The sequence below is a fragment of the Streptomyces sp. NPDC020299 genome (assembly GCF_044387825.1).
Lineage (GTDB): Bacteria > Actinomycetota > Actinomycetes > Streptomycetales > Streptomycetaceae > Streptomyces.
In genome coordinates this window covers 608,200-665,870 of sequence record NZ_JBIRWL010000001.1, presented here as the reverse complement: position 1 = coordinate 665,870, position 57,671 = coordinate 608,200, and the positions used below count along the sequence as shown (strand labels likewise).

Below are 57,671 nucleotides of genomic sequence, written 5' to 3'. Positions count from 1 at the left end.
CGCGACGACGACATGCTCAACAGCCTCGTCCCGCTCACCGTCTTCTACACGATGATGGTGCTGCCCCTCACGATCCTGACCCTGCGCGGCTACGTGGCCGCGGTGCCCAAGGAGCTGGAGGAGTCGGCGATGGTCGACGGCTGCACCCGGATCCAGGCCTTCGTGCGGATCATCTTCCCCCTGCTGGCGCCCGGCCTGATGGCCACCTCGCTGTTCGGCTTCATCACCGCGTGGAACGAGTTCCCGCTCGTCCTGATCCTCAACAAGGACATCGAGAAGCAGACCCTGCCGATCTGGCTGTCCCAGTTCCGCACCGCGTTCGGCGACGACTGGGGGGCGACGATGGCGGCGTCGACGCTGTTCGCGCTGCCCATCCTGATCCTTTTCATCGTTCTGCAGCGCAAGGCCGTCAGCGGCCTCACCGACGGCGCCGTGAAGGGATGACACCCCCGATGACCACACTCGCCACGGGCAATGACACCCTCACCCGCGACGCGCTCGCCGTGTTGCAGCCGGGCTTCGCCGGCACCACCGCGCCGGACTGGGTGCGCCGCCGGCTCGGTGAAGGGCTGGCCTCCGTCGCCCTGTTCGGCCGCAACGTCACCAGTCAGGAACAGGTCACCGGCCTCACCGCCCAGTTGCGGGCCGAGCGGGACGACCTGCTGGTGGCCATCGACGAGGAGAGCGGCGACGTCACCCGCCTGGAGGTCCGTACCGGCTCCTCCTTCCCCGGCAACCACGCCCTCGGCGCCGTCGACGACCCGGACCTCACCCGGGGGGTCGCCCGCGAGCTGGGCCGCCGCCTGGCCGCGTGCGGCGTCAACTTCAACTGGGCGCCGTCCGCCGACGTCAACGCCGACCCCGACAACCCGGTCATCGGCGTACGCTCCTTCGGCGCCGGCACCGATCTGGTCGCCCGGCACACCGCGGCCTACGTCCAGGGCCTGCAGTCCACCGGCGTCGCCGCCTGCACCAAGCACTTCCCCGGCCACGGCGACACCAACGTCGACTCCCACCACGCCGTGCCGCGCATCGACGTCGACGCGGACACCCTGTACGCGCGTGAACTGGTGCCGTTCCGCGCGGCCATCGAGGCCGGCACCCGCGCCGTCATGAGCGCGCACATCCTCGTCCCCGCCCTGGACCCGCACCACCCCGGGACCCTCTCCCGGCGCATCCTCACCGAGCTGCTGCGCGGCGAGCTCGGCTACGAGGGGCTGATCGTCACCGACGGCATGGAGATGCGGGCCATCTCGGGGACGTACGGCCTGGAGCACGGCGTCGTCCTGGCGATCGCGGCGGGCGCCGACGCGATCTGCGTCGGCGGTGGACTGTGCGACGAGGGCACTGTGCTGGGGCTGCGGGACTCGCTGGTCGCCGCGGTCCGCTCCGGCGAACTGCCCGCGGAACGCCTGGCCGACGCCGCCGCCCGGGTACGGCAGCTGGCGCGCTGGACCGCCGAGGCGCGGCGCGATCCCCAGGCCGCGGCCGAACCCGCCCCGGAGATCGGCCTGGTCGCGGCGCGCCGCGCGCTGACCGTGACCCGCCCGGGCGCCGCCGCCCCGGTCACCGAACCGGTGTACGTCGCCACCTTCAACCCGGCCGCCAACATCGCCGTGGGGGACGAGACCCCCTGGGGCATCGGCGCCGAGCTGGAGCGCTCGCTGCCCGGCACCACGACCGGCTCCTTCACCGGCGCCGACGCGGGCAGCGCCGCCCTGGAGGCGTCGGGGGGCCGCCGGATCATCGCCGTGGTCCGCGACGAGCACCGGCACGACTGGATGCGCGCGGCCCTGGACGTCCTCCTCGCCGCCCGCCCGGACACCGTCGTGGTCGAGATGGGCGTACCGCAGGCCCCGCCGCGCGGCGCCCTGCACATCGCCACGCACGGCGCCGCCCGCGTCTGCGCGGTGGCGGCGGCGGAGCGCGTCGTCGCGGGCTGACGAAGCGGTACCGAGAGCGCCGGCCGGGCTTCGTGCCCGCCGGCGCTCACTCATGTGCACCGGCCGGCAGGCCCGTTCACCGGTGTGGCTGCAGCCAGCGCCGCCCTGGTGGCGTCGGGCGACCGTCGGGTCGTCGCCGTGGTCCGGGACGAGAACCGGCAGGGCGTACCGCAGGCATGCGCTCCGCCGCGCGCCCTCGTGCCGACCGGCGCTCACTTTTGTTCAACGACCGGCACTTGACAGGCAGTTGGCGGCAGTTTCGGCCATGATCCGTTGAATCGCGAAGTGGTCTAGTCCAAGGTGAGGGTACGTCAGTTCGATCAACCCGGAGTCGCCGTATGCCGACGCCTGACCGCCACCGCCACCTCTTCCGAGCGGCATCGGACCGCCCCTACTTCAGCGCGGACGGCGAGACGTACCTCGCACAGACGCCCCTGAGAGACATCGAGAAGTCACGGCCGCCGCGCGTGCTGTCCGAGGCGGACCTCGCCTTCTGGCAGACGTACGGCTATGTCGTCGTCCGGGACGCCATCTCCCCGGGCGCCGCCAAGAGCCTGCTGGAATTCGCCTGGGAGTTCCAGGGGCTCGACCCCGACCGCCCCGAAACCTGGTACGAGGAAAGGGAGTTCCGCTCGGACCTCGACCGCGACCTGCATGTCTACGGCTTCGTCGAGGCCTACCACCACCAACTCCTGTGGGACAGCCGCCAGACCGAGCGCGTCCACGACGCCTTCGCCGACGTGTGGGACTGCGAGGAGCTGTGGGTCACCCTGGACCGGCTCAACCTCAACCCGCCCAACCGGGGCACCCGTTCGCGCTCCCTGATCGAACCCACCGACGAGGGCTTCGACATCGAGCTGCACTGGGACGTCGACACCACCCTCGGTGTACTCCCGCAGCGCGTCCAGGGCATCATCGCCCTCACCGACACCCGCCCCGAACTCGGCGGCTTCCAGTGCGCCCCCGAACTGTTCCGGCAGTTCGACGAATGGCGCATCGCCCAGCCCGCCGGCCGCGATCCGATCCGGCCCGCCATCGACCGCTCGGAGTTCCCCGTCGTACGGCCCGACCTCCAGGCCGGCGACCTGCTGATCTTCAACGGCCTGCTCGCGCACGGCGTGGCACCGAACCTCTCCGACAACGGTGTCAGAGCCGTCCAGTACCTGTCGATGATGCCCGCCCTGGAAGAGCACACGGACCTGCGCACCTCCCGCGTCGAGTCCTGGCGCACCCTCAGCACCCCCGACTGGAACGCGACCCTGCTCGGCGACGCCCGCGAGCCCGAGGCCCTCCGCTACGGCCCCGCCGTCCTCGACGGCCTGGGCCGCAAGCTCCTCGGGCTGGACTCCTGGCACGGACAGGGGGACGAGCGGTGACCCCGGGGACCGGCACGTCCCGGATCTGCCTCGCCCTTCCCACCAACCGCGCCTGCGCCCCGGCCCTGGCAGCCGTCGCCGAGGAGGCGGCCCACGCGGCCCGCCACTTCGACGCCGAGGTGCGTCTGCTGGTCCTCGACTCCTGCGACGAGCGGACCCGGTCCGAGCACGCCGGTGTCCTGGCCGCACCGCCCCCGGTGGCGGGACTGACCGTCCATCACCTCGACGAGGCCCGCCAGCGGGACTTCCTGCGGGACGTGATCCACCGGAGCGGCGTCGCCGACCCGGACCGGATGCTCGGCCTCATGCTCCCGTCCGGCGTCTCCTACGGCGCCTGCACCAACCGGGCCTTCCTGATCGCGAGCGCGCTCGGCTGCCGGTCGGTGCACCGCCGGGACTCCGACAGCGCCTACCAGTCGGCGGGCGGCGAACCGGTGTTCCCCGTGCACCACGAGCTGCCGTCGCTCGGCATGACCGCCGCGCGGGCCGCGGCGGGTGTGACGGAGACGGACCTCGACCCCGCGCACGCCGACCGCCCGGTGTCACTGGCCGGCGCCTCCTTCATCGGCGAACTCTCCGTGGACATCGGCGAGATACAGCGCCTCGACGAGGACATCCACCACGAGGTCGTGAGCCTCTGGGCGCCCGGTCACTGGTCCGAGGAGCGCAAGCGGGACCTGGTCGCGGAGTCCTTCAAGGGCGCCGGCACCGCCCCGTTCACCGAGGACCACTCGACGCTGACCCTGGTCGACCCCATGCGGGTCGACATGTGCAACATCGCCCTCCACCACGAGGTGTACGAGCGGGTGCCGCTGCCACCGGCCACCGACACCATCGGCAGCGACTACTTCCTCCTCCACCTCGTCCACGACGCCACGCTGCCCGGAATCCTGCACAACCGCCACATCGAGAACTTCCACACCCCGGAACGGCGCACCGACTCCGGCTTCCTCGCCTACCAGACGCGGTTCGTGAAGTTCCTGCTGTCGATGCTCTACTTCCACCACGTCTACGACCGGATGGCACAAGCGGGCGCCGCCCTCCTCGACGACCGGCAACGCGTGCGGGCCGACGCCGTCGTGGGCTTCCTGCGGGAGAGCACCGGCCTGGACCGGTCCGAGAACGTGTGGCGGCTGGACCGTGTCGACAACGCCTACCGCAAACTGGGCGGCAGATACGCGGCCTTCGCCGACCTGCTGGCGGCACGCCGCGAACGTCTGCTGGACGAGGCCCGGCGCGACATCGAGGACTTCGCGCTGCTGACCGAGGCCTGGCCCGCGCTGGTGGACGCGGCACGGGCTACCGGACTCGGGGACGCGGACCGGTGAGCGGGGACATGCCCGTGCCGCTGTCCGCCGCGCTGTCGGTCGCCCTGGCCGCCGCCTCCGAGGACACCGTCGTCTTCGACCTGCTCGGCATCGAGGCCCAGTACGAGGCGCTCGTACGGGAGTTGCCCGGTGCGGACGTCCGCTTCGCCGTCAAGGCGTGCCCCGTCGACGAGGTGCTGACCTGCCTCGCCGGCCGGGGTGCCGGCTTCGACGCGGCGAGCCCGGCCGAGATCGCGCAGGCGTTGCGGACGGGCGTACCCGCGGACCGTATCCACTACGGCAACACCGTGAAGTCCGACGCGGCGATCGCCGAAGCCCACCGGCTCGGTGTCCGGACCTTCGCCACCGACAGCGTGCAGGACGTGGCCGCCATCGCCGCCCACGCGCCGGGCGCCCGGGTGTTCTGCCGCCTCGCCACCAGCGGGGAGGGAGCCCTGTGGGGGCTGAGCCGCAAGTTCGGCTGCTCGCCGGACGACGCGGTAAGGGTGCTGACGGCGGCTCGGGCGGCCGGGCTCACCCCGGCGGGACTGTCCGTGCACGTCGGCTCCCAGCAGATGACGGTCGAAGCCTGGCAGGACGCCTTCGACACCCTCGCCGAAGTGCTCGTGGCACTGCGCGGCCGGGACATCGTGCCGGACCACGTCAACCTCGGCGGCGGCCTGCCCGCGCTCGGCTACCTCGACCGCTGGGGCCACCGGCTCGAACCCCCGCTGGACAAGATGTTCACCGTCATCCGCGAAGGCATGGAGCGACTGCGGGAGGCCGGCTCCGCCCCGCTCGGCTTCGTCATGGAGCCCGGCCGCCACCTGGTGGCGGACCACGGCGCCGTCCGGGCCCATGTGTACCGGATGACCGCACGCCGACGGCCGGACGGAGCCGCCGAGCACTGGCTGTACCTGAGCGTGGGGAAGTTCAACGGGCTCTATGAGATGGACCAGTTGGGCTACCGGCTGGTCTTCCCCGGCCACGTCGGCCGGAACGAGGCGGAGCACGTCCACGCCGTCGTCGCCGGCCCCACCTGCGACAGCGACGACACCTACGGAGCCGGGCACCACCGGGTGCGCGTGCCCGGGGACCTGGCCTCCGGCGACCCGGTGTGGATCCTGTCCGCCGGCGCCTACGCCACCAGCTATATGGCCCAGCACTTCAACGGTTTCCGCCCGCTCCCGTACGACCTCGCACGCATCCGCCCCGTCGCAGGCGCCGACTGGCCGGGCGTGGCGGCCCTGGAAGCCGCCGCGTACGCGGACTGCTCGCTCTCGGAGGGCCAGGACGCGCTGGAGTCCAGGGGCCGCAGCTCGCCGGACACCTGCTTCGTCCTGGAACTGGGCGGCCGGATCGCGGGCTATGTACTCGCCCTGCCCTACCCGAGGTTCCACTGTCCGGACCTCACCGCACCGGAGACCACCGTGTTCCACTCCCACAACCTCCACCTGCACGACCTCGTCGTCGCCGAGGACCTGCGGGGCCGCGGACTCGGCACCCGGCTGCTGCGCCATCTGACGGCCGCCGCCCGCGCGCGCGGCTTCCAGCGCATCTCGCTGGTCGCCGTCGGCGGCATGGAGACCTACTGGCAGGCCCACGGCTACCGGCCCCACCGCGAGGCCGGCCCTCCGCCCGGCTACGGCAGCGAAGCGGTGTACATGTCCACCACGCTGCCCACCAGCCGCCCGCACGACGGCGAGGAGCCCGGCTGATGCAGATGCTGAAGAACACGCCACGCGCCCAGGACGGATTCCGCCGCGAGAAGTGGGCGATCGCGGCCCTGTTCTGCTTCCTCGGCTTCCAGTACGCCACCTGGGCCTCCCGGCTCCCGGCGCTGAAGACCAGGCTGCACCTGACCGAGCAGGAACTGGGACTGCTGCTCATGGCCTGCGGCGCGGGCGCCGCCGCCTCCTTCCCGCTCGTCGCGTTCCTGACCAGGCGACTGGGCTCGCGGCGCCTGGCGCTCGGCTCCGCCCTGTGCCTGGCCGCGCTGCTCCCGGCCCTGTCCGTGGCGCCGAACTACCCGACGGCGCTGCTGGTCATCTGCTGCGACGGCGTCGCGGTCGGCTGCCTGAACGTCGCCATGAACGCACAGGGCGCCGCGCTGGAGACCAAGTACGGCCGCACCGCCATGTCCCAGCTCCACGCGACGTTCAGCGCCGGACTGCTGGGCGCGGCGCTCCTGGCCTCCGGCGTCAACACGGTGACACCGGCCGTCACGGCCCACTTCGCGGCGGCCGCCGCCCTGCTGCTGGCGCTGCTCGGCCGGGCACGGTCGCGGCTGCTGACCGACGAGCCGCCGGAGCAACGGCCAAAGGGGCCGGGGAAACGCCGCTCCGCTCTGACGTCGCCGTCCCGCATGACGCTGTGGATGGGCTGCGCCATGGCGTTCGGCACCATCACCGAAGGCGCCATGAACGACTGGTCGGCGCTCTACCTGAAGGACGTCGTCAAGGCCTCACCGGCCGTCGCGCCGCTGGGCATCGCCGTCGTCTCCGTCATGATGCTGCTGGCACGCGTAGGCGCCGACCGCTGGCGCAGCCGCTGGGGCGACGGCCTGGTCGTGCGCGTCGGCGGCGCCGTGGCCGGTCTCGGCCTGGCCCTCGCCCTCGCGACCGGCGGCGTACTGCCCACGCTGGCCGGTTTCGCCTGCGTGGGCCTGGGGGCGGCGGCGATCACCCCGTGCGTGTACGTCGCCGCGGCTGGGCACGGCCCGGACGCGCTGGCCCTGGTCGCCGCGATGGGCACCACGGGCCTGCTGGCCGGCCCCGCCCTGATCGGCTTCATCGCCGGCGCCGGCGGCCTCACCCTCGGCATGTCCGCGGTCGCCGCCTCGGCCCTGATCGTGTCGCTCTGCGCGCTGCGGATCCGGTGGGGGGCGGCGGCCTCGCGGTCGCCGAGTGGGTGAGGGCTCGCGCGGCCCCTCGTCCCACCCCAGCTTCGCCGCCTCGGAGATGGCTTCTACTTCGCCGCCAGCGCCATGAACGCAGCCCACTCGCCTCGCGCGACCCGCAGTACCGGCCCGCCAACCGCGGCCTTCGAGTCCCGTACGTACACGTCGTGCTGGTCGGCGGCCACCTCTACGCAGTCGCCGCCCCCCGATCCGCTGTAGCTGCTCTTGAACCAGCGCAGCCCATTCACCTTCTCGGACACCTGCTCCACGCTCATGTCTCTCCCCCCAGCCGTTCGATGAGGTGCGCAGACTCGACGCCGTTCAGAGCCTGTGATCGCAGCTTGCCATACCGCAACCCGAAGGCGCTCACCTCTGACGGATCACGGACGACACACCCGACCTCCTGCGATTCGATGTAGCCGAAGTGCTGGTGCTCCTTGGTCTCCAGCACCACAAACGGTCCGTTCAGACCGGAGTGAAACCCGGACGCGGCAGGCATGACCTGGACCTCGACGTTGCGGAAAGCACACACCTCAAGCAGGTGTTGCCACTGCCCGCGCATCACATCCGTGTCGCCCACGGGATTTCGCAGCGCCTCCTCACCGACGATGAACGACAACTCCGCCAGCGGAACTCGCGTCAGCAACTTCTGCCGGCTGAGTCGCGCCTCCGTGTGCTGGTCGATCGTCTCCTCGTTCAGCGGCGGACAGTGCTGGGCGAAGAGCGCCCGCGCATACCCTTCCGTCTGCAACAGCCCCGGCACCAGCAGCGGATCGTAGGAGAACCGACTCACCACCTCCGCCTCGATCACCGCGAAGTTGCGAAAGAACCGGGGCAACTTGGCCCGGTCCACCTCGTCCTGGAGCACCTCCAGCACACCGCCCGCTTCCAGCACACGGTCCGCCGCCACAGTGAACGCCACCTTCGCCGGCCGCCGCCCCTGCTCCACCGAGGCGACCTGCTCCAACGAGTAGCCGATGGCGTCCCCGAGCTGCTGCTGGTTCAACCCGGCCCGCCTCCGCAGATGCTGGAGCAGCACACCGTACGCCGACCAGACGCCAGGCAGATCCGGCGTCTCCTCCTTGCCCCTCAACGCCCGCCCGCTCCGACCGTCCCGTACCGCCTTCACGCGCCCACGCCCTTCCATCCCGAAGTGCACCCCGCTCGACACCCACCCACCGGGCCATGTCCAACGCGGCGCGGAGCAACGGGGACACGAGCAGAACCCGTACAACGCCCGTACGACCAGGGCGGCAGCGGCCGACGTACGACAGCCGTACCTGGCCAGCCGACCACTAGCCCGCCCACTCTGACCACGTGACACAACATCAGCTCGCCGACGAGGCACGGCAGCCCCACACCCCCGCCCGCCGCCTGACCCTGTGCTTCAGCAGCACCAGACGCGGAGCCCGACTGGCCCGCCAACTCGCCGTCCAGCAGTTCACCGAGTGGACCGGCCTCCCGCACGACTCGGATGCGGCCCGAACCGTCGCCCTGGTCACCGCCGAACTCGCCGCCAACGCCATCCGCCACGGCAGCCTCCCTGGCCGAGACTTCCGCCTCGCGCTGCTCCTCCTGCCGCACGCAATCCGCATCGAGGTGACAGACTCCCGCCCCGAGCGCCTGCCATCGCACAAGACACCAGAGCCCGCCGACGAGACGTCGGGCCGTGGACTGCTTCTCGTCCAGGCGTACGCGGACCGATGGGGATGCACGGTCCGCGACGCGTACACGAAGACGGTCTGGGCGGAGATCCACACCCACGTGGTCGAAACCTGCCGTGGACAGAACACCTAGTCCTCCAGACGAATCGGCATCAGGACCGAGAAGGTCCGCTCGTCGTCGGGCCGGCGGATCGCGAGCGGTGCGGTGGGGGCGCCGAGTTCCAGGATCAGCTCGCTGCGGTCCCCGGCGGCGAGTGCGTCCAGCAGGAAGTCCCGGTTGACGCCGACGTTGTGCTGGTCGTCGTCACCGTCCTCGCAAAGGATCGCCGTGCCGTCGTCCGCCACCCTGAGCACGCCGACGTCGCAGCGCTCGCCGTCCTGCTCGCGCAGCTCACTCGCGCGGACCGGACCGGTCTCCAGCGCCTCGCGGAAGGCGGCCACATCGACGAGCGCCCGGCGGCCGGGCGGCAGTTGGACCAGGCGACGGTAGTCGGGGAAGTCGTGGTCGAGGCGCCGGCCGGCCGTCTGACGGTCGCCCGCCTCCAGCGATACACGCTCACCGTCCACGGCGAGCCGTACCGGTTCCTCGCCCTGCAACAGCGCCCGCATCGCATCGGCGAGAGGCAGCGGCACGATGGCCTGCACGCGGGGTCCGTCGTATCCGGTGGTGGCGGCCCGGGCGACGGCCATCCGGTAGCGGTCGGTCGCCGCCACGCTCAGTCCTTCCCCCTCGATGTCGAACAGGACACCGGCGAGCATCGGCAGGTCCGGGTCCGAACCGGCCGCGAAACGGACCGCGTCCAGCGCGGCGGCCAGTTCGGTTGCGGACACGGACAGGTGGACGGTGGCGGTGCTGAGCGAAGTCATGGGGTTCTCCCTGTGGTCGAGTAGTGCTCGGAGCGTGGAGAACTCACTGCGGGCGTCGGCCAAGCCCAGTTCGAGGCGGCGCAGATGCGCCTGGAGGAGGCCGCGTACCAGGTCCGTGTCCGCGCCGGACCAGCCGGCCAGGACCAGCCGGATGTCCGCCAACGGCATACCGGCCCGGCGCAGACGGGCCAGCACGCGGGCCTCCTCCAGCTGCCCGGGGTCGTACCACCGGTAGCCACTGACCGGGTCCACCCAGGCGGGGACCAGCACACCGGCACGGTCGTAGAACCGCAGCGCACTCACGCCCAGTCCACTGTCCCGCGCCATCTCCCCGATGCTGCGCATCTCGCTCTCCACACCCGGAACTCTGATCCCTCGACAAGGTCGAGGGTCAACGCTGGCGGTCAGGTCCGCCCAGGACTCGACCTGCCCGTTCCACTGCACGTAGTCCCTGGGCACAACGGCTGGCCGCCGCTGCGGACTTCCAGCGGGGCACGACCGCCGAACGCGCCATGCTCGCCAGTAACTTCCTGTACGCGCACGACCCCGCGGCCGACACGCCCTGACGCGTCACCAGCCGGGGTAGCGGTCCCACCAGTGCGGGTCCCAACCAGCGCTGTACTCGCTGCCGCTGGGGGAGTCGGTGAGCTGGGCGACGAGATCGCGGGCCAGCGTGTCCAGCACCCAGGCCAGTTCGTGGCGGCTGACGAGGTCGACGGGCAACGCCTCGGCGCCATGCGCGGCTCCGAGCAGCGCCCCGGCCACGCAGGCCACCGAGTCGCCGTCCGGCGCCTGGGCGGCGAAGCGCAGAGCGGCCCCCACCCCTGCTCGGTCGGGGAAGGAAGCGGCGACGTACAGGCCGCCGAGCAGGGCGGACGGCGCGGTGGCGTCCGGGGCGAGTTTCGCGAGCCGTGCCGCGTCGGCGGGGTGGCGCTCGGCCTGCTGGAGCGCCGAAGTGAGCCGGCCCTGCTCGTCGGTGGCCAGGTGGGGGTCGGCATGGGGCAGGGCACGGATGCCGTCCATCAGTGCCTCCCGCACCGCGAACTGGTCGCCGGGCCGGGTGGGGGTGCTGGTCAGGCAGTGGTCGACGAGCACGGCCGCGTGGGCCGCTGCCGACTGCGCACCCCGATCACCGTGGGTGAGGGCGGCGATCTCACGAGCCCACTGCGCTGACGCTTTCGAACCGTGTACGGCACCCACCGCGGCGGCGGGGAGAGTACGGGTGAGCGCGTGACAGCCACGGCTGCTCGTGGCCGGACTCTCCACGGTGCCCTGCTCGATCTTGATGAGCGCGGCCACGGTCGCCGGTGCCGAACCGCGGCGCTGTGCCAGCACCGGCACCTGGGAGAGCCAGCCGTCCGGCCACGCCTTGTCGGCGCTGCCTCCGGCCCAGCGGCGCCGGATCCGCTCCACCTCGATGCCCTGGAGAGCCGCCCACCGGCCATAGGCGTGCCACACCACCGACGGGGGATGGCAGATGCCCTTGTGAGCGCCACGCACGAGAGCACGGATCGTCCCCTCCGCCGTGAAGCAGGCCAGCTGGGTGCTCACCCCGGCGCGCAACGGGCCGTCGGCCGGCAGCCTGCCCCGGGCGGCGCCGAGCGTGTCGCCCAGCGCCAGACCGAGCAGCATGCCGCGCACCCGGGACAAGGCCCCCTTGTCTTCCAGGAACCCTGCCTTCCGTCCCCCGGCCGTGTCGCGCGGTCCTTTCCGAGCGGCTGCCGTCACGGTCAACTCGTGCACACAGTCATGCAGTTGAGGATGTGCAGACAGCTGCCAGCCGCCCACCAGCACCTCGCGCAGTTCCTTCAGCGCGGTCTCGGCATCGGTACCGGTGGCCAGGTGGCTGTAGACGGCGGCGACGGCCGGGGTGCGGCTCTGGCCGGCCACGCAATGGAGCAGGACCCGCTTGCCTTCACGGCGCAGCCGCAGCACCTCACGAGCGGCCTGGTCCACGACATAGTGGAGGTTGGCATTGTCTCCATGACTGTCCACCAGCCAGACACGCACATGCTCGGCGTCGGCTCCGGGCAGGACGGGTTCCGTGCCCATGCGGCACAGCGACACGACCGCGTCCACGTCGACCGGTTCGGCGCCCTGGAGCAGGGCCAGATTGCCCAGCACCACCGCGGAGTCGTGCGGGTGGGGAACGGCGAAGCCGCTCGGCGATGCGGTCGGCAGCGGCATCCGCGCCACCGACGGCCACCCGTCGCCGTCGTCGTGTCCGCCCCGGGCCGTGAGCACCGCCAGCCGGACCAGGTCCGGGGAGGTGAGGCCGGGCCAGCCATGGACGGCCCGCTGCCATTCCAGCGGGATGCCGGAGCAGCCCCAGCGCGCCCCGAGCAGCGTGCCGGCGATCGCCGCGACGGTGTCGGTGTCCGTACCGGCCCGGACTGCCGCCTCCAGGGCGTGACGCAGGTGCTGGGCGGGGAAACCGCCCTCGGCGGGGCTCAACTCGGGGACGGGCGTGCGGCTGATCGCCGACCAGGCGGCCTGGAGCGCGTGGACGACCCAGCCGTTCTGGGAGAAGTGGTGCGGCGGATGGGCCTCCGCCTCGTCCAGACGTCGTGCCCACAGTCCTCGGCGTTCCGCGGGCAGCAGGTCGAGGCCGGCGCGCACGCCGTCGAAGGTTCCGTGCAGCACGGCGGTGCGTATACCGGAGCACCACAGCACGCAGGCGTCGGCACAGTCCGGGTCCGGGTGGGTGAGCGCGCTGACGGCGACGGCTGCCTCGGCCATCGCGCCGGCGTCGCCGAGGTGAGCGAGCGCGACGATCCCGGTACGCATCAACGAGCCGTTGCCGGCGCTGCGGTCGTGGCCGGCGCTGAAGTGGCGGGCCGCCTCCAGCATCGCCGCGCCCGGCGCTCCGGATGCGCGGCCGGCGGCCTGAAGTACGGCTCTGGTCTGGGAGCCGACGTCACTGGCGCCGCCGTCCAGCCAGCGCCGGAAGTTGCCGGCGATCGCGTCGAGGGCCTGGGGGGTGCGCAAGTCGGCTCCCGTCGCCGCCACTTCGGCGATGCAGACCTGCATCTGGGTGTCGTCGGAGTACTCACCGGGCTCGTACGGTCCCAGGCCGCCGCCGAGCATCTGCGGCTGCTGGTCTTCGCGCAGCGTCGCCTGGAACTCGTACGGCACGCCCAGCGCGTCACCGACGGCCGCGCCGAGCAGTACCCCGGCGGCACGGTCGGTGCCGCGCGCGTCCAGGCGGGGGTTCGGCAGGGAGGTGCTGGTCATGGGGCTCCATACGTTCGGCGGTGCCGCGGGATGACTCCGCGTCAGCTTGGCACAGCGGCCTTTTATCGTCAACTAGACGATAGCGAGGTGTGGGGGTGCCGCGCGGCCGCCGACGTGATGGATGTGAACTGAACGGGCCTCGCGCCCCGTGGGCCTGGTCCCGGAGGGCCACGCACGCTCGCGACCGGAACCTGGGCCTGGGGCAATTGGTCGACCACGATGCCGCCCTCCGCGTGGAAGCGGATCTCGCTCCGGCCGCGGCGGGCGGTAGGACGACCAGAGCGGCCGGCGGCCTGTCACCGCTTCGCCGCGCTCGGCCCGGCCCGGCTACCGGCCGGGCCCGCTCGCTCCCGGCTCCGTCAGGGCGGACAGGGCCCGGAGGCCCCTGAGGAAACCGTCGCGGTCCGCGGCCGGCAGGTGGGCGAGCAGCCGTTCCTCGCCCTTCTGGATGGCGCACTGGACGGCGTCCCGCAGTTGTCGCCCCTCGGCGGAGAGGGACAGCAGGCGCGCGCGCCGGTCGTCGGGATCGGGCCGGCGTCGGATCAGTCCACGGCTCTCCAGGTCGTCGAGGACCGCGATGATGCGGGTCTTGTCCGCCCGGATGGCGTCCGCCAGCGCGGCCTGGGTGCGGATCGGTGTGTCGTCGAGGTGCAGCAGCACGGCATACGCCCACATCGTCAACCCGTGTGCGTCGAGGACCGGTTGCTCCGCGGCCATCAGGGTGCGCAGCAGCGGCGCGACCATCTCGGCGAGGTCGGGACGGGACGCCCGCCCTCCTGGCGAGGTGTCTTCGGTGCCTTCCTGGTCTGCGTTGTCGGCCATGACCAAGAAAATACCCGTTGACAGTTGATGGGTACGCGCACATCATGTGCATATGCTTACTAATTCTCATGCGCACCTGGACCGCTTACGGCGCCTCGACGCGCAGGCGGTCCGGGACAGCGCGGCCCTGGTGCGCCAGGTGACCCCCGATGACCTGCTCCGCCCGACCCCCTGCGCGGCGTGGACGCTGGGCGATCTGCTCGCCCATATGACGGGCCAGCACCGCGGGTTCGCGGCGGCCGCGCTCGGGCACGGCGAGGACCTCGCGCACTGGAGGGTTCGCCTTCCCGCCGAGGACGCCGCCGCGGAGTACGGCGAAGCGGCGGAAGAGGTCATCGCCGCGTTCGCGATCGTGGCCGATCCCGACCGTCCCTTCGTCCTGCCCGAACTGTCGGCCGGCCGGACGTTCCCGGCCGCCCAGGCCATCGGCTTCCATCTCATCGACTACGTGGTCCACGGCTGGGACGTCGCCCGCAGCCTGGGTGTCGCGTACGACCCCGGTCCCGAACTCCTGTCCGCCGCGCTGCCGTTGGCCCGTGCTGTCCCGGACGGGGACTTCCGCCTGGCCCCCGACAGTGCCTTCCGTCCCGCACTGCCCCCGGGTGACGGCGCGAGCACGCTGGAAGGGATCCTGACGGCCCTGGGCCGATCGCCGGGCTGGTCCGGCCTGGCCGTCCGGGACATGACATGCTGAGGTCCTCATGGACGTCCGGCCAGGCCCACGACCGGGACGGCCCGGTGCTGGTCAGCGTCACCGACTTCAGACTCGACAGCATCAGGGACCTGCCTCGCGTCCACGGGGAGGCCCGTCGACTGGCGGCACGCTGGCCGGAGCTCGCGGGGGCGTACGGGATGTGGCTCTGGACGATCCCCACCGCCCGCCGGTGCGGGGCCGTGGCCGTATGGCGCGACACAGCCGCCCTGCACGGCTTCATCGCCTGGCCGCCGCACGTCGCCATCATGCGCGCCTACAAAGACCGCGGCACGCTGACCTCGGCCACCTGGCAGGCGGACGCGTTCGATACGAAGGCGATCTGGACCCGTGCGCAGGCCGCGCTGCGCTAGACCGGGACCTTGAGCCCGCCCAGCTGGAAGGCGGGACCGTCAGGCTCACGAGCCGGGGAGAGGCCCCAGTCCCGCGAGCAGATCGGCGGTTTTGCGGTCGATGCGGTCCAGCTCCGCCACGAGGGTGTCGAGCAGCCGGAGTTCCGCGGCGACGGCTGGCCGGACGCGAACTCCCTCGCGGCGTCACGCAGACCGCGAACGGCCTCCGCGGCCATCCTCGCGGCGGCGGCCTCCCACTGGACGGCCAAGCCGAGGGCCGGTTCGTCGCCGACCCGGCCGAGCACCGTCGCCACGGACCATCACTGTGGAGAGGACAGCACGATGCGTGTTCAGCACCGGGTGCACCAGGCGCCGGCCTACGTCAGTTCAGGCCATCAGCCCTTGACGGGGCCGCCGTTGATGGCGACGCGCTGGCCGTAGCGGGCGTAGGGGTAGTAGTCGTACGTCGCATGGTGCTGGACGCACCGGTTGTCCCAGAGGACGAGCGTGCCCGGGGTCCAGCGGACGCGGCAGTGCAGGACCGGCCTGCGGGCGATGATGTCGAAGAGCAGGTCGAGCAGGGCGCGGCTCTCGTCGGCGGAGAGCTGCGGGATGCGGCTGGTGTAGGCCTTGTTGACGTACAGCAGTTTGCGGTCGGTCTCGGGGTGCCGGGCGATGAGCGGGTGTTCGCTCTTGGGGATGACGTAGTCCGCGGGCGGTGTGTATCCCGCCAGCGCCTGCGCGCCGTCGTGTATCGCGGTCAGCGGGTCCAGCAGGGCGCGCATGGCCGGTGAGAGCATGTCGTACGCGAGGTGCATGTTGGCGAAGAGGGTGTCGCCGCCGCATCCCGGCTCGGGTATCTCGGTGATGTAGAGCATCGACCCCAGTGACGGTTCGGCGTCGGCGGTGCCGTCCGCGTGCCAGCCGTTGCCCGCCACGTCCGCCGCGGCCGACGTCGTGCGGATCTCCAGGATGTACGGATCGCCCTCGGGCGGCGGCGGGTTGACGGGGCGCAGTTCGCCGAAGGCTGCGGCGAAGCGCTTGTGATGCTCGGCGGTGATCTTCTGATCGCGGAAGACGAGGACGTGGTGGTCGCGGAAGGCGACCCGGATCTCCTCCAGTTGCTCCGCCGGAAGCTCCTGCGACAGGTCGACGCCTGAGACTTCCGCCCCCAGGACGGGGTTGATCCGTTCGACGGCCAGGGTGCGGTAGGCGTGCAGGGGACGCGTGGTCACCGCTTCCAGCGCTTCGCGTTCGTATGACTCCATGTCAACCTCCGAAAGTGGATGGGGTTTACAGGGTTTGCGGGGCTTACAGATCAGCGGTCCCGCGGGCACCGGCACCCGGGGATGCCAGCGTCGCCCTGATGGTCTCGGCCACCGTGCCCACGTGGGGTGCCGCGACGATGCCGTAGTGGTCCGTGGGCAGATACCTGCGTACGGCGGACGGGGGCAGGCAGGTGTCCCACTGCCGGTCCGGCTCCTGAGAGCCTGCGGGAGTGGGCATGCCCGCCGTGGGGTGTTCGGCCAGCCACAGATACGTGGGGACGGAGACGAGCGGCCGTACGCGATGTTCCCCGAGGCTGCGCAGGTTCGCGCGGCAGCAGCGGGCCAGCCCCTCGGCGTACGCCCGTGCGTGCTCGGTCGGCAACGAGGACGCACCGGTGCCGAGTTCGGCGGCGAACACCTTTTCCAGGTGAGCCTCGTCGTAGGCGGCGACCAGTGCTTCTGCCTGCGGCGGTGGCGGATCCAGCAGGTAGAGCGCTTCCAACGGCCGGCCGGCCGATTCGGCGAGGCCCGCCATCTCCATCGCCACACGGGCGCCGTAGGACCATCCGGCCAGGTGAAGCCGGTGGTCCGGTCCGCCGAAGCGCGCACGTAGTTCCGCGTCGTAGTGATGGGCCCGCTCGGCCAGTGACCATGCGGGTACCTCGGTGTCGCGGAGTGCGGGGTCGGCGATGAGGCACACCGTCGGCGCGGGTCCGAGCGCTGCGACCAGGGAGCGGTAGGCCTGGATGTCTCCGCCCACGGGATGCACCAGGCACAGGACGGCCGGTCCGGTTCCCTCCTGCCAGATGTCGAGGACGACCCGGGAGGTGCTCCCGGCCGTCTCGGTGGTGCGCTCGGTGTTGTGCTCGGCGGAGGTGAGGGCCGCCTCGATGTGTTTCAGGATCTCCGTGAGGCTGACCCGGTGACTGAAGGAGGCCAGGTCGAACGCGACGCCGTAGTCGTCCTCGATCTGTGCGATCAGGCTGATCAGGGTCAGCGAGTCGGCGCCCAGGTCGTAGAGGGAGTCCTCGGGGTCCAGTTCGTCCACGCCCAGCAGATCCCGGATCACCCGGGCCATGGCGTACGCCCGCTCTCCGGCACTGCCGGCGTCGGAGGCTTCCTCCTTCCCGTCCGCCGGGTGCACCGGTCCGGTGCCGGAAGACCGGTCCGCGATCCCGGCAGCAGCGTAGAAGACTCGGGAGACATCGATGTCGGTTGTGGACACGAGGAGTTGAGGCAGTTGCAGGGCGAGGGCACGGCCGAAGACCGCTTTGCCCTCCTCGACGGTCAGGCCGACCGCGAGGTGGGCCTGATGGCGGCTGTCCGTGTTCAGGACCCGGGTCGCCATTCCGGTCTCGCGCCAGATGTCCCAGTCGATGCCGATCCGGACGGTCGTCTCCGTCTCGGTGGCCCGGTGGTGGGCGAAGCCGTCGAGGAGGCTCGCGCCGGCCGCGTAGTCGCTCTGGCCGACACCGCCGAGCAGGGCGGACATCGACGAGCAGTAGACCGCGATCTCCGGGCGGAAGGCTTCGATCAGGTGCTCGACGACGAGTGCGCCCCTCTCGCGGACCGCGGCGGCGTCACGCATCGCGGTGGCGTCACGTCGTACGAGCAGCCCGCCGTGTCCGAGACCGGCCGCGTGGACGACGCCGTCCAGTCGTGACGTGTGGTCGGCGACGGCCGCCGCCACTTCGTGCACCGGCATGGCCGCGAGATCCGCCCGGACGAGGCCGACACGGTCGGACCATCCGCTCAGCTCCTCGGGCATCCGCGGGTTTCTCGACAGCAACAGGACCCGACCGCCGGTGTGTTCGAGCAGCCAGGCGGCGATGGCGCGGCCCATGCCGCCCGTGCCGCCGAGCACCAGGTGGACGGTGTCCGCTCCGGCCGGTACGAGGGACCGCGTGCCCTCCGGCTCCGGTACGGGTATGGTGCCCGGCCGCCACCAGTAGCCCTGCCGCAGCGCGAGCTGGCGCGGTAGGGCCGGTCCGCCGGGTTGACCGGCCTCACGTGTTCCGGCGACGACCGAGGCCACGTGCCCGGCCCAGCGGGTGAGGTCGCCGTCGGGGAGGTCGAGCCAGTGGCCGTTCAGGGCGGACTCCTGGTGGGCGACCTCGACCGGCCCGGCGAGGAGCGCCAGTTCAGGTCTGTCCACCGCTCCCGCCACTGGCCGGGCGCCGTACGACAGCCACCACACGCGTGGGGAGCCGTTTCGCCCGGTCAGTGCCTGGGCCAGGGCCGCCGTGCTGTCCAGGCAGGTGTGACGGGCGTGTTCCAGGGTGCCGGGACCGGCCGGCCCTGTCACGTCGAGGGGCAGCGCGTGCACCCACTCCGTGTCGGCGGAGGCTGGGGTGCCGTCCTCGGACAGCGCATCGAGCAGCCGGCGCAGAGACGCCGGATCGGCGGGGTCCACGTCGTAGGCGTCCGGTCCTCTGCGGGCGAAGGCGCCGGCCGGGTACACCCGTATCACTCGCGACGCCACCGCCTCGAAGGGCGCGAGCGCCGTCCGCGGAGTGTTCTCGGAGGCCACGACGACCACGGCGGACGCGCGGCCGGCCGGCACGGCGGCGTCCACGACGGCGGCACGGCGCAGCCGGACCCAGTGCGGCTGGTGCAGCCAGTTCTCCTGGGGCAGCCGCCGGGGTGTGGCGGCCGGGGCCTCGCGCGGGTCCTCGGACGAATCCTCGGGCCCTCGGTCGAAGTCGTATTCCGCGAGGGAGAAGGACGGAGGCGGGAAGTCCCAGGGCGCCGGAGCGGAGCCTGCCCCCCAGTCGACAGGGCGTCCGGCGGTCCAGTCCTGAGCCAGGTCGTGGGCCGCGCGGCCGACCGCCAAGACCGGTACGGCGTCCGGGTCCGCGGTACCGAGCGGCACCGCTCCGGCGGCCACCGTGCGCAGCCAGTGCTCGGCCGCGGTGGCGTCCGTCACGGGTGCCGCGGCCCGCAGCCGACGAGCGACCCGCCCGGCCTGGAGATGACGCAGCACGAACCCCAGGCGCTCCGGGTGTAGTCGGAGGTGGTCGGCGATTCGAGCGGCGTCGGCGGCGAGGGCGTCCGCGCTGGAGGCCGACAGCACGAGGCACTCGGGTACCTCGCGGGGCGCCACCGGTCCGGGCGCGGTGTCCTGCTCCACGATGACGTGGGCGTTGGTGCCGCCGATCCCGAAGCTGCTGACCGCGGCCACCCGTTCGCGTCCCTCGGGCCAGGGGGTGGCCTCGGCCGGGATATGGAAGGGGGTGGGATCGGCGCCGATCTCCGGGTTGAAGGCGCGGAAGTTGAGGTTGGGCGGGAGCGTCCCGTGGTGCACGGCGAGGACCGCGCGGACGAGGCCCACCACACCGGCGGCCGCGCCCATGTGGCCGAGCTGGCTCTTGACGGAGCTCAGGGCGCAGCGGCCGGACTCACTCACGTCGAACGCCTGTCGTAGCGCCCCCACTTCGATCGGGTCGCCCAGCCGGGTGCCGGTGCCGTGGGCCTCCACGTAGCCGAGATCGGCACCTGTGCGTCCGGCGCGGGACAGGGCGGTCCGGATCACCTCCCGCTGTCCGGCCAGGGACGGCGCGGTGTAACTCATCTTCGCCGCACCGTCGTTGTTGATCGCGGAGCCGGTGATGAGCGCGTAGACGGTGTCGCCGTCGTGCCGCGCCTGCCGCAGCGTTTTGAGCACCACGACGCCGACGCCGCTCGCGCCGACCGTGCCGGTGGCGTCGTCGCTGAAGGGCCGGCAGTCGCCGTCCGCGGAGAAGATGTGCTGCGGGCGGTAGCGGTAGCCGCCGGTCAGCCCGGGGTCGACGAGTACTCCTCCGGCGAGCATCACGTCGGCTTCGCCCTGCCGGAGCAGACCAGCGGCGAGGTGCACGGCGACCAGAGAGCTGGAGCAGGCCGTCTGGGCGCTGAAGGCGGGGCCGGTCAGTCCGAGGTGGTACGCCACCTTGGTGGCCAGGAAGTCCTTCTCGTGGTGCAGGGCGAGCTGGAAGCCGTCGGGCAGCCGGTCGGGGTCCGCCTCGCGCAGCAGGGACTGGAAGTAGGTGTTCTCGCCCGCGCCGGCCACCAGGCCCACCCGGGGGGCCGAGGTGTCCGGCACTCCGGCGTGCGCCAGGGCCTGCACGCCGGCCATCAGCAGGTGACGCTGCTGGGGGTCCATCAGACGTGCCTCTTGGGGGCTGATGCCGAAGTGGCCCGGGTCGAAGTCGAGCATGCCGTCGAGCGTGCTGTGCGCGCCGACGACTCCTTCCGGCGCGTCGATGCGGCGGATTCCGGTGCCGCCGCAGACCACCAGCTCCCAGAAGGCGGCCAGGTCCGCGGCGCCGGGCACCCGTACCGCCATGCCGACGACCGCGATCGGCTCGCCGGGTTCGGGGGTCTGTTCGGGGGGCCCGGCATTCTTCGCGGCCGACGGGGTGAGCGGCCGTGGGGCGGTGAGGTGGCGGGCGAGGGAGCGGACGGTGACGTGCTCGAACAGGTCCGCGACGCTGAAGCGTAAACCGAGTGCCGTGGTGCAGTGCAGGTGGAAGCGCATCAGGGCGAGACTGGAGGCACCCGCCTCGAAGAAGGTCTGGTCCGGTGCGATCACCGACCCGGTGACCTCCTCGAAGGCGGTGCTGAGGCGTTCCTCCTCCGCCGACAGGCCCGTGCGGGCGATCGCGGAAGGACGTATCTCTTCCCCCGGTTCCCGGACGACCGCCTGCCGGTCCAGCTTGCCGCTGGGTGTGCGGGGCAGTCTCTGCAGCCGGCGGAAGCGGTCCACACGTATGTAGGAGGGCAGCAGGGCGGACAGATGCGCGGTCAGGTCGTCGGCGGACGGTGTCTCGCCCCGGACCTCCAGGCCTGCCGTCAGCCGGTCGCCGTCCCGGGTGACGACGGCGTTGACCACCGCCGGATGGCGCAGCAAGGCCGCCTCGACGGAGCCGAGTTCGAGCCGGTGCCCGCTCAGTTTGATCTGCTGGTCGTCGCGGCCGGCGTAGTGCAGCAGGCCCGCCCGGTCGAAGAACGCCCGGTCACCGCTGCGGTAGAACAGTCCCGCGCCGGGGAGTTCGACGAATCGGGTGTCGTCGAGTGCGGGGTCGCCGAGGTAGCAGCGGGTGGCCATGGTGCCGCCGATCAGCAGCTCGCCGGTGCACCCGGCCGGGACCGGGTCGCCCTGGACGTCCACCACACGCAGATCGGCGCCGGCCACCGGGCGTCCGATGGCGGGCCGCTCGGGCCATCGCCCAGGATCGCCCTCCAGGCAAAGGGCGCTGACCACATGTGTCTCGGTCGGCCCGTAATGGTTGAACAGGCGCGCGCCGGGGAGCCCGGCGAACCAGCGCCGGATGCTGTCGGTGCACACCAACTGCTCGCCCGCGGTGACCACTTCGCGCAGCCGCGAGGGATACCTGTTCAGGCGGACGGCGTACTCGGCGAGCAGGTGCAGGGCCACGTAGGGCATGAAGATCCGCTCGGCGCCCGCGCAGTCCAGCCGGTCCAGGAGGGCGGGCACGTCCTGACGCCACTCGGGACGTATGAGATGGAGGCTGCCACCTGTGCACAGGGTCCCGAAGATCTCCTGGAAGGACACGTCGAACGCCAGCATCGAGAACTGCTGGGTGACCGCGGGGGCGGCCAGACCGCCGGGACCGGACTGCCACCTGATCAGGTCGCACAGGGTGCGGTCATGGATCTGCACGCCCTTGGGGACGCCGGTGGAGCCGGAGGTGAACAGGGTGTACAAGGGGCGGGTGCCGTCGTGCGCCGGCCAGTCGACCGCGCTTCGGTCATCCGGGCGCCGGTCGTACGGCGCACTCGTGCCGTCGCTCTCCCGCGGCACCGGGTCCGCCGGTACGACGAGGTGGCGCACCACACCGCCCGGGAGCAGCGTGTCCAGCATCGGCGAGCTGTCCCGCGTGGCCAGGACGCACAGCGGGTCGATCTGTTCCAGGACGTGGCGCAGCACGTCGGCCGGGTAGGAGGGGTCGAGGGGGACGGCGGTGACGTTCAGCCTCGCCAGTGCCAGCAGCGCCACCACGTGTTCGGCGGAGGGGTCCAGGTAGAGGGCCGCCCGGCAGGGGCTGCCGTCGGCCGGGATCGGGTAGCGGTCGGCCAGTTCCGTGGCGAGGGCCGCGGCACGGGCGTCGAGGGCCGCGTAGCTCAGGGTGCCGCCGTCGGCCGTGACGACGGCGGGGGCGTCCGGAGTGCGGGCGACCTGCCGGCCGAAGCCTTCGGCGATCGTGGTGAAGCCGGGTTCCGGGGCGGGGCCGCGCCCGTGCTCCGGAAGGGACCGCCGGTACGGCACCACGAGTTCACGGGGTGTGGAGCGGCCACCGGCCGCGAGCACGTCCACGCCCCGCCGGAGCAGCTCCGCCATCGCCTCGACGTCCTCGCCGGTGAACCGGTCCTCGGCGTACTCCCAGAGCACGTCGAGTCCGTCCGCGTGCTCGACCACGGAGACCGTCATCGGGCACTTGGCCTCCGGTGCCGCCCACCACAGGGGGCGCTGGGCGCAGCCGGGCAGTCGCAGCGCCCCGAAGTCGGTGTTCTCCAGGACGAACAGGAAGTCGAACGGTGTGCTGTCGCCGACGGCCTCCCAGCGGGTCAGGACGTCCGCGAGCGCCACGTCCTGGCGTCCCAGTACCTGCCCCGTGCCGGTCCTGGTGCGGGCGAGGTGGGAGCGCAGGTCCTCAGCGGGCGCGACGGTCAGGGGCAGCAGCACGGTGTTCGCCATCATGCCCGCGCTGTTCTCGAACTCGCGCACCGGGCGGCCCGCGACCGGAGCGGCGATGCGCGGGCGGACCAGGCCGGTCACGCCGTACAGGCACCAGGAGAACACGCTCAGCAGGACCTGGAACCGGGTCAGTCCGAACTCGGCGCACAGCCGGTCCACTTGGGCCCGCCGAACGACGTCGAGCGACGTGTGCAGCAGCCGCGCCCGCGGTGCCGGCCCCGCGTCCTGGGCGGGCAGCGGCTCCTGCGGCTCTTCCAAACCCTGGTAGAACGCAAGGAGTTCATCGCGCTGCACCTGGTAGGCCGGGCTCGCGAACCGGCCGCTCTGCCAGACGGCGAAGTCCAGCGGGGTCGGAGCGGGTGCCTCGGGGCGGCCGCTTCCGGCGTAGGCGGCCGACAGGTCGTGCAGCAGGATGCTCAACGACCAGCCGTCCACGGCGATGTGGTGCAGGTGCAGCAGGAGCGTGCCGCCGCCGTCACGCGGCAGCCAGCAGGCTCGGAGCATGCGGGGGATGGCGAGGTCGAAGGGCTCGGCGAAGAAGGTGTCGGCGAAGGCGTGTGCTGCTTCCTCGTCCCAGATCTGCTGGGGGCCCGGCTCGTGCCAGGGGTCGTACGGCTCGCCGACGGTCTGCTCCAGGCCGTCCGGCCCGAGGCCGAAGCTCGTCCGCAGCGCCTCGTGGCGTGCCACGACGCTGCGCAGCGCGCTCCGGAGGGCAGCGGTGTCGACGGGTCCGTCCACGCGGAAGGCCTGGTTGACGGAGTAGGCCCGGGAGCCCGGGGTGCTGCGCTGTACCAGCCACAGCCGCTGCTGTTCGCTGGTGGCGGGCGCCGAGCGGGCACCGGAGATCACCGGTGCCGGTAACGCGTTCTCCTCGCCGGGACGGACCGTCGTGAGGGACCGGGCGACGGCGGCCAGGTCGCCGTGCAGGACTGCCGCCTGGGTCAGCTCGCGGCCCCATCGCTGTCGTACCGCGAAGCAGAACCGCAGCGCCTTCAACGAGTCACCGCCGCTGGCGATCCACCGGTCGCCGAGCCCGAGGCCGGTGGTGCCGAGTATCTCCTCGGCCAGTTCCACGACCCGGCGCTCCGTCTCCGTCGCGGCCGGTCCGCCGGAGTCGGAGGGGACGGGCCGCCAAGGCCGGCCGGCCTGCCGCAGCAGGGCGGCCTGGTCGACCTTGCCGTTGGCGTTGAGCGGCAGATCGGCCACGAGATGGATCTGGTGGGGGCGCATGTAGGCGGGCAGGTGGGTCGTCAGGTGGCTGTCGAACTCCGCGTAGGACAGTTCCTGCCTCAGGACGACGAACGCCAGCAGTTCGTTGGGCCCCTCCGGGCCCGCGCGGCGCGTGCACACATAGGCCCGCTGGACCGCCGGGTGGGTGAGAACGCGTCGCTCCACCTCGCCGGGCTCGATCCTGAAGCCACGGACCTTGACCTGGCGGTCGGTTCGTCCGACGTACTCCACCAGGCCCTCGCTGTCCGCCCGCACGAGGTCACCGGTGCGGTAGTACCGCTCCTCGCCACCGTCGAGCCACGGCAGCCGCACGAAGCGCCGCTCGGTCTCCTCGGGAAGGTTGCGGTATCCGACGGCGAGTCCGGCTCCGCTCAGCAGGAGTTCGCCGACCTCACCGGGCGCGGCGACCCGCTCCTGGCCCGGTACGACCAGGACCGCACCGCTCTGCGGCAAGGGCCGGCCGATCGGCACCACGTCCCCGTCGAAGTCCCGCGGGATCGGATGGCACAGGGCGAAGGTGGTGGACTCCGTCGGCCCGTAGATGTTGAACAGACGGGTGCCGCTGTCGGCGTTGTCCCGGTACCAGCGGCGCATCACCCGGGGGTTGAGCTGCTCACCGCCCACAAGAACCTCGCCGGCCGCGGCGAAGCAGTCCGGCACGGCCGTGACCATCGCGTTGAACAGCGCCGTGGTGATGAAGACGGTGTCCACGCGCTCGTTCCGCAGCGCCGCGGCGAGCCGCTCGGGAGTCCGCACGTCCCCGTCGCTCAGGACCACGCAGCAGCCACCGGTCAGCAGGGGAACCCAGACTTCGAAACTCAGCGCGTCGAACGCCGGATTGGCCAGGCAGGCATAGCGCAGACCGGGCTCGACGCGGATGTAGCCGGGTTGTGCCAGTCGCCGGACTCCGGCGTCACGGACCTCGACTCCCTTGGGCTGCCCCGTCGTTCCGGAGGTGTAGAACAGGAAGGACACCGCGCCGGGGGCGGACGGTGCCGCTACGGCGGCAGCGGCATCCGGAGGTTCCGGCAGCAGGGTGTCCGCGGCGAGCACCTTCACGTCCTGCGGGAGCTGGGTGACGCTCTCGACCGTCTCGCAGACCAGGGCCACCGCGGCGGAGTCCCGGAGGATGAAGTGACGGCGTTCGGCGGGGCTCTGCGTGTCGAGGGGCACGACCTGCGCCCCCAGCCGCAGAATGCCCAGCATCACGCAGACCAGCCGCCACGACCGCGGCAGCGCCACCGCCACGGCCTGCCCCGCGGTGACGCCCCGGCGCCCGAGCTCCTGGGCGACGGTGGCGGCTGCCACGTTCAACGTCGCATAGTCGAGGCTGACTTCACCGTCGACGACCGCCTCAGCGAATGGAGTGCGAAGGGCTCGGTGGTGAATCTCAAGGGCTGTACCGGCCGGGGCGCGGGGGTCCTCGGCCACGTCGGCGGGGGATGTTTCGACGCGGGGTTTCATCGTGCCTCCGACGTGCCTGAAGGTGTTGTGCGCTCCGTCTCGCCCCGGCCGGGGGCGGATGTCAGGCGGTGCAGTTCGGCGGTGAGGACGGCGGCGACGCGGGGCAGTTCGTCGCTCTCCAACATGTCCCAGTGACCGCAGGCAACCGGCTCGACCACGAACTCACCGCTGACGCGCTGCCGCCAGAACGCGCGTAGACGAGTGGCGGCACCCTCGGCGTCCCCGTCTTCGTCCGCCACGGCCGTCGCCTGCAGCAGCACGACACGGGCGGGTGATTCGGGTACGGCGTAGTCGCGCGCCGTCTCGCGGTGGTGGTTGTAGACGTGTCGGTACCGGGCCACCTGGTCGTCGTCGATACCCGGGTACATGCCGTTGAAGCGCACCAGCTTCTGCCGGAACTCCTCCATGCCGACCGGTGCGATCGCGGCGCGCTGCTCGTCGTCCTGGGCACCGTGGGTGTCGAGGAGGACGACGCTCACCTTCTCGTGTCCGGCCGCCACCAGGCGGCGGCCCATCTCGTACGCGATCAGACCGCCGTAGGAGAGCCCGCACAGCACCAGTGCCTCGTCGGTGCGGGGACCGACGAGCCGCAGATATTCCTCGGCCATCGCCTCGACACCGGGCAGGGTGGCCTCGCCGGGATTGATGCCGGGCGCCTGAAGCCCCATCACGCCGATGTGGTCGGCCAGTTCGGCGGACAGTGGGAGGTAGCAGAACGCGGTGCCGCCGGCGGGGTGCACGCACACCACGCGCTGTCGGCCGCCGCCCGCACGGAACTCGACCAGGCTGCTGGGTTCCGCGGACCGCGCGGCGTCGCCGCCGTGGCCGCGCACCCGTTCGGCGAGTGCCTCGATGGTGGGGTGCAGCATGACGTCCCGGACCGGCAGGGCGACGCCGAGTTCCTCCTGGACGGCGGCCGCCATCTTGATCGCCGATATCGAAGTGCCGCCCAGCTCGAAGAAGTTGTCACCGATTCCGATGTCCGGGTGCAGCAGCACCCCGCGCCAGACCCGGTACAGCGCCATCTCCACATGGTCGCGGGGCGCGGCCGCGTTGACCCGCCCCACGCGGGTTCCGGCCGCGGCGCGCAGCACCTCTGCCCGGTCCACCTTGCCGCTGCGGTTCAAGGGCAGTCGCGGGAACTCGGCCACCACGGCGGGGATCATGTAGTCCGGCAGGCGGTCCTTGAGGGCCGCCCGCCACTCGTACGGCATCCGCGTGGCCTCGGCGTCACATCCCACGCCGGCGACCAGGTGGGGGCCACCGGGTGTGTTCCGATCGGCCAGGATGACGGCCTCCCGCACCCCGGGGACCGCAAGCAGCGCCGCCTCGACCTCTCCGGGTTCGATACGGAAACCGCGCAGCTTGAGCTGGTCGTCGCGGCGGCCGACGTACTCGGCGTTGCCGTCCGGCAGCCAGCGCGCCAAGTCGCCGGTGCGGTAGAGGCGTTCACCGGGGACGAACGGGTCGGGCACGAAGAGTTCGTCGGTGAGGTCGGGGCGGTTCAGATAGCCACGGGCCAGACTCGCTCCGCCGAGGTAGACCTCTCCGGGAACTCCCACGGGTACCGGGCGCATTCGGCCGTCTAGCAGGTACAGGCGTGTGCCGCGCAACGGCCGCCCGATGGGACACGACCGCTCGTACGGCTGTGGGTCGGTGTAGGCCGTGGAGTAGAGCGTGGCCTCGGTCGGGCCGTAGCCGAAGCAGATGCGCAGGCCGGGCAGCACCTCACGCATGCGGTACAGGGCGCTCTCAGGCAGGGATTCCACTCCGGTGAGGAGCTGGCGCAGACTCGAGCCGGCCAGGCGCGCGGCCGGATCCTCGCCGATCCACAGGACGTAGGACGGGGGCAGAAACGCCTGGGTGATCTCGCGTTCGCGCATCCAGTCCAGCAGTGCCCGTGGGTCCCCGCGGAGTTCGTCGGGAACCAGGTGGAGCACGGCGCCGGTGGTCAACGGGACGAGGAGTTCGTGCACCGACGCGTCGAAGCCGATGCTCGACCAGGCCGAGGACGCCTCGCCGGGGGCGTCCCCCATGAGTTCGCGCCAGTGGTCGAAGAGGTTGACGACGCTGCCGTGCGTCACTGCCACGCCCTTGGGCCGGCCGGTCGATCCCGAGGTGTAGATGACGTAGGCGAGCCGAGCCCGGTCCGGATCGATGGCCGGCGCCTCGTCGTGTGTCCCCTCCGCCTCCACCTTCGCCAGGTGCTCCCACGGCTGTCCACCGTCGTCCGGGGTGTCCGTCTGGTCGGTCAGCACGAGGACCGGTGCGGCGTCGCTCACCATGGCACTGAGCCGCTCCGGGGGCTGGCCGGGGTCGAGGGGCAGGTAGGCGGCTTTGGACTTCAGGATCCCGAGCACGCCGATGACGAGTTCGGCCGTACGTCCGGCGTGCAGTCCGACCACACGGTCGGGACCGGCGCCGCGGGCGATCAGCGCATGGGCGAGACGGTTGGCCCGGCGGTCGAGTGTCGCGTAGTCCAGCTCCGCGTCACCGGCCACCACCGCACACTGCCCGGGCCGTACGCGGACTTGCGCGGCGAAGCGCTCCAGCACGCCCGCCGACGCCGGGCCGGCCACGGTGGGCCCTGTGCTGAAGCCGGCGAGGAGTGCCCGCTGTTCGTCCTCGTCGAGCAGCGTCAGGTCGGCGATCTCGGCATCGGGCTGCTCGGTCATCAGACGCAGCACGCGAAGGAATTGACGTATGCACCGTTCGATCGTCGCCCGGTCGAAGAGCGCCACCGCGTAGTCGATCTCCCCGGTGAGGTGCCGGCCCTCGTCGGCCAGGGCCAGGACCATGTCGAACTTCGCGGGTACGTGGGCGGCGTCGTCCCGTAACTCGACCTGCAGACCCGGAAGTCCGAGTTCCTCCCGCATGGAGGGGACCCAGGCGAACATGGTCTGGAACAGGGCCGTGTAAGCGGGGCTCCGCGGTGGGTTGACCAGTTCGACGACGCGCTCGAAGGGGAGGTCGACGTGCCCCAGGGCGTCCCGGATCCGCTGGTTCACCCGCTTCAGGGCATCCTTGACGCTGGGTGAGCCGGAGAGGTCCGCGCGCAGGGCGAGGGTGTTGACGAAGAAGCCGATCAGACCCTCGACGTCCCCGCGTCGGCGGTTCGACGTGGGGGCGCCGACCACGATGTCGTCCTGTCCGGAGAGCAGGGACAGCAGCACGGACCAGCCGGTGAGGACGGTCGCGTAGAGAGAGACATCGTTGTCCGAGGCCAGCGCACGCAGGGCCCGCGTCAGGTCCTCGTCGACGGTCACGGGCAACCGGTCGCCGCGGAAGTCCTGTTCGGGTGGGCGGGGCCGATCGGTGGGCAGGGAGATCACGGCCGGGGCGCCGGCCAGTGCGGTGGTCCAGTAGTCGCCGTGCGAGGCGGGCTCGTCTCCCGACATCCACTCCCACTGCCAGCGCGTGTAGTCGCTGTACTGCCAGGTCAGTTCGGGCAGCGAGACGTCCTGCCCGTGCTGAAGCGCGGAGTACACCAGGCCCAGCTCTCTCAGCAGCAGGGAGCGGGACCAGCCGTCGAAGACGATGTGATGCGCCACCAGGACCAGTACGTGATGGTCCGGTTGGAGCGCTATCAGGCAGCCGCGCGCCATGGGCTCCTCGCCCAGGCGGAACGGGGTGCCCTCCACCTGCGACCGTATGCGCGTGAAACGTTCGGCCCCGTCCGGCAGTCCCGTCAGGTCCTCGAAGGTCACCGGGAACCCCGTGTCCGGCGGATCGACGACTTGCAGGGCCGAACCCGCGGAGGGGACCAGCCGGGTGCGCAGAGCCTCGTGCCGGGCCGCCAGCAGATGCAGCGCCTTGATGAGCAGGTCCCGGTCCAGCGGTCCCCGGATATCGAAGGGCATCGGCTCGTTGTAGGCGGCGCTGGCGTCTCCGTCCATGCGAGCCATGACCCACAGACGTTCCTGCGCCAGTGACAAAGGCGCGAATTTTCGGGGTAAGGACACGGATTACCCTTCACGAGAAGAGACGCGACGGAAATCAGTTCCGGTGTTCCCGGAGTGCCGGACTGAAGTCCGGAATGCGTGCGTTGCAATCAAGCGCATTGCTGTGCGAACAGCGCGGAGGACGGGCCGTTCCGGATTTCGAACCGGAGTACGTGCAGTTCCGACTGCATGCAGGCCGGACTGCATGCAGAGTAGCGATTGCGGAAGCTTCTGTTTATTCGGCCGCCCGTGCGGTGGCCCATTTGCGTTGATGCTAAATGTGCTCCGATTGAGTGGTCAACTGTGACCAGTGCCACACCCATTCGGTGATGGAATGCTGTTTGCGCTCGGCATGCGGCATTTCACACCACGGGCCGGCGTCGTTCACCGCGGCTCGTCGACCAACCGGCGCGCGGCCACCTCCGCTCCGTCGGTGCGGAGCCGGCTTCCCAGGGAATTCGCACGCGCCCGGGTCTCGGGTGACAGAGCGGTCTTGAGCGCGATGCCCAGGGATTCCACGGTCGTGGTCGGAGCGTCGAGGTTCGCACCGAGGCCCAGTGCCGCCACCCGGCCCGCCCAGTACGGGTTGTCCGACAGTTGGAGAGGTATCACCACTTGCGGCGCGCCCGCCCGGGCCGCCGTCAGCGTCGTACCCGCGCCGCCGTGGTGCACCACAGCGGCCACCTTGCCGAACAGGTTCTGATGGTTGACCTCGCCGATGGCGAAGCAGTCGTCCCCGTCGTCGACGAGATCCAGGTCCGCCCAACCGCGGGACACGAGCACGCGGTGCCCCTGGGTGCGGATCGCCTCGACGGCCATGCCGCCGATGCCTTCGGCCGGGGACATGCTGCCGAAGCCCACATAGACCGGCGGGGTGCCCGCGTCCAGGAACCTCGCCAAGTCCGCCGGGAGGGGGCGTTCGTCCGCGAGGGTCCATGCGCCAGGCTGTACGACGTCAAGGCCGGGGGTCTTCTGCCACGGTCCCAGGACCGGGTCCGCCGCCAGCCATGGACGGTCGGTGAGGATGTGATCGCGCACGTTGTCCACCGGCGGCAGGCCGAGCGCTGCCCGGTGATGGTTGAGTGCCTCGCCGAACTGCGCGTTGACGTTCTGGGCGTCCGCCTCCCACAGTGTCCGGTTGTCGGCGGCCTCGGGCTCCGGCCAGCCCGGCCGCGGCGGCGGCGCGTGGTGCGGCGACGGCAGGTGGACCGCCGCATAGCTGACGTACACGTAGGAGATACCGGCGGCCTCCGCCGCGGACCGCGCGGCGACCTGCCCCAGACCTGCCGCCACCACCACGTCGCATCCGTCGAACGCGGCGGGGAAGGCGTCGAACTGTGTCTCGACCAACTCGTTCCTGTAGCGGGCCAGTTCCGTTGCCGAGGGCAGGGTCTTCCCGCGCATCAACTCCCTGACAGGTGGCCCGACCGGCACCGACTGCACTCCGATACCCGCGAGCCGCCTGGCGAACTCGTCATCCGGCGGGGCGCACATCCTCACCGCCGCGCCGAGTGCCCGTAGCCGCACCGCGAGTGCCACCAGCGGTTCGACGTCGCCACGTGTCCCGTATGTAGACAACAACACCCGCATTCGGCGTCCTCTTTCGTCGTCGGTCAACCCGGCTATGTCATAGCAGAGTTGGAGCCTTCGGGAGTTGCTGGGAAGGTTCAGCGTCGGCCGGCTCTGGGCAGTCTGTGCTCGGCGAGGTGTGCAAGATCCCCCATCGTCCACACAACCGGAGTGCTACGCGATGCAGAGTTCGTCCACACCCGTACCTGATGTTTCGGTCATCCTGCCCTGCGCCGGATACGCGACACGTTTTGGAGCGCCCTACCCGAAGGAGTTGCACTGTCTGGCTCCTGGGGTCACCGTGCTGGACCGCAGCCTGGAAGCCGTCGTCGAACTCGCCAAGAGCGGGCTCGATGTGCGTCTGGTCGTCGTGTTCGGAACACACAAGCTGGACACGGTGAGTTACCTCGCTCGCTATGCCGACACCTTCCAGATGGTCTTCGTCTATCAGGACGCCTCGCTCGGACCCGGTCTCGACGGGGCGATCCGGTCAGCCCTGCCGATGACACAGGGGCCGGTGGCCCTCGTCCTGCCCGACATCGTTGTCGCGGGGTCGGATACGCCGGGCAAGCTCCTTGACGCCTTACGGCAGGTGGAGGTGGCGGGCTGGAGCGTGGTGGCCGCCGAGGAGCGGGATCACGACACCCTGCGGCAGATGGGCGCGTTGGCCGTGGCCGAGGAGGGAGGCGTCCTGACCGTGGGGGCGGCCACCGACAAGCCGGCGGATCCCTCGGGCTTCAACGCGTGTTGGGGCATGGTGGCCGTCACCGAGAGCGAGGCGCACAAACTGCCCGACGTCGTGGGCATAGGAACGGCCAACCCGTTGGCCGGTGCGGTCGCCGTCATGGTGGAGGGGATCGTCAACTACAACACCCCCACGGGCTGAGCTGATGCTCGGGCATCCGGGCCCGGACCCGACGGTGAGCCATGGGAGGGGCTGCAGGAACCCGGAGCGGCACTGCGGCAGTTGGGCGGGGCGCGGCTGATCCTGTCCACGGCCTCCAGCAGCAATCCGCTGGCGGAGATGGTCGACGGGCTCGCCCCGCACGGGCGGCTCACCGTCGTCGGTTTCGACGGATCGCCCCTTCAACTACCCCTGGCCAAGCTCGTCATGGGGGCGCGCAGCGTCACCGGTCATCTGACCGGCAGCCCTGCCGACACCGAACAGGCCATGCGCTTCGCGGTCACCACCGGTGTCCGCCCCCACGTGCAGACCGTTCCGCTGGAGGAAGCGCAGCAGGCGCTCGACACCCCGCAAGAGGGCAGGGCCCGCTTCCGGATGGTCCTCACCACCGGTGGCGCGTAACCGCTGCTGAAGAGGAGAGGACATGGTTCAGCAGGAGGGCCATGACGTCGTCGTGGTCGGTGCCGGGATCGCCGGGCTGGCCGCGACCGCCGCGCTGGTCGCCGCCGGGCGCGACACCGTGTGCCTGGAGGCCCGGAACCGCTGCGGCGGGCGTCTGCTCAGCACGGCCGCCGCGCCCGGGGCCCTCGACCTGGGGGCCACCTGGTACTGGGACGGGGAGAGGCGCGTCGCGGATCTCCCCGCGCGGCTTGGCATCGACACCTTCGAGCAGCACCTCGCGGGGGACACACTCGTGCAGGACGCCACCGGCGTACGGCGTCTGCGCGGCAACCTGATCGACGCCCCCGCCCGCCGCTTCGCACCCGGGGCCGAGGCCCTCGCTCGCGCCCTCGCGGCCGAACTGCCGCCCGGCGTCGTACGACTGGACAGTCCCGTCAGCGGGGTTCACCCCCGCGCCGCCGGAGGCCTCGAAGTCCGTACGGCGAGCTCGGAGCTGCACGCCGAGCACGTCGTGGTGGCCGTACCTCCCGCGCTGGCCCTCGCGCGCATCGACTTCGGCTCGGGGCTTTCGCCGGAGCTGGTCCGCCTCGCCAGGACGACGCCGGTGTGGATGGGCGCGGTCGTCAAGGTCGTCGCCGGCTGTCCCTTCGCCTTCTGGAGGGAGGCGGGGCTCGCCGGCGCGGCCATCAGCAGAACCGGCCCGCTGCGGGAGCTGCACGACATGTCGGGGCCCGAAGGACGGCCCGCCGCACTGTTCGGCTTCGCCGCGGCCCAGTCCGTCGGCCGCGACTTCGAGCAGGAGGTGACCACCCAGCTGGCCCAGCTCTTCGGCCCAGCCGCCGCAGAGCCCGAGGCGCTCCACATACAGAACTGGAGCGGCGAGCGGTGGACCGTGCCGCCCGCCGTCCACCACCTGGCCGACCACTCCCTGTTCGGCCACCCCCTCTACCAACGGCCGGCACTGGACGGCAGGCTGCACTGGGCCTCGACCGAGACGGCCGACCAGTACTCCGGGCACATCGAGGGCGCCCTCGCTGCCGCCGAACGGGCGGTAACGGCGTCCCTGACCACAGAAGAGGCGAACTCATGCTCCAGACAGACGCGTTGCTCCGTGAGTACAACCGTGCCCGTGCCTACACCGACGACCTGTGGAAGGACCTCACTCCGGACGAGGTGACCTGGCGCCCGCACGAGGACTCCAGCGCCATCGGCTGGCACCTGGGCCACCAGGCCCATGTCGCCCACTTCATGATCCGCAACCTGACCGCGGCCGAGCCCAGCCCGGACCCGGAGCTGGACGCCCTGATGGACTCGGCGAACCCGGAGAAGTTCCGCGGAACGCTGCCCACGGTCGAACGGCTCACCGAGTTCCGTGCGACCGTCGCGGAGCGCGTGCACGCCCGCATCGGCGACATCGCCGCCGGCCGGGTCGGCGCTCCCACCCAACTCACCATCGTGGCAGCCCATTTGCTCACGGCGCTCATCAACCACGAGTACCAGCACGACCAGTGGATCAGCGAGGTCCGCGCGGGCGACCTCGGCCACGCGCTCCCGTCCGATCCCGACAGCGAGCACATACGCCGTATCGACGGCTACCTCGTCGTCGATCTCCTCCAGCCGTAGGGAGAGACCCACCCTTGACCAGCACAGCCCCGGACACCGCCGCCGCTACCTCCCAGCGGACCGAGGCACAGCGCCGCGTCCTCGCCGTCCTTGTCGGCAGCCAGATCCTGAGCGGGGCGGGGCTCGCGGCCGGTATCACCGTCGGTGCCCTGCTCGCACAGGACCTGCTCGGCTCCACCGACCTCGCGGGCCTGCCCAGCGCCCTGTTCACGGCCGGCTCCGCCCTCGCCGCGGTCGCGGTCGGCCGTGTCTCCCAGGCCCGGGGCCGCCGCCTGGGCCTGGCCGCGGGATACCTGACCGGCGCCGTCGGCAGCGTCGGCGTCATCGCCGCCGCCGTCACCGCAAGCCCCGTACTGCTGTTCATCGCGCTGTTCGTCTACGGCGCCGGAACCGCCACCAACCTCCAGGCCCGCTACGCCGGAGCGGACCTCGCCGCCCCCGCCCACCGCGCCCGCGCCGTCTCCACCGTCCTGGTCGCCACGACCCTCGGTGGCGTCGTCGGCCCCAACCTCGCCGCGCCCACCGGCGACCTCGCCGACAGCCTCGGCATTCCCACCCTGGCCGGGCCGTTCCTCCTCTCCGGCGCGGCCTACGCGCTGGCCGCCCTGGTCCTCGCCGTCCGGCTGCGCCCGGACCCTCTGCTGCTCGCCCGCAGCCTCGACCTCCAGCAGCCGACGGAGACCACCGCGGCGAAGACTCGCGGGCCGGGGCTGATGCCGGGCGCGCTGACGATGATCCTCACCCAGTTCGTCATGGTCGCGATCATGACGATGACCCCCGTGCACATGCACGACCACGGCCACGGCACCGCCGCCTCCGGCCTCGTCATCGCCATCCACGTCGGCGCCATGTACCTGCCTTCGCCGCTGACCGGCTGGCTCGTCGACGGTTATGGCCCGACCGTCGTCGCCGCCGCCTCCGGTCTCACCCTCATGGCCGCCGGCGTCACCGCCGCCGCGGCGCCCGCCGACTCCGTCGCCCTGCTCGCCCTGGCGCTCGCCCTGCTGGGGCTGGGCTGGAACCTGGGCCTCGTCTCCGGCACCGCGATGATCACCGATGCCGTGCCGCTGGCCACCCGCGCCAAGACCCAGGGCATGGTCGACGTCTCCATCGCCGTCGCCGGCGCCACCGGCGGCCTGAGCTCCGGCCTCGTCGTCTCCGGCGCCGGCTACCCCGTCCTCGCCCTCACCGGCGGCATCCTCGCCCTCGCCGTCCTGCCCGCGATCGCCGCCACCGCGAGCAGCCGGTGAACGCTCTCCGAAGCCCGACTCGCCGGTTCTAGAAGAACCCGAGCTTCTTCGGCTAGTACGAGACGAGGAGGTTCTTCGTCTGCTGGTGGTACACGCCTGACCTCGATCCTGACCTGCGACAAAGAGGGGAAACGTCGAGGGCCAGGCTGAATCGGTCCGCACCTGGTCCGGATCTTGATGAGTGGTGCGTGATGCTGGCGAGTGGGCCGCGGTATCACATGGCACAGGTTGTGGAGACCGTCCAGCGGTGTCCCTCTGATCGAGGGCGGGGCGTATTGTCAGGTCGGGCCTCATGGTCCGGGAGAGTCCGCACAGTCGGTGAGACGTGCGTGCGAGCGCGCGCGACGGCCGAGACGAAGAAGCCCCGCAGGCATGGTCCCGACGGGGCTTCTGCGCGCGGCCGCCGGAGAGCCGTTTCGTCCCTGATGAGGTGTGGACCGGTCCGCGGAATGCCGCCGTCGTCCGTTACTTGTCGACCAGCGACATGTGGTGCTCGTTGTAACGGTCTCCCTGTACCCCGACCCGGCCGGCGAGTTCGTTGAGGTCCGCCAGTTCGTCGGGGGACAACGGCAGCTTGGTGGCGCCGGAGTTCTCGTCGATTCGCGCGATGTGTCGTGTGCCCGGAATCGGAACGATCCACGGATGCTGTGCGAGCAGCCAGGCGAGTGCGACCTGCCCGGGTGTGGCGCTCTTGGTTTGCGCGAGGGTGGTGATGTGTTCGACGAGAGCCTGGTTCGCCGCCCGGTTCTCGGCCGTGAATCGTGGAATGTTCGTGCGGACGTCACCGGTCACGAACGAGGTCGACGCGTCCACCGTGCCGGTCAGGAATCCCTTGCCGAGCGGGCTGAAGGGCACGAATCCGATCCCGAGCGCCGCGCACGTCGGCAGGACCTCCGGCTCGGGATCCCGCGTCCACAGCGAGTACTCGCTCTGCACCGCCGTCAAGGGGTGGACAGAGTGGGCACGGCGGATCGTCTCCGCACTGGCCTCCGAGAGTCCGAAGCAGCGCACCTTGCCCTCCTGCACGAGCTCACCCACCGTGCCGGCGACCTCCTCGATGGGCACCTCCGGGTCGACGCGGTGCTGGTAGAACAGGTCGAGCCTCTCGACTCCAAGCCGTTTCAGGGAGGCCGCGGCGACGGCACGGATCTGCTCGGGCCGGCTGTTGAGTCCGGCGGGGGCGCCGTTCTCGATGCGGAATCCGAACTTGGTGGCGATCACGACCTGGTCACGCACCGGAGCGAGGGCCTCGCCGACAAGCTCCTCGTTGACGTAAGGGCCGTACACCTCCGCGGTGTCGAAGAAGGCGATCCCGCGGTCAACGGCGCCACGGAGTACGGCGATCATGTCGCTCCGGTCACCGGGGTTCGGCCCGTAGCTCTGGGACATGCCCATGGCGCCGAGGCCGATGGCGGAGACCCGCAGGTCGCGCCCGAGCGTTCGCGTGTGCATTGTTTCTCCTTGTCGAGGCTGGCACCGGTCGGCCGATGTCGAGTGCAGGACGGCCGCAGAGTTCCGCGTCGTTCCAGCGGCCCTGGCGCCCGGAGCGTGCGGTCGGTTCCCGGCGTCTCCGGTTCGCAACGGTGAATGAGCAAGGCCGATGGTGGAGGCGCAGCCGGTGTTCAGGGCTTCCAGGTGAGCGAAGTGGTGCCTGGCGTGCCGGGCTACCACGCTTCGTTGTCGAACGCGAGGACGATTCGTTCGCGCAGGCCGCCCTGCTCGAGCCGGGCATGGGCCGCAACCGCGTCGTCCGCATCGAAGGACATTGCGGCGCGCAGTGTGATGGTGTCGTCTTCGACCTGGTCGCGCAGACGTACGATCGCGTCCCGGTCCGTCCGTCGTTCTCGCACATTGAGGTGCTTGACCTTGATTCCGCGCCCTGGATCGCCGTCCCAAGAGCGCAGGATGCCGATTTGGGCGCCATCACGCACGGCGGGAGCGATCTGCTCGTGCAGCAAGGCGGCGTCAGCCACCGCGTCCACCGGAGTACCGAGCTCGTCGAGTACCCGGAGGGCGATGCCGGGGCCGCGCGGTATGAACGCGTGCGCGCCGAGTGAGCCCCGGAGGTCGGCATCTTCCTCTGCCGCGACGGCCACGACGCGAAGGCCCGCCGCGGCACCGAGTTCCACGAGGTATCCGCCGACCGATCCCGCAGCGCCTGTCACCAAGAGCGTGGCGCCTTCTGGCAGCCGAAATGCGTCGAGCACGTTGTAAGCGGTGAGCGCATTGTTGAGGAAACCGGCCGCCTCGGCGGCGGAGGCATTCGAGGGAGCGATGGCCACGGACCGCGCGGGTAGGGCGAGATTCGCTGTAGCCGCCGTGACTTCCGGCGTTGTCGACGAATCCCACGACGTGTACGCCCGGCACCAGGCCCCAGCGAGGGTCGACATCGCTGCCCACCTCTTCGACGGTACCTGTGACCTCCATCCCGGGGACAAAGAGCGGCGTGAGGCCCTTGTACATCTGCTCCAGCTGTCCGGACCTGAGCGGGGGCGCTGCATTCATTATGGGAGCGCAGGGCTCAGCCCTCGGAAGCGTTCCACAGCTCGCTGAGTTCTGCCCAGTCCGGAGCCGGGCTCTGCAACGCGGTGGGCCCGTCGGTGGTCGACGTGCGCAGCCCGGCGAGGATCAGGTCCAGGTACCGCAGGTGGAGCGTGGTGGCGCGTTCGTCGGTGACGGGGATCCGCGCGGTGAGATGTTCGAGCAGCAAGGGGATGTCGGCGGAGGTGAAGTCGGCGCGCAGCACGCCTGCGCGGTGCGCGCCGTCCACCAGGTCGTCGAGGGCGGCCCGGAGCCGGCTGGCGGCGGCCACGATCTCGTCGGTGGCAGGCAGCCGGCCGCCCACCAGCGGGAGCAGCGGACCGACTGCACCCTGGGCCGAGAGAGCGTTCCGCAGGAAGCGGGCGAAGGCCGCCCAGGGGTCCGGCTCCTCGGCGAGGGCTGTGCGGGCCTGGGCGAGGAGCTGTTCCATCCCCATGACGCGCATCCGCTGGGCCAGTAGCTCCTTGCTGGGATAGCGGCGGTAGAGGCTGCCCATGCCGATGCCGGCCCGGCGGGCGATCTCCGAGACTGGGGCGTCCCAGCCGAGCTCGGCGAAGACTTCGCGCGCAGCCTGCATGAGGCGGGCGTCGTTGCGGTCCGCCTCCCGCCGACGGCCGCGCGGTCTGCCGGTCTGCGTGTCACCCATGGAGAGTTATTTTCCCCTACCGGCGTGCCACGCCGTACCCACCGTCGACGGTGAGCACCTCGCCGGTGACGAAGCTGGCTTGCTCACCGACGAGCATCGCGATCGCCCGGGCCACGTCCTCCGGCTCCGCGACCCGCCCCAGGGGGGTGTTCGCAGCCAGTCGCTGTTGGACTTCCTGCGGCATACTCGCGCTGCTCTCGGTGCGGACGTAGCCGGGTGCCACGACGTTGACGTTGACGCCGAGCGGACCGGCCTCGTGGGCGACGAAGCGCGCGAAGGTGTTCAGGGCGGCCTTGGCGGTGCCGTGGGCGGCCATGCCCGGGGCGGGCGGACCGTCGGCCACGGCGCTGGAGACATACACGATCCGGCCTTGCCCCTGGGTGCCCATCAGCCCCAGTGCCCCCTGGGTGAGCGTGTAGACGGATGCCAGCTCGTCCGTCACCTTCGCCCTGAAGTCGTCCCAGGCGAGGGTTTGCACCGCAGTGGGAACGAAGCGGGCACCGGCGTTGCAGACCAGGACGTCCAGGCGTCCGCCTGTCGCGGAGCGCTCCAGCAGTTCGGCAGCCTGGGTGGAGTCGTACACGTCGGCCTGTACGGCGAAGGCTTCCCCGCCGTCGGCCTCGATGAGCTTGACCAACTGGTCGGCGGACTCGCGGCGGGAGAAGTAGTTGACGGCTACGCGGTAGCCGCGAGCCGCCAGTTCCCGTGACGTGGCAGCGCCGATTCCCCGGCTGCCGCCGGTCACCAGGGCCGTGGGTTTGGTCATGGCGTTCATGTGTCCTCCCGCGTCGGGTGATCGGCTGCCCAACTTATCGGAGCGGAGCGCTCCGCTCAAAAAAATCACCGCAATGGGGAATCGGGCCTTCCGGCACCGCGTTCACCCCTGACATGAGCGAAGTAGTAGTTGCGCGTGCTTACGGTGGCCCCGAGGTGCTGTCGGTGATCGATGTCGCCGTAGCGGAGCCCGGGCCGGGTCAGGTGCGCATCGAGGTCCGCGCCGTCGGCGTCAACCCTTTCGACCACAAGATGTACAGCGGCGCCTTCGGAACCGATCCGGCGAACCTGCCGATGCGGCTCGGTGTCGAAGCGGCCGGTGTGGTGACCGCTGTCGGTGCCGACGCGACCGGCCCCGCCGGTCCCATCCGGATCGGCGACCAGGTGATCGCGTACCGAGCGCCCGGCGCGTACGCCGCCGAACTCATCGTCCCGGCGTCGTCGGTGGTGCCCAAGCCCGCCGCTCTCTCCTGGGAGCAGGCCGGAGGACTGATGGTCACGGGCGTCACCGCTGTGCACGTTCTCGAAGCGATCGGCCTGCGCGAGAACGACTCGGTGCTGGTCCACGGCGCGGCGGGTGGCGTCGGCCTGATGGCCGTGCAACTGGCCGTCGAGCGCGGAGCCAGGGTGCTGGGAACGGCGAGCCCGGCCAAGCACGACGTACTGCGCGACCTGGGGGCGATTCCGATCGCGTACGGGCCGGGTCTGGCGGACCGGGTGCGCGCGGCAGCGCCGCAGGGAATCCACGCGGCTGCCGACCTGGTGGGCACCGACGAGGCGGTGGACGTCTCGGTGGAGCTGGTGGCGGACCGGTCCCGCATCGCGACCGTCGCGGCGTTCGAACGCGGGGCCCGAGCCGGCATCAGGCTCCTGGGCGGCGGGCCCGGCGCGGACCCCGGCACGGAAGTCCGCGCCGCTGCGCGCCTGCAGCTCACCGAAGCCGCGGGCGCCGGGCGACTGCGCGTCCTGATCGCCGCCAGCCATCCGTTGCGCGAAGCCGCCGCCGCGCATCGGCAGATCATGACCGGGCATACGACGGGGAAGATCGTCCTCGTCCCGTGACCGGGCCCCTGACTGCACCGGCACTTCGTTCGGATGGCCGTGGCCGGCCGACGCACGAGTCCTGACGCTGGTGTGCCCGTGACGTCATGACGCAGTGAGAAGAGAGAAGGGAGCGTCCGAGGCGGAAGCGGAGGGCGAGAAGCTCTGCCCCGTTGCTCGCGGTGGTGGGGACCGCTGGAAGCTGCGGCACCCACCTGCTTCAGGCGGCAGGGCGCCGTTCAGGATCCCTGCCGCCCTGCACGGACCGCCCGTGCATGGACGAGATCGCCGTGCCGATGTCGACCTTGAGGCGAGGGCGGTGGACTGGTCCTCGAGCGAGTGGTCGCTGCTTTCGCTGCGGGCCGACCGGTGCCGCGGTCGGCTGGAACCCCGCTGGCGGCGGCATACGATGCGCCGAGACCGCCGGGGGAGCGGGCGGCGTGCGCCGTGCCTGGGCCACCGACGCGCCAGCCTGTCCTTGACCGGCCGACGAGCTCAGGCGCTGCGCACGGTCTTGCTCACCTGGTCGAGCAGCGTCCGTAGCTGCGTGCTCTGGTCCGGTCCGAGGCCCTCGGTGATGTGACGCTCTACGTCGGCGATCACCTGGTCGGCCGCGCGTAGCGCCTCCCGCCCGGCGTCGGTGAGGTGCAGTTCCTGCACGTGCCGGTGGCGCGGGTGCTCGCGCCTCTCCAACTGGCCGCGGCCCTCCAGGCGTGCCACGAGGGAGGCGACGGCCTGAGGGGTGACGTTGAGGCGGCGGGCCAACTCGGCGCCGGCCAGCCCCGGTTCGCTGTGCACCGACATCAGCAGGGTGTAGTGCGCGGCGGCCATGCCCAGCGGGCGTAGCCGCTGTTCCTTGAGCGTCTGCACCGCCAGTTCCGCGCGCCGCAATGCCCAGGTCACCCGGTCAAGCGCGCCGAGCCCCACAGGCTCCTCGTCATCACGTATCACCTGCCAAGGGTACGACACTTCATAACCATCAAGCGTTTGACAGCAACCTAACGATTGAGTCATGCTCGGCGTATGACTCGCACGATCGCTCTCATCACCGGAGCTTCCTCCGGCATCGGCGCCGAATACGCCCGTCTGCTGGCGGATGACCACGACCTCGTCCTGGTGGCGCGCCGCGCGGACCGGCTCGGCGGCTTCGCGGAGGAACTCCGTGCCCGGGGTGCCGCCGTGGAGGTGCTGCCCGCCGATCTCGGCACCCACGAGGGCATCACCGCTGTCACCGGGCGTCTCGCCGCGGGGGACGTGCGCCTGCTGGTCAGTAACGCCGGCGCCGGCGGCTACGCCCCGCTCGTCGACGTGGACCCCGCCGACATCGACCGCCTGCTCACCCTCAACGCCGTGGCCCCCATTCAGCTGGTCCGCGCCGCGCTTCCCGGAATGCTCGCCGCCGGAGAAGGCGCGATCATCACGGTGGCCTCGCTGCTGGCCTTCAGCGGCGGCCTCAACGATCCCCGCGCACCACGACGCACTCTCTACGCGGCGGCGAAGGCCGCCACTGTCGCCTTCACCCGGACCCTCACAGGTGAGCTCGCGGACACGCCCATCCGTACGCAGCTGCTGCTGCCCGGCGTCGTGGCCACGGAGTGGAACGAAGGCGTCGGCCGCGACATCCCCTGGGCGATGACCCCGCAGGACGTCGCCTCGGCCAGCCTTGCCGGCCTGCGCCTGGGGGAGACCGTGTGCGCACCCGGTCTGGAGAACCAGGCCGAAGCCCTTGAAGCCCTGCTGGCCGCGGAGTCCGCTCTGCTCACCGGCGGCAACCAGCCCACCTCCGCAACTCGCTACCGCGGCCCGCAGGCGTAGCAGCGGGCGCCTCCTCGGCGCTGCCCCCGACCCGGCCACGGGTCGCCCTCCCAGGGTTGCGCTACGCCCGTCCGTCGAGGGTGCTTCCCGCTCCGCGGCCACCCTTGCCCAACTGCCGAGCGTCTGGCACGGCACACGCTCCCAATGACCTCCACCATGCAGTCCTCCACGTCGGCCCGCGCCGACTGCCCTCCAGCGGCCACTCGTGCCGAAGACCGCCTCCGCCACCGCCCTCACCCACGGTGTGTCTCATTCCGGCGGGCGGAAGAAAGTTAGGGAAGACCTATGACCGACAACATTCCGACGATCACGCGTGACGGCGTCATCGGATACGACGCGACCGAGATCGTCACCATCGACCAGGCCACCGGAGCCGAGTTCGCCCGATATCCCGTGGCCGGCAAGAAAGAGGCTGCCGCGACCGTCGCCGCCGCACGCTCAATCACCGGGGCCTGGTGGGACCTCGGCTTCGAGGGCCGTGCGGAGCGGCTGCGTGCGTGGCGGCGGCAGATAGCTTTGAGCGGTGAGGAGGGTGCCGCACTCATTCACGCCGAGAATGGCAAGCCCCTCGACGACGCCCGCGTGGAGGTGCTCGGGACTCTCGAGCACCTGCAGTACGTTGCTGACAACGCCGCGCGGGTCCTGGAGCGCCGGGAGGTTCCATCCAGCCCCACCACGCCCAACCAGCGTGCGTGGGTCGAGTACCAGCCCTACGGCGTGGTCGGCGTCATAGGCCCGTGGAACTTCCCCCTGCTCACTCCCGCGGCCATCCTCGCCGATGCGCTCGCGGCCGGGAACGCCGTCATCCTCAAGCCGAGCCAGATCACGCCCGGTGTCGCCGAATGGCTCATCCGAACTTGGCAGCGTGCCGTTCCGGAACTGCCGGCCGTCCTGCAGAACCTGAACGGATACGGGGCCACGGGTCAGGCGCTCATCGAGGCCGGCCTCGACAAGCTCGCGTTCACGGGCAGTGTCGCCACGGGCCGGACGGTGGCCGCCCAATGCGCGCAGACCCTGACCCCCGTTCTGCTGGAACTCGGCGGAAAGGACGGCGTCATCGTCGCCGAGGACGCCGATCTGGACGAAGCCGCCGCTCACATCGTGTGGGGCGCGATGCAGAACACCGGGCACGGTTGCATCAGTCTCGAAGTGGCCTATGTCGTCGAGTCGGTGCACGACGAGTTCGTCGAGAAGATCAGCGAGCTGGCCGGGCAGGTACGCGTCGGCAGCGACGAGGACGCGGAGATCGGGCCGGTTCCGCTGCCGAGCCAGACCTCGGTCATCCGGGAACACATCCAGGACGCCCTGGAGCGCGGCGCGACAGCCACCGTCGGTGGCCTCGACGCGGTGGGCGACCGCTATGCCGCGCCCACCGTCCTGGTCGGAGTGGCCCCTGACGCCCTCGCGGCGACGGAGGAGACGTTCGGGCCGACGCTGGCGGTCGTCAAGGTCGCCGACGCCGATGAGGCCGTCGCTCACATCAACGCCGGCCGGTACGGGCTGGGCAGCGCCGTCTTCAGCCGCGACCGCGGCGAAGCCATCGCTCGTCGCCTCCGCGTGGGAATGACCAGCATCAACGATGCTCTGGTGTTCTCCATGAACCCCGCCGTGCCGTTCGGTGGTCGGGGCGACAGCGGTTACGGGCGCAAGCAGGGGGAGGAGGGGCTGCGGGAGTTCGCCTACGCGCACTCCTTCACCGCCAAGAACGGCCCCGCCCGGTTCTCCGCCTCGACCTTCGGCAGGCCCGCGGGCGCCATGGCGGGAGCCCTCGCCGGCGCCCGTAACAGGATCCTGGCCGAGAGCGGCGAGAAGTCGGACTGATTCGACTCACGGGCGCCGACGGATGTTCCGGGCCGAGCGCGGCCCGCCGTACGTGCCCTCACGTGGCAGGCCGTCGGCCTGACCGGCACCCGGGTCCCGGACGCCGCGCCGATGTCGGGGCGCATGGGAGAGCAGCGGCGCGCCGGCCGCGGGTGCGAGCGGTGAGCGATGGATGACGCCGGGCCCGAGGCAGCGTCGGCTTCTATCACGCGGGGCCCCGCCATTTCGCCTGAACCTCGACGCTAAACCCCCTTGGGTCCGGGCCTGTGCCCGTTTATCCGCGGGTCAGGCCCAACTCGCCCGCGCGCACCCCGGCCTGGAAGCGTGAGCCCGCGTCCAGGGCGACGAGGAGTTCGGCGACTCTGCGGCGGTAGGTGCGCAGGGACATGCCCAGCTCGCGTGAGGCGGACACGTCGGTCATTCCGGAGCCCAGTGCGTACAGCACCTCGCGGGCTCGCGCGTCGATCCGGGGCCGGTCGGGGTCGAAGAAGGCCGCGCGGAGGCCCGCGCGATCGCCCCGGTCGTGGCGGTGCAGAACCAGTTCCACGCCGCCAAGCGCGACGACGTGGCGCTGCTGGCCGCCTGCGAGGAGGCCGACATCGCGTTCGGTGGCGGCCGGGAACTCGACGACGAGCGGCTGGCCAAGGTCGCGGCCCAACACGGCGCCGCCGTGTCGCAGATCGGCCTCGCCTGGTTGCTGGCCGCCTCGCCGGTGACGCTGGCCATTCCCGGCACGGGCTCCCTGTCGCACCTGGAGGACAACATGGCCGTCGCAGGGATCGCCCTCAGCGAAGAAGACCTCGCCGACCTCTCCTGACGACCGGGGCTGTCGAAGCGCCCCAGGAGGACCGTCGAGCATCGTTGTGATGACGGACGCGACCGCAGGGACGTGATGATGGGCGCGCGACCGCAGGGAACGGCGCCAGGCTGTGGTCATCGTCCTTCCCGTCACCGCGCAGCCGTACGTGATGGTGGGTCAGCTACGCCCGTTCGAGCGCGGAGTGAGCGGGCCAGTGCGCCGCGGATGCCGGCGCGCGGGTGGGTCGCGCATTCGCGGGGGCCGGATGCCTGCCGCGACCACGGCGGAGCCGATGAACACGGAAAGCGCCGCAGGTGGGCGCGTGGTACCGCGGTACCACGCGTACGGCGCAGATCAGCCTCCTGGTACCACCGGATCGGGGTGATTCGGCACCTAGCGTTGCCGGTGCGGCGTCGAAGTGACAGACGCCGGAGTCCGACAGAGAGAACGCGAATGATCGAGTCACGGCAGTTGACCAAGAAGTACGGCGAGAAGACGGCCGTCGACGGGCTGGACTTCGTCGTGAAGGCCGGCACGGTGACCGGCTTCCTGGGACCCAACGGCGCGGGCAAGTCCACGACGATGCGCATGATCGTCGGCCTGGACGCCCCGACGAGCGGCTCCGTGACCGTGAACGGCCACCGATACGCCCAGCACCGGGCGCCGCTCCAGGAGGTCGGTGCCCTCCTGGAGGCGAAGTCGATCCACCCGGGCCGCTCGGCGTACAACCACCTCAGAGCCCTCGCGCTGACCCATGGCATCCCGGGCCGCCGGGTCGACGAGGTCATCGACCTCGCCGGCCTGGGCAGCGTGGCGAAGAAGCGGGCCGGCGCCTTCTCCCTCGGCATGGGCCAGCGGCTCGGCATCGCGGCGGCGCTGCTGGGCGATCCGCAGACGGTGATGCTGGACGAACCGGTCAACGGACTGGACCCGGAGGGTGTGCTCTGGATCCGCAATCTGCTCAAGGGGCTCGCCGACGAGGGCCGGACGGTGTTCGTGTCGTCGCACCTGATGAGCGAGATGGCCCTGGTCGCGGACCACCTGATCGTCGTGGGGCGTGGCCGGCTGCTGGCTGACACCACCGTCGCGGACCTGATCCGCGAGGCGGGCGGGGACACGGTGAAGGTGGTGACGCAGGACCCTTCGCGGCTGCGGGACGTCCTGGCCGGGCCGGGCGTCGACGTCACCGGCCGGATCGGATCCGATGAGTTGCAGGTGAACGGGCTGACCGCCCGCGAGATCGGGTTGAAGGCGGCCGAGCACGGGATCGCGCTGTTCGAGCTGAGCGCGCGGACCGTGTCACTGGAGGAGGCATTCATGGACCTGACCAGGGATGCCGTGGAGTACCACGGCTCCACGACCGGCATCGAGACCCTCGGGAGGTCCGCATGAGCACCCTCACCGCAACCGCCGAGGAACCCCGGACCACCCCGGCCCGCCCCGTCTACCGGGTGACCGGACGGCGCGTGCTGTCCTCCGAGTGGGCCAAGCTGTGGTCCCTGCGCTCGACCTGGATCACCCTGGGCCTCGGCCTCCTCTTCCTGGTGGCCTTCGGCCTGATCGCCGCGAGCCGTTACAAGTCGGGGATCGACTCCGGCAACCTCGACTCAGATTTCGCCGATTCCACGACCGTGAGCCTGTCTCTCTTCGGTACGAACTTCGCCCAGCTGGCCCTGGGCGTGCTCGGCGTGCTGATCACGGCGGGGGAGTACTCGACCGGCATGATCCGCTCGACGCTGGCGGCGGTGCCCCGCCGGCTGCCCGTGCTGTGGTCCAAGGCGGCCGTGTTCGGGCTGGTCGCGCTGGTGTTGGGAACGCTGGGGGCGTTCGTCACTTTCCTGATCGGAAGCGGCATCGTCTCGGGCACACCCGCGGCCATGAGCCTCTCGCACGCGGGTGTCCTGCGGAGCCTGCTGAGCGCGGGACTCTACCTGGGGCTGGTCGGGGTCATCGGCGCCGCCCTGGGCGCCCTGCTGCGGTCGGTGGCCGGCGGGATCTCGGTGCTGGTGGCCACCCTGATGCTGATCCCCGGACTCATCTCCCTGCTGCCGAGCTCCTGGCAGAACGACATCAGCCCCTACCTGCCGTCCAACGCGGGACAGGCCATGTTCGCCCTGACCCACGACTCCACGACCCTGTCGCCGGGCGCCGGACTGCTGGTCTTCCTCTGCTGGACGGCACTGGTACTGGGCGGTGCGGCGTACCGGCTCGTGCGCAGTGACGTCTGACGCTCGCACCGTGCAGGTGACGTCCGTGACCACCGATGACATCAGCGGAATGGGACCACTGGTCGCCCGCCTGTCCCGGGGCGGCCAGCGGCTGCGGCATGCCGATCGGACACATCCCTGGGTGCTGGACACCACGGTCGTCGTCCTGGTCTTCCTGATGTTCTGCCTGCCCGACCTGATCCACGGCGGTGTGGACGACGGCGACAGCCCGCGCCGGTTTCGGCTTGCCTTCACCCACCTGCCCGTAGCGGGAATGCTGGCCCTGCAGGCCGGCCTGGTGCTGCCCCTGCTGTGGCGGCGCCGCAAACCCCTCGCGGCCTTCGCCGCCATCACGACGGTGTTCGCCCTGCAATGGTCCCTGAACGCCCCGCTGCGTGCGGACGTCGCTCTGTTCGTCGCCCTGTACAGCCTGGCGCTGCACGGACGACTGCGGCAGCTGCCGTGGGCCTGTGCGGCCACGGCGGGCGCCATGGTGCTGGTCGCGGTCCGCGCGTCCTCGGCGGTGTCGGTCGGGGACGCACTGTTCTTCCTGCTGAGCACGGCGACAGCGGCCCTCGCGCTCGGCCTCATGGTACGAATCCGGCGGGCCCAGCTCGCCGGACTGCGGGAGCGGGCAGCCCGGCTGGAGATCGAGCGCGACCAGCGCAGCAGACTGGCCACCGCCACCGAACGCACCCGCGTCGCCCGCGAGATGCACGACATCGTCGGTCACAACCTCTCCGTCATCATCACGCTCGCCGACGCCGGCGCCTACGCCACCGACATCGCCCCCGAACGAGGCAAGGAGGCGCTGCAGCTCATCGGCGACACCGGCCGACAGGCCCTCGGCGAGCTGCGGCGCGTGCTCGGCGTACTGCGCGAGGCCGCGGACGCCCCGTCGTGCGGGCCCGAGCTCAGCCCGCAGCCCGGCATCGCGGACGTCGGCGCACTGTGCGCCACGGTGCGCGCCGCCGGACTGGAAGTCCGCTACCGGACGTCCGGCGACGTGGACGCCCTGGACAGCGGGGTGCAGTTGGCGGTGTACCGCATCGTCCAGGAAGCCCTCACCAACACCATGAAGCACGCCGTCCCCGACACCCGGGTACACCTGGCGATCCTCGCCGAGGACAGCCGGCTGACCATCAGGGTCCGCGACATCGGCCCGGACACATCACCCGGACCGCCGAACGAGGAAGGACATGGCCTGGTGGGCATGCGAGAAAGAGCGGCCTTGTACGGCGGCACCGTCAGTGCGGGACCGGCGGTTGGTGGAGGATGGAGCGTCGAGGCCGTCCTCGACCTCACGCCCGCAAGCGGCGGTGACCGATGACCACCGTGCTCATCGTGGACGACCAGCCTCTGCAGCGCTACGGCTTCCACCTGCTCCTGGACTCCGTCCCGGAGACCGACGTCGTCGGCGAGGCCGCGCACGGCGCCGAGGCCGTCCGCAAGGCCGCCGAACTGCGTCCTGACGTCGTCCTGATGGACGTCCGTATGCCCGGCATGGACGGCGTCGAGGCCACCCGCCGTATCGTCGCCGCCGGTGACCGTTCACGCGTCCTCGTGCTTACGACGTTCGACCTCGACGAGTACGTCCACGCTGCCCTGCGGGCGGGCGCGAGCGGATTCCTGCTCAAGGACGCCCGTCCCGAGGAGCTCCTCGCCGGGATCCGCGCGGTCGCCGTCGGCGACGCTGTCATCGCGCCCGCGCTCACCCGGCGCCTCCTCGAGGAGTTCGCCCAGTACGTCCCCTCCCACAGAGCTGACCTCTCCGAGGACCTGAGGCTCACCTCCCTGACCGATCGTGAACGCGAGATCCTCGTGGCCGTCGGCAAAGGCTGGACCAACGGGGAGATCGCCGCGCGGTTCGTTCTGTCCGAGTCCACGGTCAAGACGCATGTCGGCCGTGTCCTGGCCAAGATCGGAGCCCGCGACCGCATCCAGGCCGTGATCTTCGCCTACGACCACGGCCTCGCCCGGCCCGCCGTGGACTGAGCCGGCGAGCGGCGGCCGCCTGTGATCCGGGACCCCGTCAGGTCGAGGGGGTTTGCGCTCGTCGAACGGTCCGGTACGGCCTGCCGCACCACCGGAAAGATCGTCGTCACGCCGTAACCCCTCTCCGTGCGCGCGTAAGGACCCACCTCAGGAGCCCGCCCGCGCCATGACCCCTTCCAGCAGGGATCGGATCAGCTCGTGGGCGGGGCGCGAGGGGAGTCGGGGACACTCGCGCCTTCGAACACGGCGACGGTCGATCCGCGATCATCTCCCTGTCCACCGGGTGCGGGCACCGGTCGAGCACCTTGTACACCATCGACCGCATCGAGTGCAGGAACCGCTCGTGGGCCTCCCGCACGGCCAGTGACTGGTCGAGCCGCTCGTGCGAAGCCCGATGCAGCAAGCGGAAACTACGCATGTCCGCCACTGCGGCGAATATGTCGTCCTTTGACCAGACCAGTAATACCCGTAGACATTGTTCCGAGCGACACCTGCAGGCGCGCTGACGTCCGCCATCGCCGTGCCGGCATAGCCGCGGGTCAGGAACAGTTCCGTTGCGGCGGCGAGCAGCTCCGCGGCACGATCCTCGCGCTGAACGCGCCGCGTCTTCCCCGGTGAAGGATCTCCGGGGACTCCTCGCCGGGGACCGGTGGGCACAGCACTCCTTCCTCCTGAGCAGGGCGCGGCCTGCCGGGTGTCTACACTCACTTGAGGTGTGGTGAACTCATGGGAGGAGTCGGGATGCCGCGGAACCGCCAACAGATCCCCCGGGAGGAGCGCACGGGTGATCTGCTAGCCGCGGCCACCGAGCTCTTTCTCTCGAAGGGCTACGTCAAGACCACGATGGCGGACATCAGTGCCGCCGCAGGCGTGGCCCGGGGCAACGTCTATTGGTACTTCGACTCCAAGGACCACATCTTCGCCGCCGTCATCAACCGCATGCTCAGTCGCGAGATCCGCTTCCTGAACGAGGAGCAGGCCGGTGCCGACCCACTGAGCCGCCTGGTGCGCGGTCTGTCGGACATGCGCTACTCCCGGCCGCTGCACCAGGCCATGCACGACCGGCTTCCCCATTCGGAGGCAGTTCGCGAGGCCCACAACACCTTCCTGAACTGGATCGTCGGATTGGTCGACGAGTTCATGGCAGAGCGCGGCCTCAACGACGCCCCTGGCATTGATGCCGAGCTCGTCCGCGATGTCGCGGTCGCCGTCTTCGAAGGGGCGCACGTGCCCAATGACTGGAACAGACCGGCCCACGAGATGATCCGGTTTCTGTTGGAGTCCGTTGTGGCCAGGAGTTCAGCGGCCAAGGGGCGGAAGCGCTGAACGCGGTACCTCAGACGAGGTGAGGCCCGACTCCCGCTGACACCGCCCGCCCCGCACCGGCCGCTTCCGTGTCCCGGGGCGGAAGCGTCGCCCCGCGCAGCATGTCGAGCACGGCGGCGGGATCCGCGGGAGCCTGCCTGCCCCGCCAGCCGACGTGACCGTCCGGGCGGACGAGCACCAGCGGCCGCTCGTACAGCTCCTCGGCGGCCGGGTCGGCGAGGCGCAGCACCGTCAACGGCACACCACACCGGCGGGCGGCCTTGACCAGAGGCGTCGGGTTCGCGGAACCCGAGACCACGAGCGTGAACCCGCGCCCGAAGTGGTCGAGCACCGAACTGCCGTCGGGCAGCCAGACGTGCGGTGCGCGGCAGCCGGGCCATGTCGATGGAACGTACTCGTCCGGCTCGTCGGGCGGCTCCGGACTGCCGTCCGGCACGCAGATCGGGGAGCCGCTGTAGCGGTATCCGAGCTGGACACCCGTGCAGCGGAACTCCTTGGCCCGGGACCGGCGGATCTCCTCGCCCAGCTCACGTCGCAGCCGTTCGCCTTCGGCGTCCATGCGGTCGAGCGCCGGATCGGGGACGAGCTGCGCGTCGGCCTTCCAGTTGCTGGAGGCTTCGGTGACGTTGCGGACGGCGATCGGCCGCCGCTCCTGCTCATAGCTGTCCAGGAGCGCTGGGCCTCCCCATCCCTGGAGTGTCGCGGCGAGCTTCCAGCCGAGGTCCACGGCGTCACCGATCCCGGTGTTGGCTCCGAAGCCCCCCTTGGGCCACAGCAGATGCGCCGCGTCGCCCGCGAGGAACACCCGCCCCTCACGGTAGGTGCGGGCCACGACGCAGTGTCCGCTCCAAGGCTGCGCTGCGAGGATCTCCACGTCGATCGGCGCACCGGCGGCCTCGCGTATCCAAGCGACCGCGTCATCGGGGTCGGGCTCCTCGTCCAGGTAGACCGAGAGCCGCCACTCGTCCACGCCGTTGACGACCGTGATGTACGGCCTGCGTGCCGACGACAGGGTGTGGATCTGCACCGCGGGCCCGCCCAGCCGTTCCCGCAGCAGGTCCAGTAGCTGTGGCGCACGGAAGTGCACGGCGAAGTTGTGCCCCTGGGCGAACATGCCCTCGAACTCGATGCCGAGCGCCCGACGGATGCCGCTGCGGCCTCCGTCGCAGGCCACCAGGTACGCGCCGGCCAGCGTCTCGGTGACACCGCTCGCCACGTCGCGCACCACGGCCAGGACACCGTCGGAGTCCTGCTCCATCGTCTCCAGGCGGGTGCCGTACCGGATCTCGATTCCCCGCAGTTCACTGGCCGTGCGCGCGAGCAACGGCACGAAGGAGAACTTGGACAGGAACGCGGGACCCTCCGGCGTCAGCTGGGTGTACACGCCCGAAGACCGGTTGGTGACCCCGTAGTCGAAGTCGGTGAGGACACGACCCGTGGCGGAGGTGGCGAACACCGTGCGGTGCGGGTAGTCCGGGGGCGGTGCCGACTCCGTGCGTGCCGCTTCCGCGCAGCCCCAGCGGCGCAGGTGTTCCATGGTGCGTGAAAATATCGCCTCGCCTGCCGGAAAGGGCACGCGGCCGTCGCCCTGATCGATCACGGTGACCGGTACACCACGCCACCCCAACTCGATCGCGAGCGCGAGGCCCACGGGCCCCGCTCCCACGACTAGGACGCGCCGAGATTCGGCTCTTTCGTGCTGGTCAGACATTGAAGATCTGCCTTCCTGAGCAAGGGTCGGACCACTCACGGTCCCGTCTCTTGAACCCGGGTCAGAATTACACGTGCATGTCGCTGTATGGAAGACCTGGAAAAACACAAGACTTTTGACCGATCGTGTGCGGTGCTACGCTCATCTTGGGTTCAAGAGACAGAGGACGTCAGGGCGCTGCTGCTGATCAAGCCGATGCCGGGAGCCACTGAGGCCGGTTCCGCTGCCGGGATCGACGCGTGCACAGGCGGCGGACCGTTCACGGATCCGCACATGTGCGTCAGCCCGATGGTGCCTACGTCCTGAACCGCGTCCTCAGCATGACCCAGCAGTTCCGCCGTACAGGCGGCAAATGGCGCATAGCGCGCCGCGTCTCAAGGCCGCTGCACCCCAGCGTTCGACGGGCAAGGAGGCCCTCCGATGACGACGACCCCCCAGGCCGGGACAGGGGCCGGCCGGACGCCAGGCGTCGCGCTGCAGCTCTCCGAGATGGTGCTCAAGAGCGCGCACTACGACGACGGGCGGGGACTCTTCCTGCGGTCCGACACCGAGGTGCGCATCGAGATCGAAGGCATCAGCACCCTTGTCAACACCCGCGCTTGATCGGCCACGCGCGCCAGGGGCGCCATTCCAGCCGGAGGAACGGCCCCTTCACCACACGATTCCGGCAGGCTACGGAGGACATGACGACGTGAGTACACAAGCCAAGGACAGCTTCGGTGGCGGAGACCCGTGGGGATACATCCAGCCGTGGGACGAGGAGCGTTTCGGCCCGGAGATCCAGGACGTCGACCTGCGGGCGAAATGGGAAATGGCCATGGCCATCGCCGGTGGCCTGCCGTACATCTGGCAGGAGCTGGCGCGGCCGATTTCCGAGATCGTCTACGGTCTGCTCGAACTTCGTGCCGGAGACCGGGTTCTGCTCATCGGTGAGGGCATCGCGCCCTCCGGATGGGTCGAGGACATGCGGGCTTTGGTGGGGCCGGAGGGCGTCATCGACACCGTGGAGATCATCAAGGACGGACGGAACGCGGTCCTTGGCAAGGTCCCCGGTCGGAACGGCCAGATCGGCTGCTGGCGCTGGTCGTACACGGACTCGGTGGGCGACGAGGCATACGATTGCGTCGCCGTGTTGCAGGCGACGCAACACTGTGACGACTGGGCCGAGACGGCTGCGGACCTGCTGCGGGTGATGAAGCCCGGCCGGCGCATCGTGCTCGCCGAATCGGTTCTGAAGGGAGCGACGTTCTTCTCCCGTATCAATTCCGACGTCCACCTTCGGCAGTGGTTCGACAAACTCTTCGCGCATGTCCCCGTGGACGACATCCCCTACTACTCCGGAGAGCAGATCCGCGAGGCGTTCGGGGACAAGGTCGACAGTCCTCAGGTGATGGAATGGAAGGGCATCGAGATGTACTGGGGCCGAAAGAAGTGACCACTGCCACGAGCTTCAGGCAACAGGCTGCGGCACACATTCCCTTCCCGTCACCCGAGTCGATCCACTCATTCACCCAAGGACAAGGAGGTCCTCGTGAGTGTCGTTGAAGACGTCATGGTCTTGGGCTCCGACCATCCCTTGCGCAGTATCGTTCGCGACGAGGATCTGCTGCTCTCGCCGCCGCATCCCCCGAAGGTGCCCGTCAAGCTGTGGGGGGAGCACCCGCCGCTGACCGTGGTGCACTACCCGCAGCGCTACGAGCCGGAGGCATTCGCCCCGCCGCGCGGCGTCTACGAGAACGACGAGATCCGCGTCGAGTGGCAGAAAATGGACGGCCGGCAGCCGTTCTACCACCGTAACTGCGACGTCGACGAGATCTCCTACCAGATCGGCGGCGAGCGGACGCTGATGTCCGAGCTCGGCGTGATCGAGTTCCAGCCCGGCGATTTCTCCCGTATCCCGCGCGGCGTGGCCCACGACAACTACGGTCGCGAGGACAGCCACCTGCTGTTCTACATCCCCGCGCCGGTCACCGAACTGGCGTCGGCCCAGCGGGACTCCGGGGCCGTGTTCCCGCCGTTTCCCGGCTGGCAGCCCGGCGAGGCCAACGAGGCGATCACTCAGTGCATGGCCGCGGTCGGCCACGACATCACCGTCTTCGGGGTCGACGAACAGCTCCTGCTCGAGCAGGTGCACCAGGAGGACCGGCGGATGGCGGTGCTGCGGGCCGATCCCGGTCAGGACATCACCTGGCTGTACGCGACAGATCGCATCCGCCTCGGCATGGTCGCCACCATTCCCGGCGGACAGCGCCGCTACCGGCGCACCCTCGACGCCGACGAGATCCAGTACCAGGCCCATGGTCACCGCACGCTGATCACCCAGCGGGGCATCGTCGACCTCCAGCCAGGCGACTTCGTGCGCATCCCGCTCGGTATCTCCCACACCAGCGTCGTGACCGAGCCCGGGGACTACGTCAGTCTCCTCTCGCACCAGGAACTGCCCCAGGTCGCCGAGACCACGCGTACGGCGGATGCCTACACCCCCGAACTTCTCCCGAGCCTCACCGTGGAGGTCCGCTGATGGCCACGATGCTTGCCCTGCGAGCGCACCAGGGTGCCGAAGCACTCGTCCTGGAGGAAGTGCCCGTCCCCGAGCCAGGTCCGCTCGATGTGGTCGTGAAGGTCGCCTCCGCCGGCCTGGCGCCGGGGATCATGCGCCTGCTTCGGATGGGAGCGCTCAAGCACCTGCCCACCACACTCGGCCACGAGGCCGCAGGCGTCATCTCCGCCGTCGGCCGCGACGTCACCGGTCACGCGGTCGGCGACCGGGTCCGGGTGCACCCCCTGCTGAACTGCCGTGAGTGCGAGTACTGCCGCACCGACCGGGACATGATGTGCGCCCAGCAGGCCATGCTCGGCCACGCCGCCTTCGGCGATGCCCCGATGCCCCTGTACGAGGAGTACCACGACGGCGGACTCGCGGAATACGTCCGTGTCCCGCATTGGCTGACCGATTCCCTGCCGGACTCCGTCGGCTTCGACGTCGCGGCCAAGGTCCAGGATCTGGCCAACGCCGTGCGCGCACTGAAGTGCGCGGACCTGCCGGAACGGGCCACCCTCGTGGTCACCGCCGCGACCGGCACCATGGGAACCGCGACGGTCAAACTCGCGGAGCATTTCGGAGTCGCCCGTCTGATCCTCGTCGGCCGCGACAGCGAGCGCCTCCACCGCGTCGCCGAGCTCGCCGGCGGCGTACCGGCCGGTGTCGTCGCACTCGACGAACTCCCTGAGAACTGGTCGACCGAAGGCACTCTCACCCGCCGGCTGCGCGAGCTGGCACCCGAGGGAGCCCATGCCGTCATCGACTTCATCCCGGAGGGTCCCGCCCTCGGCCAGACCATGGCCGCCATGGCCACCGGCGGCACACTCGTGCACATGGGTGGCAACTCCACCCCGCTGTCGCTCCCCGCCATCGCCCTGATGATGCATTGCTGGCGCTTCGTGGCCACTCGCGCGTGCACCCGCCAGGACACGACGGATGTGCTGCGTCTGCTCGCGACGGGCTTCCTCACCGCCGACGAGCTCATCACCCATCGGTTCCCGCTCACCGAAGCGCTCAAGGCCATGGACGCCATAGAGCAACGGGTCGACGACCCGATGTGGATGACCGTGATCAATCCCTGAACGGACGCACGAGCGTGTCACGACTCTGAGAAGTCGCCGCAGAACTGCGAGAGGAAGCCGGGAACGTGTCCGAATCACAAGCCCTACGCAGTCAGGAGCCGCCCCTGATCGCGGTGATCGGGGCGGCCGGGCTCTGCGGTAGGTACGTGCTGAAGGCCGCACTGCGAGCTCCATTCAGGGTCCGGGCCGTGGTGCACGGCCCGGCAGGGCGGGATCGAGTGGCTGCCCTGGGCGTGGACGACATCGTCGAAGCCGACCTGGCGAAGCCGGACAGCGTCCGTCAAGCGCTGGAGAACGCGGACTCCGTGTTCATGATCCCGCCGGCGTTCCATCCGGAGGAAGACGTGCTCGCGATGAGGGCGCTCGAGGCGGCTGAGCACGCGGGCGCCCGCCGGTTCGTGTACCTGTCTGTTCTCCACCCCCACACCCCAGGGCTGCGCCACCACCTGCGCAAAGCGAACGCCGAGGCCGCCGTGCGGGCCTCGCGGCTGAACTGGACGATCCTCCAGCCCTCGATGTTCGCGCAGATCGTCCTGTCGACGTGGGGGAGGGCTCCGGCCGGCCCCGTCGGGGTGCCGTTCAACGTCGACAACGTGTTCTCGTTCATCGACTTGCGCGACCTCGGGGAAGCCGGCGTCAAGGTGCTTGCCGAGAACGTCCACGACTCGGCGACCTACGAACTCGCGGGACCCGCCCTGACGTTGGCCGAGGCGGTGCGCTTCGCCGGGCGCGCGCGAGGAGTGGATCTGGAGGCGAGGACGGTGGACTGGGCGGACGCACCGCTCCCGCCGGGAGTGGCCGACTCCGCCTCCCGGGCCTCGGACATGCGCGCCATGTGGCAGGACTATGACCGGCACGGCCTGCGCGGCAACAGCAACGTCCTGCGGATGCTGCTCGGCCGTGTACCCGCGTCCTTCATGGAAGCGGCCACCGCGTTCGCCGCTGGAGACTGAGCGCCCCGACGCAGGGGAGACACCTCACGTAGGGACAACGGAGAACCACCACCGCGCTGACGGCTGGTCGGTATGTGACAGACAAGCGGCCGGGGCGCACCACCATGTCGGGTTCGCACGCCCACCGGGTGCGGTGCGGCGGGCGGGTGGCAGCGGCTGCGCCCCCACGCCTACGCGTTCACCTGCGTGGGGAGCTGACAGGCCGTAGGCCATGGAGGACGGTGTCGACGATCTCTTCGGGCATTCCATCCGGGAGGTCGGGGTCGTGGCGTACGAACGTGCGGATGAGCAGCGGGCCGACGAACATGTCGATGGCCAGTTCCAGGTCGATGCCCATGCGGAGTTCCCCGTTCAGTTGGCCTCGCCGGAGGATCTCCAGTCCGAGGTCGCGCCGGGGAGCGATCACGCCGGAGTGGTAGGCGGCCCATATCTTCGGGCTGTTTCTCATCTGGGCGTGTGCGGTGTGCAGGATCGCCGACGAACGGCCGGCCAGGCTGCGTTGCCGCAGTGATTCCAGGAGAACGACCAGGTCGTCCCGCATCGACGTACCGGGGAGTTCCCGCTCCGGGGGCTCGGCGGCGCGGATGACGTCGACGAAGAGGTCCTCCTTGTCGCTCCAGCGGCGGTAGATGGCCGCCTTGCCGACGCCGGCGGTGCGGGCGATGTGGTCGATGGAGAGATCGGTCAGCGGGACGCCGTCCTCGAGAAGCATCAGCACCGCTTCCAAAACGGCCTGTTCCACGGCCTTGCTGCGAGGACGGCCACGGGCGGAACCGTTCGACGGCGGACGGCTCTCGGTACGGCTCATGGCTTTCCGTCCTTTCGCTCGCGGCGCACCAGCGAACGTCGCGCGGTCCACGTGGTGACCTCGTCTCCAGTGCAGTACTCACCTGCGCCTGACGATCTGTGTCCCG

46 protein-coding genes and 2 pseudogenes (1 of these 48 running past the window's edge) are annotated in these 57,671 nt (G+C 70.8%); 29 read left to right on the top strand and 19 right to left on the bottom strand.

Annotated elements, in window-relative coordinates; genetic code table 11:
• The 7 genes and pseudogenes from ACH45E_RS03090 to ACH45E_RS03060 form a co-directional block, all read left to right on the top strand.
• Positions 1 to 444, top strand: the 3' portion of a protein-coding gene (locus ACH45E_RS03090) for a carbohydrate ABC transporter permease (protein ID WP_361435776.1). The gene continues 387 nt to the left of window position 1, outside the view; only the last 444 of its 831 coding nucleotides appear in the window; its start codon lies beyond the left edge, outside the window; its stop codon occupies positions 442 to 444.
• A gap of 8 nt (positions 445 to 452) precedes the next feature.
• Positions 453 to 1,943 carry a glycoside hydrolase family 3 N-terminal domain-containing protein gene (locus ACH45E_RS03085; RefSeq protein WP_361435778.1) on the top strand — a complete coding sequence of 497 codons (1,491 nt, stop codon included), beginning with the start codon at positions 453 to 455 and terminating at the stop codon, positions 1,941 to 1,943.
• 338 nt (positions 1,944 to 2,281) lie between these two features.
• Entirely contained in the window at positions 2,282 to 3,319 is a 1,038-nt protein-coding gene (locus tag ACH45E_RS03080; protein WP_361435780.1) for a phytanoyl-CoA dioxygenase family protein, read from the top strand.
• Entirely contained in the window at positions 3,316 to 4,647 is a 1,332-nt protein-coding gene (locus tag ACH45E_RS03075; RefSeq protein ID WP_361435782.1) for a DUF6271 family protein, read from the top strand. Before ACH45E_RS03080 ends, ACH45E_RS03075 begins: the two co-directional genes overlap by 4 nt.
• 8 nt (positions 4,648 to 4,655) lie before the next feature.
• A pseudogene (locus ACH45E_RS03070) lies at positions 4,656 to 5,831 on the top strand (alanine racemase); the annotation flags it as partial.
• A gap of 33 nt (positions 5,832 to 5,864) precedes the next feature.
• Positions 5,865 to 6,344, top strand: coding sequence for a GNAT family N-acetyltransferase (locus ACH45E_RS03065; protein ID WP_361436825.1), 480 nt, complete (start codon positions 5,865 to 5,867; stop codon positions 6,342 to 6,344).
• 5 nt (positions 6,345 to 6,349) lie between these two features.
• Positions 6,350 to 7,540 carry an MFS transporter gene (locus ACH45E_RS03060; protein WP_361436828.1) on the top strand — a complete coding sequence of 397 codons (1,191 nt, stop codon included), beginning with the start codon at positions 6,350 to 6,352 and terminating at the stop codon, positions 7,538 to 7,540.
• Positions 7,541 to 7,593: 53 nt separating this feature from the next.
• Here the strand turns inward: ACH45E_RS03060 and ACH45E_RS03055 are convergent, their stop codons facing one another.
• Entirely contained in the window at positions 7,594 to 7,800 is a 207-nt protein-coding gene (locus tag ACH45E_RS03055) for a DUF397 domain-containing protein (RefSeq protein ID WP_361435784.1), read from the bottom strand.
• Complete coding sequence (locus ACH45E_RS03050; protein ID WP_361436831.1) at positions 7,797 to 8,672, bottom strand: helix-turn-helix transcriptional regulator; 876 nt, start codon at positions 8,670 to 8,672, stop codon at positions 7,797 to 7,799. The genes ACH45E_RS03055 and ACH45E_RS03050 overlap by 4 nt, the downstream gene beginning before the upstream one ends.
• Positions 8,673 to 8,842: 170 nt before the next feature.
• On the opposite strand from ACH45E_RS03050, the gene ACH45E_RS03045 reads away from it, so the two are divergent.
• Positions 8,843 to 9,322, top strand: a complete 480-nt coding sequence (locus tag ACH45E_RS03045) for an ATP-binding protein (protein WP_361435786.1) — start codon at positions 8,843 to 8,845, stop codon at positions 9,320 to 9,322.
• Here ACH45E_RS03045 and ACH45E_RS03040 read toward each other — a convergent pair.
• The 3 genes from ACH45E_RS03040 to ACH45E_RS03030 form a co-directional block, all read right to left on the bottom strand.
• Positions 9,319 to 10,401: a MerR family transcriptional regulator gene (locus tag ACH45E_RS03040; RefSeq protein ID WP_361435788.1), complete on the bottom strand. Its 1,083-nt coding sequence runs from the start codon at positions 10,399 to 10,401 to the stop codon at positions 9,319 to 9,321. The two genes, ACH45E_RS03045 and ACH45E_RS03040, sit on opposite strands and share 4 nt — an antisense overlap.
• Before the next feature lie 225 nt (positions 10,402 to 10,626).
• Entirely contained in the window at positions 10,627 to 13,290 is a 2,664-nt protein-coding gene (locus tag ACH45E_RS03035; protein WP_361435790.1) for an ADP-ribosylglycohydrolase family protein, read from the bottom strand.
• Between the two features lie 327 nt (positions 13,291 to 13,617).
• Complete coding sequence (locus tag ACH45E_RS03030) at positions 13,618 to 14,112, bottom strand: MarR family winged helix-turn-helix transcriptional regulator (RefSeq protein WP_361435792.1); 495 nt, start codon at positions 14,110 to 14,112, stop codon at positions 13,618 to 13,620.
• A gap of 52 nt (positions 14,113 to 14,164) precedes the next feature.
• Between ACH45E_RS03030 and ACH45E_RS03025 the strand changes: the two genes are divergently transcribed.
• A complete protein-coding gene (locus ACH45E_RS03025) occupies positions 14,165 to 14,806 on the top strand; it encodes a TIGR03086 family metal-binding protein (protein WP_361435794.1) in 642 nt (213 codons plus the stop codon).
• Complete coding sequence (locus tag ACH45E_RS03020) at positions 14,800 to 15,177, top strand: hypothetical protein (protein ID WP_361435796.1); 378 nt, start codon at positions 14,800 to 14,802, stop codon at positions 15,175 to 15,177. The genes ACH45E_RS03025 and ACH45E_RS03020 overlap by 7 nt, the downstream gene beginning before the upstream one ends.
• Here ACH45E_RS03020 and ACH45E_RS03015 read toward each other — a convergent pair.
• From ACH45E_RS03015 to ACH45E_RS02995, 5 genes are all read right to left on the bottom strand, one after another.
• Positions 15,174 to 15,470: a hypothetical protein gene (locus ACH45E_RS03015; RefSeq protein ID WP_361435798.1), complete on the bottom strand. Its 297-nt coding sequence runs from the start codon at positions 15,468 to 15,470 to the stop codon at positions 15,174 to 15,176. The two genes, ACH45E_RS03020 and ACH45E_RS03015, sit on opposite strands and share 4 nt — an antisense overlap.
• An 81-nt stretch (positions 15,471 to 15,551) precedes the next feature.
• Positions 15,552 to 16,424 carry a TauD/TfdA family dioxygenase gene (locus ACH45E_RS03010; protein WP_361435800.1) on the bottom strand — a complete coding sequence of 291 codons (873 nt, stop codon included), beginning with the start codon at positions 16,422 to 16,424 and terminating at the stop codon, positions 15,552 to 15,554.
• 43 nt (positions 16,425 to 16,467) lie between these two features.
• Positions 16,468 to 25,815: an amino acid adenylation domain-containing protein gene (locus ACH45E_RS03005; RefSeq protein WP_361435802.1), complete on the bottom strand. Its 9,348-nt coding sequence runs from the start codon at positions 25,813 to 25,815 to the stop codon at positions 16,468 to 16,470.
• A complete protein-coding gene (locus ACH45E_RS03000; RefSeq protein WP_361435804.1) occupies positions 25,812 to 29,777 on the bottom strand; it encodes an amino acid adenylation domain-containing protein in 3,966 nt (1,321 codons plus the stop codon). Before ACH45E_RS03000 ends, ACH45E_RS03005 begins: the two co-directional genes overlap by 4 nt.
• A 363-nt stretch (positions 29,778 to 30,140) precedes the next feature.
• Entirely contained in the window at positions 30,141 to 31,346 is a 1,206-nt protein-coding gene (locus ACH45E_RS02995) for a glycosyltransferase (protein ID WP_361435806.1), read from the bottom strand.
• Positions 31,347 to 31,626: 280 nt separating this feature from the next.
• On the opposite strand from ACH45E_RS02995, the gene ACH45E_RS02990 reads away from it, so the two are divergent.
• The 5 genes from ACH45E_RS02990 to ACH45E_RS02970 all read left to right on the top strand — a co-directional run bounded on the left by ACH45E_RS02990 (position 31,627) and on the right by ACH45E_RS02970 (position 35,504).
• Positions 31,627 to 32,211: a hypothetical protein gene (locus ACH45E_RS02990; protein ID WP_361435808.1), complete on the top strand. Its 585-nt coding sequence runs from the start codon at positions 31,627 to 31,629 to the stop codon at positions 32,209 to 32,211.
• Positions 32,212 to 32,292: 81 nt separating this feature from the next.
• Positions 32,293 to 32,631, top strand: a complete 339-nt coding sequence (locus tag ACH45E_RS02985) for a zinc-binding dehydrogenase (protein WP_361435810.1) — start codon at positions 32,293 to 32,295, stop codon at positions 32,629 to 32,631.
• 22 nt (positions 32,632 to 32,653) lie between these two features.
• Positions 32,654 to 33,808, top strand: a complete 1,155-nt coding sequence (locus ACH45E_RS02980; protein ID WP_361435812.1) for an FAD-dependent oxidoreductase — start codon at positions 32,654 to 32,656, stop codon at positions 33,806 to 33,808.
• Positions 33,718 to 34,254: a DinB family protein gene (locus tag ACH45E_RS02975; protein ID WP_361435814.1), complete on the top strand. Its 537-nt coding sequence runs from the start codon at positions 33,718 to 33,720 to the stop codon at positions 34,252 to 34,254. The genes ACH45E_RS02980 and ACH45E_RS02975 overlap by 91 nt, the downstream gene beginning before the upstream one ends.
• Before the next feature lie 14 nt (positions 34,255 to 34,268).
• On the top strand, positions 34,269 to 35,504 hold the full coding sequence (locus tag ACH45E_RS02970; RefSeq protein WP_361435816.1) for an MFS transporter: 1,236 nt from the start codon (positions 34,269 to 34,271) through the stop codon (positions 35,502 to 35,504).
• 465 nt (positions 35,505 to 35,969) lie between these two features.
• Here ACH45E_RS02970 and ACH45E_RS02965 read toward each other — a convergent pair whose 3' ends face one another.
• The 4 genes from ACH45E_RS02965 to ACH45E_RS02950 all read right to left on the bottom strand — a co-directional run bounded on the left by ACH45E_RS02965 (position 35,970) and on the right by ACH45E_RS02950 (position 39,457).
• Entirely contained in the window at positions 35,970 to 36,956 is a 987-nt protein-coding gene (locus ACH45E_RS02965) for an aldo/keto reductase (protein WP_361435818.1), read from the bottom strand.
• A gap of 212 nt (positions 36,957 to 37,168) precedes the next feature.
• Positions 37,169 to 37,786: a hypothetical protein gene (locus ACH45E_RS02960; RefSeq protein WP_361435820.1), complete on the bottom strand. Its 618-nt coding sequence runs from the start codon at positions 37,784 to 37,786 to the stop codon at positions 37,169 to 37,171.
• A gap of 239 nt (positions 37,787 to 38,025) precedes the next feature.
• Positions 38,026 to 38,691: a helix-turn-helix domain-containing protein gene (locus tag ACH45E_RS02955; protein ID WP_361435823.1), complete on the bottom strand. Its 666-nt coding sequence runs from the start codon at positions 38,689 to 38,691 to the stop codon at positions 38,026 to 38,028.
• A 16-nt stretch (positions 38,692 to 38,707) separates the two neighbouring features.
• Positions 38,708 to 39,457 (bottom strand): SDR family oxidoreductase, encoded by a 750-nt coding sequence (locus ACH45E_RS02950; protein ID WP_361435825.1) that lies wholly within the window; start codon positions 39,455 to 39,457, stop codon positions 38,708 to 38,710.
• Positions 39,458 to 39,579: 122 nt separating this feature from the next.
• Here ACH45E_RS02950 and ACH45E_RS02945 point away from each other — a divergent pair, with 122 nt between their 5' ends.
• The gene (locus tag ACH45E_RS02945) at positions 39,580 to 40,527 is read left to right on the top strand and encodes an NADP-dependent oxidoreductase (RefSeq protein ID WP_361435827.1); all 948 of its coding nucleotides are present in this window, start codon (positions 39,580 to 39,582) and stop codon (positions 40,525 to 40,527) included.
• Positions 40,528 to 41,001: 474 nt separating this feature from the next.
• Here the strand turns inward: ACH45E_RS02945 and ACH45E_RS02940 are convergent, their stop codons facing one another.
• Positions 41,002 to 41,457, bottom strand: coding sequence for a MarR family winged helix-turn-helix transcriptional regulator (locus tag ACH45E_RS02940; protein ID WP_266393528.1), 456 nt, complete (start codon positions 41,455 to 41,457; stop codon positions 41,002 to 41,004).
• Positions 41,458 to 41,529: 72 nt separating this feature from the next.
• On the opposite strand from ACH45E_RS02940, the gene ACH45E_RS02935 reads away from it, so the two are divergent.
• Both ACH45E_RS02935 and ACH45E_RS02930 read left to right on the top strand, forming a co-directional pair.
• Entirely contained in the window at positions 41,530 to 42,321 is a 792-nt protein-coding gene (locus ACH45E_RS02935) for an SDR family NAD(P)-dependent oxidoreductase (protein WP_361435829.1), read from the top strand.
• A 285-nt stretch (positions 42,322 to 42,606) separates the two neighbouring features.
• On the top strand, positions 42,607 to 44,142 hold the full coding sequence (locus tag ACH45E_RS02930; protein WP_361435831.1) for an aldehyde dehydrogenase family protein: 1,536 nt from the start codon (positions 42,607 to 42,609) through the stop codon (positions 44,140 to 44,142).
• 274 nt (positions 44,143 to 44,416) lie between these two features.
• Here ACH45E_RS02930 and ACH45E_RS02925 read toward each other — a convergent pair.
• A pseudogene (locus ACH45E_RS02925) lies at positions 44,417 to 44,626 on the bottom strand (DNA-binding response regulator); the annotation flags it as partial.
• A gap of 45 nt (positions 44,627 to 44,671) precedes the next feature.
• Here ACH45E_RS02925 and ACH45E_RS02920 point away from each other — a divergent pair.
• The 5 genes from ACH45E_RS02920 to ACH45E_RS02900 all read left to right on the top strand — a co-directional run bounded on the left by ACH45E_RS02920 (position 44,672) and on the right by ACH45E_RS02900 (position 49,143).
• A complete protein-coding gene (locus tag ACH45E_RS02920; RefSeq protein WP_399039834.1) occupies positions 44,672 to 44,959 on the top strand; it encodes an aldo/keto reductase in 288 nt (95 codons plus the stop codon).
• 435 nt (positions 44,960 to 45,394) lie between these two features.
• Positions 45,395 to 46,333 carry an ATP-binding cassette domain-containing protein gene (locus ACH45E_RS02915; RefSeq protein WP_361435833.1) on the top strand — a complete coding sequence of 313 codons (939 nt, stop codon included), beginning with the start codon at positions 45,395 to 45,397 and terminating at the stop codon, positions 46,331 to 46,333.
• On the top strand, positions 46,330 to 47,169 hold the full coding sequence (locus tag ACH45E_RS02910) for an ABC transporter permease (protein ID WP_361435835.1): 840 nt from the start codon (positions 46,330 to 46,332) through the stop codon (positions 47,167 to 47,169). Before ACH45E_RS02915 ends, ACH45E_RS02910 begins: the two co-directional genes overlap by 4 nt.
• A 25-nt stretch (positions 47,170 to 47,194) precedes the next feature.
• The gene (locus tag ACH45E_RS02905) at positions 47,195 to 48,478 is read left to right on the top strand and encodes a sensor histidine kinase (protein ID WP_361435837.1); all 1,284 of its coding nucleotides are present in this window, start codon (positions 47,195 to 47,197) and stop codon (positions 48,476 to 48,478) included.
• On the top strand, positions 48,475 to 49,143 hold the full coding sequence (locus ACH45E_RS02900) for a response regulator transcription factor (RefSeq protein ID WP_361435839.1): 669 nt from the start codon (positions 48,475 to 48,477) through the stop codon (positions 49,141 to 49,143). Before ACH45E_RS02905 ends, ACH45E_RS02900 begins: the two co-directional genes overlap by 4 nt.
• Positions 49,144 to 49,407: 264 nt before the next feature.
• Here ACH45E_RS02900 and ACH45E_RS02895 read toward each other — a convergent pair whose 3' ends face one another.
• Positions 49,408 to 49,800: a TetR family transcriptional regulator gene (locus tag ACH45E_RS02895; RefSeq protein WP_399039831.1), complete on the bottom strand. Its 393-nt coding sequence runs from the start codon at positions 49,798 to 49,800 to the stop codon at positions 49,408 to 49,410.
• An 84-nt stretch (positions 49,801 to 49,884) separates the two neighbouring features.
• On the opposite strand from ACH45E_RS02895, the gene ACH45E_RS02890 reads away from it, so the two are divergent.
• Positions 49,885 to 50,469 (top strand): TetR/AcrR family transcriptional regulator, encoded by a 585-nt coding sequence (locus ACH45E_RS02890; protein ID WP_361435843.1) that lies wholly within the window; start codon positions 49,885 to 49,887, stop codon positions 50,467 to 50,469.
• Positions 50,470 to 50,479: 10 nt separating this feature from the next.
• Here the strand turns inward: ACH45E_RS02890 and ACH45E_RS02885 are convergent, their stop codons facing one another.
• Entirely contained in the window at positions 50,480 to 52,180 is a 1,701-nt protein-coding gene (locus ACH45E_RS02885; protein ID WP_361435845.1) for an FAD-dependent monooxygenase, read from the bottom strand.
• A gap of 420 nt (positions 52,181 to 52,600) precedes the next feature.
• On the opposite strand from ACH45E_RS02885, the gene ACH45E_RS02880 reads away from it, so the two are divergent.
• The 5 genes from ACH45E_RS02880 (at position 52,601) to ACH45E_RS02860 (ending at position 56,757) form a co-directional block, all read left to right on the top strand.
• Positions 52,601 to 52,783: a hypothetical protein gene (locus tag ACH45E_RS02880; RefSeq protein ID WP_361435847.1), complete on the top strand. Its 183-nt coding sequence runs from the start codon at positions 52,601 to 52,603 to the stop codon at positions 52,781 to 52,783.
• The gene (locus tag ACH45E_RS02875; protein ID WP_361435849.1) at positions 52,764 to 53,615 is read left to right on the top strand and encodes a hypothetical protein; all 852 of its coding nucleotides are present in this window, start codon (positions 52,764 to 52,766) and stop codon (positions 53,613 to 53,615) included. The genes ACH45E_RS02880 and ACH45E_RS02875 overlap by 20 nt, the downstream gene beginning before the upstream one ends.
• Before the next feature lie 96 nt (positions 53,616 to 53,711).
• Positions 53,712 to 54,701: a hypothetical protein gene (locus ACH45E_RS02870; RefSeq protein ID WP_361435851.1), complete on the top strand. Its 990-nt coding sequence runs from the start codon at positions 53,712 to 53,714 to the stop codon at positions 54,699 to 54,701.
• The gene (locus ACH45E_RS02865; RefSeq protein ID WP_361435853.1) at positions 54,701 to 55,804 is read left to right on the top strand and encodes an alcohol dehydrogenase catalytic domain-containing protein; all 1,104 of its coding nucleotides are present in this window, start codon (positions 54,701 to 54,703) and stop codon (positions 55,802 to 55,804) included. Before ACH45E_RS02870 ends, ACH45E_RS02865 begins: the two co-directional genes overlap by 1 nt.
• Positions 55,805 to 55,869: 65 nt before the next feature.
• Positions 55,870 to 56,757: an SDR family oxidoreductase gene (locus ACH45E_RS02860; protein ID WP_399039827.1), complete on the top strand. Its 888-nt coding sequence runs from the start codon at positions 55,870 to 55,872 to the stop codon at positions 56,755 to 56,757.
• A gap of 178 nt (positions 56,758 to 56,935) precedes the next feature.
• Here ACH45E_RS02860 and ACH45E_RS02855 read toward each other — a convergent pair whose 3' ends face one another.
• Positions 56,936 to 57,565, bottom strand: a complete 630-nt coding sequence (locus ACH45E_RS02855) for a TetR/AcrR family transcriptional regulator (RefSeq protein WP_361435855.1) — start codon at positions 57,563 to 57,565, stop codon at positions 56,936 to 56,938.
• Positions 57,566 to 57,671: the final 106 nt, after the last annotated feature.

Coding starts and splice junctions, on each gene's coding strand:
- ACH45E_RS03085 (WP_361435778.1), top strand. CDS start 453: ATGACCACACTCGCCACGGGCAATGACACCCTCACCCGCGACGCGCTC.
- ACH45E_RS03080 (WP_361435780.1), top strand. CDS start 2,282: ATGCCGACGCCTGACCGCCACCGCCACCTCTTCCGAGCGGCATCGGAC.
- ACH45E_RS03060 (WP_361436828.1), top strand. CDS start 6,350: ATGCTGAAGAACACGCCACGCGCCCAGGACGGATTCCGCCGCGAGAAG.
- ACH45E_RS03055 (WP_361435784.1), bottom strand. CDS start 7,800: ATGAGCGTGGAGCAGGTGTCCGAGAAGGTGAATGGGCTGCGCTGGTTC.
- ACH45E_RS03050 (WP_361436831.1), bottom strand. CDS start 8,672: ATGGAAGGGCGTGGGCGCGTGAAGGCGGTACGGGACGGTCGGAGCGGG.
- ACH45E_RS03040 (WP_361435788.1), bottom strand. CDS start 10,401: ATGCGCAGCATCGGGGAGATGGCGCGGGACAGTGGACTGGGCGTGAGT.
- ACH45E_RS03035 (WP_361435790.1), bottom strand. CDS start 13,290: ATGACCAGCACCTCCCTGCCGAACCCCCGCCTGGACGCGCGCGGCACC.
- ACH45E_RS03030 (WP_361435792.1), bottom strand. CDS start 14,112: ATGGCCGACAACGCAGACCAGGAAGGCACCGAAGACACCTCGCCAGGA.
- ACH45E_RS03025 (WP_361435794.1), top strand. CDS start 14,165: ATGCTTACTAATTCTCATGCGCACCTGGACCGCTTACGGCGCCTCGAC.
- ACH45E_RS03020 (WP_361435796.1), top strand. CDS start 14,800: ATGCTGAGGTCCTCATGGACGTCCGGCCAGGCCCACGACCGGGACGGC.
- ACH45E_RS03010 (WP_361435800.1), bottom strand. CDS start 16,424: ATGGAGTCATACGAACGCGAAGCGCTGGAAGCGGTGACCACGCGTCCC.
- ACH45E_RS03005 (WP_361435802.1), bottom strand. CDS start 25,815: ATGAAACCCCGCGTCGAAACATCCCCCGCCGACGTGGCCGAGGACCCC.
- ACH45E_RS02995 (WP_361435806.1), bottom strand. CDS start 31,346: ATGCGGGTGTTGTTGTCTACATACGGGACACGTGGCGACGTCGAACCG.
- ACH45E_RS02980 (WP_361435812.1), top strand. CDS start 32,654: ATGGTTCAGCAGGAGGGCCATGACGTCGTCGTGGTCGGTGCCGGGATC.
- ACH45E_RS02975 (WP_361435814.1), top strand. CDS start 33,718: ATGCTCCAGACAGACGCGTTGCTCCGTGAGTACAACCGTGCCCGTGCC.
- ACH45E_RS02965 (WP_361435818.1), bottom strand. CDS start 36,956: ATGCACACGCGAACGCTCGGGCGCGACCTGCGGGTCTCCGCCATCGGC.
- ACH45E_RS02955 (WP_361435823.1), bottom strand. CDS start 38,691: ATGGGTGACACGCAGACCGGCAGACCGCGCGGCCGTCGGCGGGAGGCG.
- ACH45E_RS02950 (WP_361435825.1), bottom strand. CDS start 39,457: ATGACCAAACCCACGGCCCTGGTGACCGGCGGCAGCCGGGGAATCGGC.
- ACH45E_RS02945 (WP_361435827.1), top strand. CDS start 39,580: ATGAGCGAAGTAGTAGTTGCGCGTGCTTACGGTGGCCCCGAGGTGCTG.
- ACH45E_RS02935 (WP_361435829.1), top strand. CDS start 41,530: ATGACTCGCACGATCGCTCTCATCACCGGAGCTTCCTCCGGCATCGGC.
- ACH45E_RS02930 (WP_361435831.1), top strand. CDS start 42,607: ATGACCGACAACATTCCGACGATCACGCGTGACGGCGTCATCGGATAC.
- ACH45E_RS02915 (WP_361435833.1), top strand. CDS start 45,395: ATGATCGAGTCACGGCAGTTGACCAAGAAGTACGGCGAGAAGACGGCC.
- ACH45E_RS02910 (WP_361435835.1), top strand. CDS start 46,330: ATGAGCACCCTCACCGCAACCGCCGAGGAACCCCGGACCACCCCGGCC.
- ACH45E_RS02900 (WP_361435839.1), top strand. CDS start 48,475: ATGACCACCGTGCTCATCGTGGACGACCAGCCTCTGCAGCGCTACGGC.
- ACH45E_RS02890 (WP_361435843.1), top strand. CDS start 49,885: ATGCCGCGGAACCGCCAACAGATCCCCCGGGAGGAGCGCACGGGTGAT.
- ACH45E_RS02885 (WP_361435845.1), bottom strand. CDS start 52,180: ATGTCTGACCAGCACGAAAGAGCCGAATCTCGGCGCGTCCTAGTCGTG.
- ACH45E_RS02880 (WP_361435847.1), top strand. CDS start 52,601: ATGACGACGACCCCCCAGGCCGGGACAGGGGCCGGCCGGACGCCAGGC.
- ACH45E_RS02865 (WP_361435853.1), top strand. CDS start 54,701: ATGGCCACGATGCTTGCCCTGCGAGCGCACCAGGGTGCCGAAGCACTC.
- ACH45E_RS02855 (WP_361435855.1), bottom strand. CDS start 57,565: ATGAGCCGTACCGAGAGCCGTCCGCCGTCGAACGGTTCCGCCCGTGGC.